The sequence below is a fragment of the Tistrella sp. genome (assembly GCF_002684955.1).
Taxonomy (GTDB): Bacteria; Pseudomonadota; Alphaproteobacteria; order Tistrellales; family Tistrellaceae; genus Tistrella; species Tistrella mobilis.
In genome coordinates, this window is sequence record NZ_NYWI01000021.1 from 1 (window position 1) to 57,671 (window position 57,671).

A 57,671-nucleotide genomic window follows, 5' to 3' on the forward strand; every position below is an offset into this window, starting at 1 on the left:
CCTATATAGGCACAGAAGCAGGCTGCGATCAGAACGAAGGTCAGAACGCCAGCGCCCAACCACATACCGAGATTGCTGTATCGCACCTCGGCATGAAGGGCATCGGTTTCAAAACGATGTCGATGTGCCTGCTCACGTTCAGTGAGTGCCAGGATGCGTTCAGCCGCTCCCGGCAGAACGTCTTCATAGTGAGCATACAGGGCAGGAGGAGGCAGCGGACCGCTGAACATGGTCTGAGAGACCATCCTGCGGTACTCCGCCTGCTCCTCGGCCGGCAGTCCCTCGATGACCGCCTCAATACGCTTCAGCCGTTCACCCTCCTCAGGCGGAAGATCCTGAGGTGCGTCGGTTCGAGCTTCCGGTTTCCCACCAGCGTCAGGAGGCCTGGTCACGCGCCTTGACCTGACGGAAACCCGCATACATGTCGCGACCGACATTCTTCATGTCGGATGCCGGGCCGGATGGATTGCGGATGTTCTGGAATCTGCCGGTCACGGGCTGGGCCAGAGCGCCGGCGACGAACGAGCCCATGACGGTCAGCCCGGCCATCACCCCCGACACGAAGGCACCGGCCGCCCGCTTGCGATTTCGTCCGTTCTTCATGGCCACCTCCCCTTACAGGGCCTGCCACATATAGATGACGTCGCCGTCCCACGCCGTCAATCTCGACCTGACACGGCAGCAAAATGACGATCCACCTGATACCTCAACCGCCGAAACGGAAAAAGGCCCGACTGACAGAAACGTCAATCGAGCCATTTTCCCACAGTGCCAGTAGCACTGCATCGATTGGTAGCGAGGGAGGGATTTGAACCCCCGACCAAGGGCTTATGAGTCCCCTGCTCTACCACTGAGCTACCCCGCCGCAATGCGATGGTGCCGGTTTGTTTTCGGCGCCGCCGCTCAGGTGGGCGTGAAATAGCGGATCGGCGGGCCGGTTGTCAAGGGGCGGTGTGACGGTTTCTGGCAGGCCGGCCCTCGATCGCGGTCGTGGCGGTCAGGCCGTAGAGGCGGGCCGCGGCGGCCGCGTCGTCGAGGATGGGCGGCAGGCGGTCGAGCAGGCCGCGATACGCCGCCCGGGCCTCGTGGCGGGTATGGGGCCAGTCGCTGCCCCAAAGGATACGGTCGGCGCCGAGCCGCTGCGCCAGCCAGGCGACATGGCCCTCCACCGCCACCCGGCTGCGATAGGGCGCGCTGGCCTTGACATGAACCCCATGATCCGACGGCAGGGCGGCCAGGGCCTGAAACCAGGGTTCGGCGGCCGGGTCCGCCGCCTCGGGCAGGCCCATATGGTCGATCACCAGCCCGCCCGCCGCCCTGGCCAGCGGCGCCAGAACCGGCGCCAGGCGGCTGCTTTCCAGCTGGATTTCCAGATGCAGCCCGGTATCGCGCATGCGCCCCAGAAAACGCCGCACTTCCGGATCGGCCGGGTCGGGCACGGGGGCGCCCGCCACCAGGTTCCAGCGCAGGCCGCGCACGCCGGCCGCCCACAGGCCGCTCAACTCCCCGGCCGCCACGTCGGTATCGACGACAGCCACCCCGGCGAAGCGGCTGCGATCCAGCCGCTCCAGCGCGTCCAGCATCATGCGGTTGTCGGTTCCGAGAAAGCTGACCTGAACGATCACCCCGCCTTTCAGGCCATGTGCCGCCAGCAGATCGAGCCAGTCCGCCAGGGGGGCCGGCCGGTCGGGCAGATAGCGCACGCGGCCGACGGCCGCCACCTGATCGTAGACATGAACATGCGCATCGAAACCGATCATCTCGCCTCCATCATATAGTTCTATATAGAACTGGTTGACCTGAGGGGTCAAAGGGTTTAGGCAGGAAGGCAGAGGGAGACCAAGCCGATGCTGAAACAGTCCATGCCGTCCGATGAGCGGCTGCCGGCCTATCTGCGCCTGCGCGACGAGCTGGCGGCCCGCATCGCCGCCGGGGAATGGGGCCCCGATCGGGCGCTGCCGTCGGAAAACGCACTCGCCCGCGACCATCGGCTGTCGGTGGGCACCGTGCGCAAGGCCGTGCAGCAGCTGGTCGATGAAGGCCTGCTGGAGCGCCGCCAGGGATCGGGAACCTATCTGCGCAAGCCCGCCTTCGACGCGACCCTGTTCCGCTTCTTTCAGATGCAGGGCCGGTTTCAGATGCAAGGCCCGGGCGAGGATGCCCGCAGCATTCCGAAAAGCCAGCTGATCACCCGTGTCCGGATGACGGCGCCCGAGCCGGTCGCGGCGATCCTGGGCACGGCCGATACCATCCGCATCGAACGCGTCCGCTCGCTCTCGGGCCGCCCGATCCTGGCCGAGGAAATCTACATCCGCGCCGATCGTTTCGAGGGGCTGGAAAGCCTGCCCGCGGGCGAGCTCGGCCCCCTGCTCTACCCCGTCTATTACGACCGCTTCGGGGTCTTCGTGGCGCGCGCGATCGATGATGTGAGCTTCGGCCAGGCCGATGCCACCACCGCCACCCGCCTCGGCATCGCCGAAGGCGCGCCCGTGGCCTGTATCGAGCGCACTGCCTTCACCATCGACGGCACCGCCATCGAATGGCGGATCGCCCGCGGCGACGCGCTGAATTTCCGCTACCGCAGCCGGATCGGCTGACCCGCCGGTTTCCCCGCCCCCGACGCCTGCCCGCGGATGCGCCCGCCGTGCAGGCCCGGCCGGACATATCCGGAAGCCGCCCCAGAGAAGACCAACGTCCAGGGAGGGACGACAATGAAGACGCTCGTGACCACGGCCGCCATGGCCGGCCTGCTCGCCACCTCGTCGCCGGCGCTCGCCGCCTATCCCGAACGGCCGATCGAGATGACGGTGCCGGCGCCCGCCGGCGGCGGCACCGACACCGCCGCCCGCAAGCTCGCCACCCTTCTGGAAGAGAAGCTCGGCACCAGCATCGCCATCCTGAATGTGGCCGGCGGCGGCGGCGCGGTCGGCGCCACCCAGTTCCTGCGCGCCAAGCCCGACGGCTATGCCCTGCTCGCCACCTGGAACAGCCCCCTGACCACCGTGCCGCAGGTGCAGAAGGTCGCCTATGACGCGGCGAGTTTCACGCCGATCGCCTCGACCTCGGAAACCGCCTACACGCTCTGCGTGAAGGCGGATTTCCCGGCCGCGACCGGCGCCGACTTCCTGGCGGAGCTCGCCGCCCATCCCGACAAATACACCTATGGCAATGACGGCATCGGCGGCACCATGCAGCTCGCCGCCGAACGGATCTTCCAGGCCAAGGGCGTGAAGGCGGTGGCCATCCCCTTCGGCGGCGCGGGTGAAACCCTGCAGAACTTCCTGGGCGGCCATGTCGACATCTATGGCGGTTCGATCTCGCCGGTCATCCCCTATGTTCAGTCGGGAGAGGCCAAGTGCCTGATCGTCACCTCGGCCGCCCCGGTCGCGGCCCTGCCCGATGCGGCCGGCCTGGCCTCTCTGGGGCTCGGCAGTGAAGAGACCCTGCTCTGGCGGGCGATCATGGGCCCGAAGGACATGGATCCGGCCACGGTCGAGATCCTGACCAAGGCGATCCAGGAGGCGGTGAACACGCCTGAATATGTCGAGTTCCTGGCGACCCGCGGCGAGATCCCGAATGTCGTGACCGGCGAAGCGCTGGCGGCCCGGCTGCAGGGCGAATACGACGCCCTTGCCCGCGTGGCCAAGGCGCTGGGCCTGGGCAACTGAGATGGAGCGTCGGCAGGACGTCGTCCTCGGCCTCGTCCTCGCCGCCCTCGGCGGGTTCGCGGGCCTTGAGGCCTCAGGCTATCGCGGTGCCTCGGGCCACTACCCGCTGGCGCTGGGGGTCGTGCTTGCAGCGCTTGGTCTGGCCCTGGCCGTCCGTGCGGCGGTCCGGGGCAGCCGGAAGCCGCGACCGCTGGCCATCCACGCCCCCCGGCTGATCGGCACCAGCGCCATGGGCGCCGCCTATCTGGCCCTGGTGCCGGTGCTCGGCTTCTACACCGCCTCGACGCTCGCGGTCGCGACCATGCCCGTGGCGCTCGGCCTGCGCCGGCCGGTGCTGGTCGCGCTTGGCACCGTCATCTTCACCGTGGCGGTCTGGCTGGTGTTCTCGATGGTGTTGAACAAGCCGCTGCCGCCCGAAATCTGGTTCCGCCCCGGCTGAGGTTTCCGCACCCCCATGGACATCATCCTCCAGATCCTGTCGGGCGTGTTCGCGGCCGGCCCGCTCCTCGCCATGCTCGGCGCCTCGCTGCTCGGCGTCTTCATCGGCGCTCTGCCGGGGCTGAACCCGGTCATGGCCATCGCCCTGCTGCTGCCGCTCACCTATTCCATGGATCCGCTGGTGGCGCTGGGCATGGTCGCCGGCATCTATAACGGCTCCATGTATGGCGGCGCGATCCCGGCGATCCTGCTGCGCATCCCGGGCACCCCTGCCGCCATCGCCACCACCTTCGACGGCCATCCCATGGCCCAGCGCGGCGAGGCGGCCAAGGCACTCAAGATCGCCTGCTGGTCCTCCGCCATCGGCGGCACCGCCTCGGCGATCGCACTGATGACGCTTGGCCCGCTGCTTGCCCGCGGCACGCTCTATTTCGGCCCGGCGGAATATTTCTGGATCGCCATGTTCGGTATGGCCTCGGTCGGCGTGATGGTCGGCCGCGATGCGCTGAAGGGCCTTATCGCCTCGGTGCTGGGGCTGCTGCTGGGAACGGTCGGGCTCGACCAGCTCTCGGGCAGCTCGCGCTTCACCTTCGATCAGCCCTGGCTGTTGGGCGGGCTGGATCTGATCGTGATCCTGGTCGGCCTCTACGCCCTGCCGCCGGTGCTGCAACTGGCCGAGGCCGCGGATCTCAAGGGCCTGCCGGCCAGCGCGCTCCGCCTCGCCCGCGTCCGGCTCGACCGCGCCGAAGTGCTGGCCCTGGTGCCGACCTGGATCCGCTCGTCGCTGATCGGCATCGCGGTCGGCATCCTGCCCGGCGCCGGCGGCAACATCGCCGCCTTTCTGTCCTACAACGCGGCCAAGAACCGGGCCCGCGACCCCGACCGTTTCGGCAAGGGGGCGCCCGAGGGCGTGGCAGCGGCCGAATGCGGCAACAATGCCGACAATGCCGCCTCGATGATCCCGGCGCTCACCCTGGGCATTCCGGGCAATGTTGTGGCGGCCCTGGTGCTGGGCGCGCTGCTGATCCACGGCCTGCAGCCGGGCCCGCAGCTCTTCCACCAGGCGCCGGATCTGGTCGGCGGCTTCATGGTGCAGATGCTGGTGACCTCGGTGCTGATCCTGGCGGTGGGCGGCGCCGCCGCCACCCGGGTCTTCGCCCAGGTTCAGCGCCTGCCGGGGGTGATGCTGGTCCCGACCATCCTGGTGCTGATGGCGATTGGCGTCTATGTCATCAACGGCCGGGTGGTGGATCTCTGGCTGATGTTCGGCGCAGGCCTTGCCGGCTATCTGATGGAGAAGCTGGAGGTGCCGCTCGCCCCCATCGTGCTCGGCATGATCCTGGGCCCGATGGCGGAACAGGGGGTGCGCCGCGCCCTGCTGATCGGACGTGGCGACCCCCTGCACCTGGTGTCGAGCCCGCTATCGATGATCATCGCCGCGGCGACCGTGGGCTTCATTCTCTGGCCGCTGCTGCGGCGCCTGAAGTCCACAGGCCGCAGCGACCGTTGACGCCTCAGGGCTTCAGCTTCTCCTGACGCGACAGAAGATCGCGCAGGGTCGACTGCTGGCGGTCGAGATTGCGGATCTGGTCGCGCAGGCTGCGGCGCTCGTCATCCTTCTGCGCCTTCTGCAGCTTGCGCTCCAGTTCGTTGATCCGGAAATCATTGTTCTGGATGTCGCGGCGCGTTTCGGAGACCTTCAGCCCGTCGCGGAGCGCCCGTTCGAACGCGGCGCCCTGGGGCTGGCCGCGGCAGACATCGCTCTTCCAGGAATTGCCGTCCACGCCCTCTTCCCAGCCGCGGGCGGGGGTGCAATAGGTCTTGATGCCCTGGTCCCAGCCGGCCCGCCAGGCCTTGGCATCGGGGCGCACACCCGCCTTGGCGCAGTCGCTGGTATAACTCGCGATCGTGTCCTGATCCTCGCCGGCGGCACCGTCGGCATAGCCGGTGCGCTGCCAGTCGGCCACGCGGCACTCGTCCTCGCTCATGCTGGCGCAGGCAGACACGACCAGCGGGGCGACCAGCAGGGCAAGCAGGATCAGGCAGCGCCTGATCAGCCTGGCGGGGGTGAAGAAGGTCCGGGCATTCATCATGGGTCAGCGTCTTCCAGGGAAACGTCCCCCGACCGGGGCCAGTCACGGGCAATAAGGTTCACGGGCAATAGAGTTCACGGGCGATGGGGCCCGCAGCGCGCTTATAGCACCGCATCCGTTGCCCGGCACCTGCCCGGCCGCCCGGGGGCAAACCGCTGTCAACCTGCCGTCAGGCGGCGACCTGGCCGTCGACGGCGCCGGTGATCCAGCCGCCGCCCAGCACCCGGTCCCCCTGATAGAACACGCAGGCCTGGCCCGGGGCGACCGCGCGCTGCGGGTCGTCGAACACCACGCTCGCCGTCAGCCCGCCCGCCGCATCGGCCGCGACCGTCAGCCGGGCCGCTGCCGGCTCGACGGTAGAGCGGATCCGCGCCTGGATGCGCAGCCCCTCTGCCGGCGGCAGATCGCCCTCGCCCAGCCAGTGCACGTCATGCACCGCCACCTCGTGATGGCCCAGCAGATGGCCCGGCCCCACGATCACCCGCCGGCGCACCGCATCCAGCCGCACCACATAAAGCGGTTCGGGGCCGCCGCGATCGAGCTTCAGCCCGCGGCGTTGGCCGATGGTGTAGCGATAGACGCCTTCATGCGCACCCAGCACCTCGCCGGTCACCGCATGGACGATCTCGCCCGGGGCCTCGGCAGCCGGGGCGAGCCTGCGCACGGTTTCGGCATAGCGGCCGGACGGCACGAAGCAGATGTCCTGGCTGTCGGGCTTGGCGGCCACCACCAGCCCGTATTCGGCGGCGAGCGCCCGCACCTTCGGCTTTTCCATGTCGCCCAGCGGAAAGCGCAGCCGGGCGAGCCGTTGCTTGGTGATCGCGAACAGGAAATAGCTCTGGTCGCGGGCCGGGTCGCGGCCGCGCAGCAGGGCCGGGCCGCCATCGGCGCCCCTGGTCAGCCGGGCGTAATGGCCGGTGACCAGCAGGTCGGCATCCAGGTCGAGGGCTGTGTCGAGCAGGTCCCGGAACTTCACCCGCTCGTTGCAGCGCACGCAGGGGATCGGCGTCTCGCCGGCCAGATAGCTCTCTGCGAAATCATCGATCACCGCCGCGCGGAAGCGCTGCTCGTAATCCAGCACGTAATGCGGGATGCCGAGCTTTTCCGCCACCGCCCGGGCGTCGCGGATGTCGCGGCCGGCACAGCAGGCACCCGCCTTTTCCACCGCCATGCCGTGATCATAAAGCTGCAGGGTGACACCGACGACGTCATAGCCCTCGGCCTTCAGCATCGCGGCCGTCACCGAGCTGTCGACGCCGCCCGACATGGCGACCACCACCCGCGTGGCGGCGGCGGGCTTGTCGAGGCCGAGGCTGTTCATCTGCCGTGTCTTTCCTTAGCCGGTTTCGAAGGGCGGAGGCTCTGCATGCCTTCAGATGTCGGTCGCCCGGGCGGCCGCGTCCAGTCCCATTTGCCAGAACGCGGCTTCCAGGCGGCTGGCGGCGGCGAAAAGTCCGGTCAGGGCCGGCAGCCGCGCCTCGGCGCCGCGCTCGCGCCAGACCCGGTCGATCTGGTCGGCGGCAGCCCGGGCGATCGCCAGATATTCCTCGCCCGAATAGGCCTCGATCCAGTCGCGATACGCATCGCCTTCGGGCAGTGCCGCCGCCGCCGCTTTCAGGCGCAGCCCGATCTCGCCATAGCCGACCACGCAGGGCGACAGCGCCACCAGCAGGTCGAGCAGGTCGCCCTTCAGCCCGGCATCGATCACGAAGCGGGTATAGGCGATGGTCGGCAGATCCTCGGGCGTCGCCGCCATCTGCGCTTCCGTCAGACCCCAGCCGGCGCAGGTCCGGACATGCAGCTTCATCTCGGTATCGGTCAACCCGCGCAGGGTCTCGGCCGCGGCGCGCATGTCGTCCAGCGTCTCGGCCTTGAAGGCGGAGAGCGCATAGGCCCGCGCGAACTGGATCAGGAACAGATAGTCCTGGATCAGATAATGCCGGAAGGCCGGCCGCGGCAGGTCGCCCCGGCCCAACCCGCGCACGAAATCATGGCCGATATAGGCCTCCCAGTCGGTGCGGGTCAGATCGCGCAGCCGGGCGATCAGCCCGTCTTCGGCGAACAGGCCATGGCCGGCCGGCAGGTCGTCGAGCATTCCGGATCTCCTCTGGGCGGTGCGGCAGGAGGCAGGGCCCGCAGACTAGCCGCGCCAGCCACGGCTGGCCAGCCCCGGACGGGACATCCCGGCCATGCGAAAACGCCGCCGGCAGAACCGGCGGCGTCCCCAAAGTCTCAAATGCCAGAACGCGCGGTCCCGATCAGTCGATCAGCGCGTTGTGGACCTCACTCGGCAGCGAGACGGTCAGGCCGTCCAGCTCTTCGGTGATGATGATCTGGCAGCCGAGGCGCGAGGTCTTGGTCAGGCCCCAGGCGAGGTCGAGCATGTCCTCTTCCTCTTCCGCCGCGTCGGGCAGACGCTCGAAATCTTCGGGTGCCACGATCACATGGCAGGTGGAGCAGGCCAGCGATCCTTCGCAGGCGCCCTCGATATCGATACTGTTGCGGTGGGCGATCTCGAGGATCGACAGGCCGACGGGCGCCTCGACTTCGCGGCGGTTGCCGTCACGCTCGATGAAGGTGATCTTGGGCATCGCGTTTCTTCTCTCGTCCCTCGTGTCCGCCGCACGGACCCGGACGGGCTCCACGCCCGCGGCGGCAAGCTCGCTCGGCTTCGTTGAACCGCATTCCATCGCCGAGGGCAAGCCCGAAACTCTACGAGCCCGCGGGCACTTGCGCCTGCGACCAGCGCCAGACTATGCCGGATCTTCCGGATATTCAACCTATAGTGAATGATCCGTTTTCGACTCAACTGGTGCTAGGTGCCGTCGGGCGCGCCGGCGATCAGACGTGGAAGCTCTCGCCGCAGCCGCAGCGACCCTTCTCGTTCGGGTTCCGGAAAACGAAACCTGCCTGAAGCTTGTCCTCTTCCCAATCCATCTCGGTGCCGATCAGGAACAGGATCGCCTTGGGATCGATCAGGATGCGGACGCCCTTCTCCTCGATCACCTCGTCATGCTTCGCGACGTCATCCGCCATTTCCATGGTATAGGCGAGACCCGAGCACCCGGCGGTTTTCACGCCCACCCGGATGCCGACCACACCATCCTTGTCGGCCATCAGGCCGCGCAGCCTGTCGGCGGCGGCATCGGTAATGCGCAGTGCCGGCATGGGCATCGGCTGGACCTCCTTGCTGTGACCTGCATGCGACGGCCGCGAACGAAACCGATACGTTCAGGACCGCCCGACCCTCGCGCCCGACGGATTCCGGGCGACGTGGCCTTTGAACTCTAACATAATCGCTCGCCGGCCGGATGAAAGAGGGCAAAATTCCCGTCTCCGGCAGAGGGGCCATGCCTCATCGGCATTCCAGGCTGCATTCAGCTGCGGATCATTCCGTCCGCCCGCCAGCATCACCGCACCAATACCGGCCAGCGCGGCAATCCTGCCGCGCCACGGCCGGCACGACCGGGACCGAAAGCCAGATGACCGACCGACGCCACCCGACCCGCCGCAGGCAGCTTCGTGCCCATCCCGCAGCCGCGGCGGTGGCCGCCCCGCTTCTGACGGCCGCGATCCTCGCTCTGCTGCCGGGGCCGGGCATCACCAGCGCTTTCGCCCAGGGCGCCCCGCAGGGCATGCCGGTCGAAGCGGCAAAGGCACGCGCGGAACCCTTCGCCGAAACCATCACCGTCGCCGGCGGGCTGGAAGCGGTGCAGGCGATCGACGTCGCCTCGGAAATCACCGGCCGGCTGTCGGCGATCGAGGTGACCGACGGGGCCCGGGTGAAGGCCGGCCAGGTTCTGTTCCGCCTGGACGACGCCATCGCCCGCACCGTGCTGGCCGAGGCCCAGGCCTCGATCGAGGTCAACCGTCGCAATGCCGAACGCGCCCGCGACCTTGCCCGCCGCGGCGCCGGCACCGCGCGGGCCAGCGACGAGGCAGAGGCCGAGCTGCTGATCACCCGGGCCCAGGTGCAGTCGGCACAGGTCCAGCTTGAAAAGACCGTGATCACGGCCCCCTTCGACGGCATCGCCGGCTTCCGTCAGGTCGATCTGGGCGCCTATGTCTCGCCCGGCCAGACCCTGACCACGCTGGACGACATCGATCCGATCCGGGCGGTCTTCCGCCTGCCCGAACGTTTCGCGGGCTCGGTCCATCCCGGCACGGCCGTGACGGTCGAGGTGGAGGCCTTCCCCGGCGAGCGCTTCCCCGCCCGGGTCGCCGCCATCGACCCCCGGCTCGACCCCGGCGGCCGCAGCCTGGCGGTGCGCGCCGAGATCGACAATGCCGACGGCCGGCTCAAACCCGGCATGTTCGCGCGCATCACCGCGGTGCTGAACGAAATCGGCGATGCGCTGATCATTCCCGAACAGGCGATCGTGCCCGGCCGGGACGGGCCCTTCGTCTACAAGATCGTCGACGGCAAGGCGACGCCCCAGCCGGTCACCATCGGTGCGCGGCGCGTGGGCGAAGTGGGGGTGACCAAGGGTCTCGCCGATGGCGACCTGGTCATCACCGCCGGCCAGATCAAGATCGGCCCGGGCATGCCGGTGATGCCGCTGCCGACCGGCGCCGATCCCTTCGCGGCGCCCGCCCCCGGTGCCGGCGGCTGATCGCGGAGAGGACAGAGCCTTATGAAACTCTCCGATATCTGCATCCAGCGACCGGTCTTCGCGACGGTGCTGAGCTTCGTGGTCCTGCTGCTGGGCCTGGTCGCCTATGACCGGCTGTCGGTCCGCGAATATCCGAACATCGACCCGCCGGTCGTGAACGTCGAGACCACCTATCCCGGCGCCAGCGCCCAGATCATGGAAAGCCAGATCACCCAGATCCTGGAAGACAGCCTGTCGGGCATCGAGGGGATCGACTACATCACCTCGATCAGCCGCCAGCAGCAGAGCCAGATCACCCTGCGCTTCAAGCTCGACCGCGACCCGAGCGACGCGGCGGCAGATGTCCGCGACCGCGTGGCGCGCGTCCGCGGCCAGCTGCCCGACGAGATCGACGAGCCGATCATCGAGAAGGTCGAGGCCGACGCCCAGCCGATCATCTATCTGGCTTTCTCGTCCGACCGGCATTCGCCGCTGGAGCTGTCGGATTACGCCGACCGCTATGTCAAGGACCAGCTGCAGATCCTGACCGGCGTGTCGCAGGTGATGATCTTCGGTGAGCGGCGCTATTCGATGCGCATCGCGCTCGACCCGATCCGCGTCGCCGGCTACGGGCTGACGATCCAGGAGATCGAGGCGGCGCTGGCCGCGCAGAACGTCGAAATCCCGGCCGGCACCATCGAAAGCGCCGAGCGCGAATTCACCGTGCTCTCGGAAACCGACCTGCAGCGCCCCGAACAGTTCAACGCCATCGTGCTCGCCGAGCGCGACGGCCACCAGATCCACCTCTCCGATGTCGGCCAGGCCTTCATCGGCGCCGAGGCGGAAGACAGCGCCGCCCGCTTCAACGGCAAGCCCGCCGTGGCGATGGGTGTCGTCAAGCAGGCGACCGCCAACCCGCTCGACGTCTCGGCGGCGGTACGCGCCCGCATCCCCGAGATCATCGAGAACCTGCCCCAGGGCATGCAGGTCGACGTCGCCTATGACAGCTCGGTCTTCATTCAGGAATCGATCAACAACGTCTACGACACCATCGTTGAGGCGGTGGTGCTGGTCATCCTGATCATCTTCCTGTTCCTGCGCTCGCTCCGCGCCACGCTGGTGCCGCTGGTGACCATTCCGGTCTCGCTGATCGGCGCCTTCTTCATGATGTATCTGCTGGGCTTCACCATCAACACGCTGACCCTGCTGTCGCTGGTGCTCGCCATCGGCCTGGTGGTCGACGACGCGATCGTGATGCTGGAGAACATCTTCCGCCATATCGAGGCGGGCATGTCGCCGATGCGCGCGGCCTTCAAGGGCAGCCGCGAGATCGCCTTCGCGGTCATCGCGATGACCATCACGCTCGCCGCCGTCTATATGCCGATCGCCTTCCAGACCGGCACCACCGGCCGGCTGTTCACCGAATTCGCCCTCACCCTGGCCGGCGCCGTGCTGATCTCGGGCTTCGTGGCGCTGACGCTGACGCCGATGATGTGCGGCGTGCTGCTGAAGCACCAGTCGAGCCATGGCCTGTTCTACCGGGTCATCGAAGGCTTCCTGAACGGCCTGACCCGCGGCTATCGGGCAACGCTCAAGGGTGCGCTCAAGGTCCGGCCGCTGATCCTGCTGATCGGCCTGGCTGTGGCGAGCGGCAGCTTCTTCCTGCTCAAGGCCCTGCCGGAAGAGCTGGCACCTTATGAAGATCAGGGCTTCCTGATCGGCTTCATCATCGGCCCCGAGGGTGCGACGCTCGACTATACCGAGCGCTATGCCCGCGGTCTGGAAGGCATCTATGCCGGCATCCCCGAGGCCGAGACCTATTTCGTGGTTGCCGGCTTCCCGCTGAAATCGCAGGGCATCAGCTTCGTGAAGCTCAAGGACTGGGCGGATCGCGAGCGCAGCGCTTCCGAGATCGCGGCCTCGGTGATGCCGTCGATGTTCGGCGGCCTGCCGGGTGTGATGGCCTTCCCGATCCCGCCCGCGCCGCTCGGCCAGGAAATCGGCCAGAAGCCGGTGCAGTTCGTGGTCCAGTCCTCGCTGCCCTATGAACAGCTGGGCGCGCTGGTCGACAAGATCGTCGCCCGGGCCATGCAGAACCCCGGGCTGCAGAATGTCGAAACCGACCTCAAGCTCAACCGGCCGCAGCTGACCGTCGCGGTCGACCGGGCCAAGGCCGCCGATCTCGGCATCGGCGTCGACGTGATCGGACGGACGCTGGAAACCGCCCTCGGCGGGCGTCAGGTCACCCGCTTCAAGCTGCATGGCGACCAGTATGACGTGATCATCCGCCTGGACGACCGCTACCGGGCGACGCCGTCGGATCTGAGCGCCATCTATGTCCGCTCGGCCACCGGCGAGATGGTCCAGCTCTCCAACCTGGTCAAGGTGACCGAGACCGTGGCGCCGCAGGGGCTGAACCACTTCAACCAGCTGCGCTCCGTCACGGTCGACGCCAATCTGGCGCCGGGCTATGCGCTGGGTGACGCCCTCACCTTCCTCGACCAGGTCGCGCGGGAGGAACTGGGCGGCCAGGCGACCACCGATCTCTCGGGCCAGAGCCGCGAATTCCGCGACAGCGCCTCCAGCCTGGTGATGACCTTCGTGCTGGCGCTGGGCTTCATCTTCCTGGTGCTCGCCGCCCAGTTCGAAAGCTGGCGCGACCCGTTCATCATCATGCTGACCGTGCCGCTCTCGATCACCGGCGGCCTTCTGGCGCTGTACCTCTCGGGCGGCACCTTCAACATCTACAGCCAGGTCGGCGTGGTCACCCTGATCGGCCTGATCACCAAGCACGGCATCCTGATCGTCGAATTCTCCAACCAGATCCGGCGCGAGGGCCTGTCGCGCAGCGATGCGGTGGTCGAGGCGGCGGTGCAGCGCCTGCGCCCGATCCTGATGACCACGGGTGCGATGGTGCTGGGCACGGTGCCGCTGGCGCTCGCCACCGGTGCCGGCGCCGAAAGCCGCCAGGATATCGGCTGGGTGATCGTGGGCGGCCTGCTGGTCGGCACCTTCTTCACCCTGTTCGTGATCCCGACGGTCTATACCTATATCAGCCGCCGCGACATGAAGCCGATCGTCGAGGCGCCGAGCGATGCCGAACTCGCCGCCGAGGGAGCCCAGGGCCATGTCGCCCACTGACGATCCGGCCCCCACCGGCCACCCCGACGGTGCCCCCGAGGTCGACCTTCTGGTCATGACCCTGGATGCCGCCGATCCGGAGATCAATACCCGGCTCGCGCCCCTTCTCGACGACGAGGAGCGGGCGCGGGCCGCGCGCTTTCATTTCGACCGCGACCGCCGGACCTATATCGCCGCCCATGCCCTGGTCCGGTCGGTGCTGGCGGTGCGGACCGGCATCGCCCCGGCCCGGCTCCGCTTCACCGCCGGTGCCCGCGGCAAGCCGGAACTGGCGGCCGGGCAGATGCCGGTTCTGGCCGATGGCCGGCCGGCGCTGCGCTTCAACCTGTCGCATACCCGCGAGGCGGTGGCGGTGGCGGTCAGCACCGATCCGGCCTGTGCGGCGGTGGATCTGGGCGTCGATATCGAAGCCGCCGACCGGCTGGGCGATTACGACGCCCGCATCGCCCGGAGTTTCTTCGCCGAGGACGAGGCGGCGGCACTCGAAGCCCTGCCCACGGCGGCAGAGCGTGCCCGCCGCTTCCTCACCCTCTGGACGCTCAAGGAAGCGGTGATCAAGACCACCGGCCAGGGGCTGTCGCAGAAACTCTCGGGCTTCAGCATCCGCTTTCCCGCCGCCTGGCCGGCCGACGGGCTGCTGCCAGATATCGAAGCCCGCGATCCCGCCCCGCCGCCGGGCCTTGCCTGGCATCTGACCCATCAGGAACTGCCGCCCGCAGACGGGCGCGGGGGCCTGCATCTGGCGGGCGCCCTGCTCGCGCCCGTCAGGCAGCCCCGGCCCCGCTGGCGCTTGCACCGGGTGACACCGGCGATGCTGCCCCGGCTTCATCCGCAAGCCGCCGGCTGAAGGCCCGCAGGATCATGCTGCGGGCAATCTCTTCGGGGTCGGTCACCACTTCCACATGGCCCTGAGCCGCCAGATAGGCGGCCTGATCGTCATCCTCGGCCCGGGCGACCACGATCAGCCCGGGATTGGCCGCCAGCGCCTGGCCGACCACCTGCCCCGCCTCGAAACTGCGCGAGATCATCACGAACATCATCCGCGCCCCCGCCAGATTGGCGGCCTTCAGGATGTCCGGCGATGCGGCATTGCCGTGGACGCATTCGATGCCGCGTTTCGCCAGATCGGCGGTGCGGCCGGGCAGATCCTCGATCACCAGAAAAGGCAGATCGCGGGCCTCCAGCTCCGCACAGATCCGCCGGCCGACCTGGCCATAGCCCACCACCACCGCATGATCGGCCAGCGTGGTCGGCACCGGGGGCAGGTCGGGCGCGTCTTCGGGCCGGGCCGGCGGCAGCATCGGCTCGGTCCGCGCGCGCCAGATGTCGATCGCCCGGAACAGCAGCGGGTTGACCAGGATCGACAGGATGGCCCCCGCCAGAATGAAATCCTGCCCCTCGGCCGGCATCAGCCCCTGGGACACGCCCAGCGCCGCCAGGATGAACGAGAACTCGCCGATCTGGGCAAGGCTCGCCGAAATGGTCAGCGCCGTACCCCGGCCATGGCCGAAGGCCCGCACGATGCCATAGGCGGCCAGCGACTTGCCCAGGACGATGATGACCAGCGTCGCCGCCACCGGCAGGGGATCCTCGATCAGGATCGCCGGGTCGAACAGCATGCCGACCGAAACGAAGAACAGCACTGCGAAGGCATCGCGCAGCGGCAGCGATTCCTCCGCCGCCCGATGCGACAGGGTCGATTCGCTCAGCACCAGCCCGGCGAAAAAGGCGCCCAGCGCGAAAGAGGCCCCGAAGAGTTCCGAGGCGGCGAAGGCGACGCCCAATGCCAGCGCCAGCACACACAGCCGGAACAGCTCGCGGGAGCCCATATGCGCCACCTGGTGCAGCACCCAGGGCACCACCCGGCGCCCGATCAGCAGCATCACGCCCACGAACACCGCGACCTTGCCGAGGGTCAGGGCCACCGTGACCGCAATCTCGACCGGCGATGGCGCGCCGCGGCCTTCGGCGGTCATCAAAGCCCCAAAGGCCGGCACCAGAACCAAGGCCAGCACCATGGCCAGATCCTCGACGATCAGCCAGCCGACGGCGATCCGGCCGCGCTCGGTCTCGATCAGCCGGCGTTCCTGCAGCGCCCGCAGCAGCACCACGGTGCTCGCCACCGACAACGCCAGGCCGAAGACCAGACCGGCCGTCATCGTCCAGCCCAGCGCAAGCGCCAGCCCCAGCCCCAGCAGGGTGGCCAGCCCCATCTGGGCGATGGCGCCGGGCAGAGAGATCCGCCGGACCGACATCAGATCCTTGACCGAGAAATGCAGCCCCACGCCGAACATCAGCAGGATCACCCCCAGCTCGGCCAGCTGCGGCACCAGCATCTGGTCGGCGACATAGCCCGGCGTGGCCGGCCCGATCGCCACCCCCGCCAGCAGATAGCCGACCAGCGGTGAAATCTTCAGCCGCTGGGCGATCGCCCCCAGCACGAAGGCGAGACCGAGGCCGGCGACGATGGTGGTGACGAGGGGCAGGTCGTGATGCATGCGCGGCCGGTCTCCGGAAAAGCTGAGCGGAAGAATGAGAGGCAGGCGAAATCGGGTCGCGAGACGCCCGACGCAGACATGCGTCATCGGTCACGAAGGTTGAAGGAAGGGATCAGGGCGATGGGGAGGTGCGGACGGAAACCGCTCTTCCCGGTATATGGCGCAGCCCTTGACGGTTCAAGAACCTCACCCGACTTTACCGGTCAGTCTGCCCCGCGCGCTCCGAAGGCCACCCTCCCCATGCCCCAGCCCATCCCGCATGGCCCGCACGCTGCCGGCCGGCAGCGCCTGCTGCCGATGCTGCTGGCGCTGCTCGCCCTGTTGTGGACGGCGGGCGCGGTGGTGGGTGCGGTGTCGCAGCTGCCGTCTCCGCGGGATGCCGCCGGCCTGCCGCGCACTGTCGGGGCCGCCACCGGGCCCGGCACGCCCTTCATCCTGCCGCGCGATGCAGGGCCGGTGCTTCTGGCCGATCACGGCCGCCAGCCCATGGGCCTGCCCGCCGCGGGCGGATCGGCCCTTCCCCCGCCGGCCGTCCCCATCCCCGGCCGCCGCCTCGCCCCGCAGCACCTGCGCCGTGCGGCAGAACCGCAGGATCGGATACGGCGCCGCCGCTTCTCCCGCCCCGCCGTCCGCGCCCCGCCCGCCGGCCGGGGCCGCATCGCCGCCGCCTGACCGGCCGCCGCGGCCCGCATGTCACCGACCTCTCCAAGCCATTGAAACCTCCCGTCCCTCCGGATCCGGGGATGGCGGCGCAGATCTGTGCCGCGACCCGGGTGCGGCGGCACGGGCCCCCTATGGAGACCGGTTAGATGCGCCTGTCGCGCTGGCTGATCCTGACCTATGCGCTGATCATTCTGGTGGGGCTGTCCGCCGCCCTGCCCAACCTGCTCACCCCCGGCCAGAGGGCGGCACTGCCCGGCTGGCTGCCGTCGAAACCCGTCACCCTCGGCCTCGATCTCCGCGGCGGGTCGCAGCTGGTGCTGGAGGTCGACGCCTCCGCCCTGCTCAACGATCCCAGGCTGACCGAGGCGGAGCGCGCCGAACGGCTGAATGCCGCCCTGACCCAGAGCCTCGAAATCGTCCGCACGCGCATCGACCAGATCGGCGTCGCCGAACCCTCGGTCCAGCGGGTCGGCGACGACCGGATCATGGTCCAGCTGCCCGGCGTGCAGGATCCGGCCCGGATCCGCACCCTGCTCGGCAGCACGGCGAAGCTCGGCTTCCATATGCTGGCCGATCCGCCGGCCCCCGGAGCCCGCCCGGCACCCGGCACCCTGCTGCTGCCCATGCAGGACGAACGCGACGGCAGCGGCGCGCCGCGAAAGCTGGCGGTTCAGGCACAGCCCGCGCTCGACGGCGACCGGCTGGCCGATGCCCATGCCGGCTTCGATCCACGCAGTGGCGAGCCGGTGGTCAATTTCCGCTTCGACGAGGCCGGCGCCCGGCGCTTCGCCGAGATCACGACGCAGAATGTCGGCCGCCCCTTCGCCATCGTGCTCGACGGTCGGATCCTGAGCGCCCCGGTGATCCGCGAGCCGATCACCGGCGGCGCGGGCCAGATCAGCGGCCGGTTCTCGGTGGCCGAGGCCGGCGTGCTTTCGGCCCTGCTCCGTGCCGGCGCCCTGCCGGCCCCGCTCAGGGTGATCGAGGAACGCAGCGTCGGCCCCGATCTGGGCGGAGACGCGATCCGTGCCGGCATCATTGCCGGCCTGGCCGGCTTCGCGCTGGTCTGCGGCTTCATGGTGGTGCTCTATCGCGGCTGGGGGATGATCGCGAACCTGGCCCTGCTGCTCAACGTCGCCCTCACCCTGGGCGCGCTCTCGGCGCTGGGTGCCACCCTCACTCTGCCAGGTATCGCCGGCATCATTCTGGGGCTGGGACTTGCGGTCGATGCCAATGTGCTGATCAACGAGCGCATCCGGGAAGAGACCCGCCGCGGCCGCGCGGCACGGGCCGCACTCGATGCCGGGTTCAAGCGGGCCTATGCGACCATCGTCGATTCCAACGTCACCAGCCTGATCGCCACCCTGCTGCTGTTCCAGTTCGGCAGCGGCCCGGTGCGCGGCTTCGCCGTCACCATGGCGCTCGGCATCCTGATCTCGATGTTCACCGCGGTCACCGTGGTCAGGATCGTCATGACCCGGATTCTGGAACGGCGCGGCGCGCTCCGCTCCTCCACGGCCAGGCTGGAGATCGAACCGCTGATCCGGCTGATGCCGAAAGGCGACACCCGGATCCGCTTCATGCGCGCCCGCTTTGCCGGCATTGCGGTCTCGGCCGCGCTGTCGCTCGCCTCGATCGGGCTGTTCGTCTCGCCCGGGCTCAATTACGGCGTCGACTTCAAGGGCGGCATCCAGATCGAGGCCGCAACCCATGCCGATCCGGGCCGCCTGCGCGACCGGCTGGACGGGCTGGGGTTGGGAGAGATCACCCTCCAGCAGACCGGCAGCGACGGTGTCCTGGTCCGGGTGGCGCGTCAGCCGGGCGATGATGCCGCACAGACCATCGCGGTCGAAAGGCTCAAGGCGGCGATCCGGGATGTCGACCCCGCCGCCGGCATCGAGCGGGTCGATGTGGTGGGGGCCAGGGTCAGCGGCGAACTTGCCACCGCCGGCGTGCTGGCGGTGGTGCTCGCCGGCCTCGCCATGATGGTCTACATCTGGTGGCGCTTCGAATGGCCCTTTGCGGTGGGGGCCATCGCGACGCTGGTGCTCGACATCACCAAGACGATCGGTTTCTTCGCCCTCACCGGCATCGACTTCAACCTGACCGCCATCGCCGCCCTGCTGACCCTGATCGGCTATTCGGTCAACGACAAGGTCGTGGTCTACGACCGGATGCGCGAGAACCTGCGCCTGCATCGCACGCTGTCGCTGCGCGAGATGATCGATCTTTCGATCAATCAGACGCTGACCCGCAGCCTCTACACCTCGGCGACCGCCTTCCTCGCCATGCTGCCGCTGGCGATCTGGGGCGGCAGCGCGGTGGAGAGTTTCGCGGTCCCGATGGTGTTCGGCATCGTGGTCGCGGCCTCGTCCTCGGTGTTCATCGCCGCCCCCATCCTGCTGTTCCTGGGAGAGCCGATGCGCCGGCGCAGCCGGTCGGCCATGACGGTGGAGGAGCCCGCGACCGCAACCACCGGGTGACAGGTCATCCCTCCTGAGGTATAGCGGTCGCATCCGGCCCGGATGCGGCCGCCCATGCCGACGACACGGAAGGAGGGGTTTCATGCAGCCCACCGCCTCGCGCTGGGTTCAGCCCGGCCAGGATCGCTGGCTCACCGGTCCCGCCGGCCGAAGCGCCGCGCCCTGGCGGCTGCTCTGCATTCCCCATGCCGGCGGCGGCGCCAGCGCCTTCCGCCCCTGGGAGGGGTTCACCGGCCCGGATGTCGAGCTTCTGGTCGCCCAGCTGCCGGGCCGCGAAAGCCGTTTTCCTGAACCGGCGCTCGACCGGGTGGCACCGGTGGTCGACGGGCTGGCCATCGCCCTCGACCGGCTTGCACCCAAGCCGACCCTGATCTTCGGCCACAGCATGGGGGCGATGATCGGCTATGAACTGGCCGCCCGGCTGGTGGGGGAGGCCTCGCCCCATGCGCCGCGCACGCTGATCGTCTCGGGCCGCACCGCCCCCGGCTCATCCAGCACGCTGGGCGATCTGCTCGGGCTGGACGATGCCGGCTTCGCCGATGCGCTTGCCGCCCGCTATGACGGCATCCCGGCCGCCCTGCTCGCCGATCGCGAATTGATGGCCGTGTTCCTGCCGACCCTCAGGGCCGATTTCCGGATGGTCGCGGAATATCGCCCGGATCCTGCCGCCTGCCCGCGCCTGCCCTGCCCGATCCTGGCGCTGGGCGGGGCCGACGACATCCATGCCGCCCCCGAACGGCTGACCGCCTGGCAGGATTTCACCACCGCCGGCTTCATGCGCGAGATCTTCCCGGGCGGGCATTTCTATCTGGCGGCCGATCCCGCCCGGGTGGTTGCGCGCGTGCTGGCCGCGCGCGGCATGGTCTGAGGCTCAGCCCCCCGCGCCCGCGACCCTGGCGCCGCCCACGGGCGGGGCGGTTTCAGGAACGACGCCATAGGGCCCGAACCCCGCCGGCCCATAGGGCGTGGTCACGGCACCCGTGCCGCCGCCGATGCCCAGCCAGCGGCTCAGCTGTTCCAGGGTCACCGGCTCACCCGGCAGGAAGCCCTGGCGCACGGCGGTGGGCGCCGGCTGGGGCGAGGCAGGCTGCACCGGGGCCGCCGGCACCGTCGGATGCTCGGGCGTGGTGGTTTCCGGCACCATGGCCCGGCCGACCGAGGCGGTGCCGGCGGGCGCGCCTTCGACGACCGCCTCGCTCTCGCCACTATCCATGCGCGGCCCTGATTTCGGCCCGCCGGCCGGCGCGGGCCGAGAGCCCGTCTGGTTGAGGGGCTCCGACCCCACCGGCCGGATCTCGGCCGTGCCCGCATCCACGTCGCCCAGGATGACCGGCTGGCCGGCACCGCCATCGGCAGCCTGGGGCCCGCCCGTAGCGCCGGACGTCGTCGCCGCGCGGGCGCCATTGCTGTCGATGCCACCCAGGATCAGCGGCATGCCGCCCGAATCCTTGTTGCCGATCACCACCACCTTGGCATTGGTCGACTGGGCCAGCTGCACCGAGGCATTGATGCCGAGCCAGGTGAGATAATCCGGAATCTCCGAGGCACCGACCCGGTCGAACAGCATGCGGATACCTTCACCTTCGATCCGCTTGCGTTCGGCTTCCTTCTGCTCGGTCGCCAGGCGGTAATCATATTCCAGCTGACGCTGATACTGCTCGACCTTGCGTTCGATCGCCTGGGCGACGCGCTCGGGCAGATGGATCGCCTTGATCAGCACGTCCTGCAGCTCGATCAGGTCGAAACCGGGCTGGCTGTAATAGTTGCCGCGCAGGAAATTCGCCTTCACGCCCTCGTAGATCTCGTTCTGCACGATGGTACGCAGGTTCGAGTAAAAATCTTCGGCGGTGTACTGCGAGATGCGCGCCCGGGCGACCGATCCGACCTCGGGAATGATGATCTTGTGCAGGTATTCCGGGCCGACATTCTTGTGCAGGATGCCGACATATTCCTGGTTCACCCGGTAGCGGAACGAGATGGTGGTCGCGACCGTCAAGCCGTCGGCGGTGATCGCATCATAGGTCTGGGTCACGGTCTGGAAGCGAACGTCATAGATCTCCAGCCGGTCCCAGGGCCAGATCACCTGCAACCCTTCACCCGTCGGGCTGTCGACATCGGTCCCGCTGAAGCGGTGCCAGACGACGCCGGCATGACCGGCCGGCACGGTGATGAACATCGCCGGCCAGAACAGGATGACGAGCGCACCGAAGATCAGCACGGAGAGCGTCAGCGACCAGAGATGGCGGCGGAGCCAGCCGCCGATGCGGCCGAACAGCCCGGGACGCTCCAGCTCGTCGGTCATGTCCATATCGGCGACCGTCATGCCGGACCCTCCCCATCTTCGTCTTCGATACGAGCGTCGTCTTCAATACGGGCATCGCGGTTGTCGACGATCCGGACCACACGCCCTTCCTCCATCGCCACGCGCCGGTCGGCCACGTCGAAATAGCGGTCGTCATGGGTGATCGCGATCACCGTCTTACCACGCGCCTTCAGCATCGGCAGCAGTTCCCGATAGAATTTGCGCCGGAACTGCGGGTCCTGATCCGCCGCCCATTCGTCGAGCACCAGCACCGGCCGGTCCTCGATCATCGACACCATCAGCGCCAGGCGTTTCCGCTGGCCGCTGGACAGATCGATCGTGTCGAACAGGTCGCCCTGAAGCGCCACCTTGCCGCCCATCTCCATCAGCTTCACCAGCGCCTCGAATTCGGCCGCATCCGGCGGCTCGATCCCGTAAAGGCGGCGGAACAGATGGTAGTCGGCATAGATCGCCGAGAACAGCGAACGATAGGTCTCGAATGATCCCCGGGTGACCGGTTTCCCATCCAGCCGGATCATGCCCCTGTCGGCATGATAGAGGCCGAGCAGCAGGCGGATCAGGGTCGACTTGCCCGAGCCGTTGCCGCCGGTCACGAAGATCAGCTCGCCGGCCCGGATGGTCAGATCCACCGGCCCCACCCCGAAGGACACGCCGCCCACCGGCGCATAGGTGAAGGCGACCCCGTCCAGCCGGATCTCCTCGAACGAGGTCAGGGTCTGGGGCGAGGTCTCGGCCACCTCGGATGCGGCGGCGATCTCGCGCAGCACGCGGTCCATGCGCATCAGGTTCTCGGCGGCGGCATTGGCCATCGCCATCATCGGCACGGCCTGGATGACCATGCTGAGCGGGCCGACGATGAACAGGATCGCGGTGGCGGTGCGGACCACCGCCTCGGGCTCGGTATTGCCGAAGCTCGGCACCACGAAAACCACCACGCCCAGCAGCAGGAAGATCATCGTCTGGCCGAAGACGAATTCATTGCCCGACTTCACCTGCATGTCGGCCTTGGCATCGCGCGCCTCGGTCGACAGCCGTGCCATGTCGCGCAGCAGGGCATCGCGGCGCGAGGATGACAGCTTCACTTCCTTGAAGCCGTCGAGCACGTCGCGCATGCTCTCGAAAACCTGGTTTTCCTTCATCATCGCAGCCGGATACCGGTTGCGCAGATCGATCAGCCGCCGGACGACCAGAAACACCGCGATGGCGATGAAACCGGTGCTGAGCCAGAAGGCGGTGCGATCGGTGATGAAGATGTAGATCATCGCCAGCCCGACCAGGATCACCGACTGGGCGGCGATCACCAGCAGGTTGGCGGCCTGGGAAATCGTCTGGGTGTCGCGGATGACGCTGGCCAGGATATTGCCGCGCCCCACCTGTTCCAGCGGCAGCAGATCGGATCGCGAAACTGCGTCGATCAGGCTGCTACGCTGGCGATGGATGATCTCCTCCACCTCGGTGGCGGTGATCTGCATCATCCGGCGCTGGCTGAGCACATAGACCGCGACCACGATCGCAAACAGCGCCACCGTCCGCAGGTCGAGCGCATCGTCGTAGAGCCCGGCGGAATTGTTGATGATCGCCATCACCAGCGCGTTGCTGACACCGGCGAGCGCGGCGATGAACAGGAGGGTCGCCGGCTTCGCCGTCAGGTCGCGGCGAATAAGCTCGATCAGGGGCATCGTCACCGGGCGGAACTCGGTCTTGCTCGGGAAAATCCTGCCCGGGAGATGCCCCCGGGAAGCGGGTCGCGGTGCATCGGGTCAGGGCCCGTTCCGCGATACGGTCTTCCGGCGCTCAGCGCCGCCGCGCCTTGCGCGCAACCACCGGAGGGGCCGGCTCACGCGGGCGGGTCGCATACAGCACCAGCAGCACCACGAAGGGCGTCAGCAGGATGGACAGCAGGAAGGAGACGACGAAGCCCGGTTTGCGGCCCGCGCCACAGAGGCCGACCATCACCGACATGACGACGTAGATGATGGGGAGCATGAGGCCGGCAATCGGCGGCATCGCGGTGATCCTCTCGGTGCGCAGGTCCAAAGACCGGGTTCGACGTGGTCAGGCGACGGGCGCCGCCCGCCCCGCACCCCGCAGATGCGGTGACGGAAGCGGGCGGGCGACCCGTCGGATGGTCATCCGTTGAACGGCAGTCACGACGCCTTGGTAGCGGCGGGCTTGCCTTCGGCCTTCGCTGCGTCGGCCGCGGCCTTCGCCGCTTCGGTGGTCGACGGCGCATCGGCCTTGGCGGCCTCGAATTCGGCCTTGAAGTGCTCGCGCAGCTGATCCGGGTTGAAGTTCAGCAGCGTGCCGCCGGTCTCGAAGTGCTGGATGAACACCCGGCCGATGGCATAGGTCACGGCATACGAGACAGTGGGCGAGACCGCGAGGCCGATGACGGTACCGACCACCGGCACCGCCTTCACCAGGCTGGCGACGCCACCGACCAGGCCGGCCGCGGCCGTGCCGGGGACGACGGTGTTGGCCAGCGAGCCGATGATCGCCTTGGCGCGGTTCTCGCTGAACGGCACGTCATAGAGCTTCGACAGCTCGTAGATCATCTTCACCTGCACGCCCGTGACCAGGGCCACGTCGAGCAGGGGGAAAGGCAGCAGGCCGGCGCCCGCGCCCCAGAGCGCGCAACGCTTGACCAGCGAACGCGCATCGTCGGCGCGCAGCTCAGGGGTGTACTCTTCGGCGGGAGCAGCCGTCACTTCGGCGGTGGACATCGATCGCATCCTCATCCAGGGGCCCGGACCAGTCTTGCCGGGATAGGCCAGTCTTGCCGGGATCGTTCGGTGGGTCGGAAGGGGGAAGGGACGACAGCCCGTCGTGGGGCAGTACCGTGGAGGGACAGTGCCGTGCGGGCAAGGTCACCCGTACCATACTGATGATCCACGCAGAGCGTGCCATTCTTCCTCTGAAACGCCAACGGAATTCCCGGAGACATCCGGTTCCGCAGGCGGTACGCCATCTGGCCGGCATCCAGTGGCAGGGTTTTCACACCCGGCGCGGTCATGATGCCGTCCGATCCTTCAATCTCTGCTGAAGCAGCGCATCGGGCGGTGGGGGATCCACCAGCACCTTGCGCCGCTTCCGCGAAATCAGAGTATAAACCGCAGGTATGACGAACAGCGACACGAACGTACCAAAGGTCATGCCGCCGACGATCACCCAGCCCAGTTCGCGGCGCCCGCCGGCGCCGGCGCCGGTGGCGATGGCCAGCGGCACCGCGCCCAGCACGGTGGCGATCGTGGTCATGATGATCGGCCGGAGCCGGGTTTCGGCCGCCTCGATCACCGCTTCAGTCCGGTCACGGCCGGCATCGCGCAGCTGATTGGCGAATTCGGTGATCAGGATGCCGTGCTTGGCGATCAGGCCGATCAGCGTCACGAAGCCGATGAAGCTGTAGATGTTCAGTCCGCCGCCGGTCTCGCTCAGGGTGAAGATCGCACCGGCCACCGCCAGCGGCGCGATGGCCAGCACGATCACCGGGTCGCGGAAGCTTTCGAACTGGGCGCTCAGCATGAAGAAGATGAACACCAGCGCCAGCAGCAGCACCAGACCGGCCGAGCCGCTTTCCTGCGAAGCCTTGGCGGCATCGCCGGCCAGCACCGGCTTCATGCCGGGCTGGAGCACCTCGTCCATCAGCGGCATCAGCGCCTGGAAGGCTTCGGCCAGCTGATGACCTGGGGCGACCGCGGCGGTAAACGTGGCCGAGCGCAGGCCGTCGGTGTGCTCCAGCGTGTCGGCACCGACGGTGCGGTGCAGTTCCACGAAATCGCGCAGCGGCAGCGGATCGACGCTCTTGCCGCGGATTTCCAGCGTGTTGATCGTCTCCACCTGGCCCCGCCATTCGGGCGGCAGGTCGATGATCACCTTGTAGAGTTCGCCGCGGTTGGTGAAGGTGGAAACCGGGTTGCCGCCCAGCGCCGCCTGCAGCGTGTCGCCCAGCGCGGTCGCCGTCACCCCCTGCTCGCCCGCGCCGTCGCGGTCCAGCGTCACCTCCAGCTGCGGCCGGTCCAGCTCCAGGCTGGAGGCCGGGTCCGCGATCGACGGCAGTTCGCGCGCCTTCGTCACCAGCCGGTCCATGGTCCGGGCCAGATCGTCATAGCTGCCGGTGGTGGTGATCATCAGCTGGATCGGCCGCGAACTGCCGCCGCCACCCAGCGGGCTGACCTGCAGAACGTCGATCCGCAGGCCCGGGATCGCCGCCAGCAGCGGCTTCAGCGCATCGCCGATTTCGGTGGCGCTGCGGCTGCGCTCCCCCCAGGGCTTCAGCAGCAGATAGGCATTGGCGGCAGACGGCTTGGGGCTGCCGAGCAGGGTGAGGACGCCGGTCGCCTCGGGCACGGTTTTCAGCACCGCCTCCACCCGGGCGATCTGATCCTGGAGATGATCGAGGGTCGAGGTGCCGCGCGCCTCGATGTCGAACAGGATATAGCCCTGATCCTCGACCGGCGCGAAGGCGAAGTTCAGCCGGCTGGTCGCCGAGAAACCGACATAGAGCGCGGCGATCACCCCCACCAGCACCAGCCAGCGCCGGTGCAGCAGCCAGCCCAGCAGCCGGGCATAGCCGCGAGCCAGCGCCTCGGTCGCCCGTTCCACCCGGCGGGCATAGCCGTGTTCGGCCCGGGCGCCGATCAGCCGCGCGCACATCATCGGCGACAGCGTACGGGCGATGAAGCCCGAAATCAGCACGGCCCCCGCCAGAGTGAAGGCGAATTCCCGGAACAGCATGCCGATCTGGCCGCCGACCAGACCGATGGGCGCGAAGACCGCAGCCAGGGTCAGCGTGGTCGCGATCACCGCAAAGCCGATCTCGCGGCTGCCCAGGAAGGATGCGGTGAAAGCATCCAGCCCGTCATCGACATGGCGCTGGACGTTTTCGATCTCGACGATGGCATCATCGACCACCAGGCCGATCGCCAGCACCACCGCCATCAGGGTCAGGGTGTTGATGCTGAAATCCATCGCCGCCATCAGCCCCAGCGTGCCCAGCAGCGACAGCGGGATGGTGACGAGCGCAATGGCGCTGGAGCGCAGCGAGCCCAGGAAGATGACCACCACGCCCAGCACCAGGGCGACGGCGATCGCGATCGTCTCGAACACCTCATGCACCGAGGCATCGATATAGATCGTGCTGTCGAAGGCGATCTCGAGCCGGAAACCGCCGGGCAGGCCGGCCTGCAGGGCCGGCAGCTCGGCCTTCACCAGTTTCGCGATGTCGAGCGGATTGGCGGTGCTCTGCGGCACGATGCCGACGGCCACCACATCGCGGCCGTTGAAGCGGATGGCATTGTCCAGGCTTTCCGGCCCCACCTCGGCCCGGCCCAGATCGGAGATGCGCACCAGATAGCCGGGCTCGGCGCGCACCACCAGACGGTCGAATTCGGCCGCGGTGGACAGCGCGCCTTCCACCACCACATCGGTGCGGTCGGTGCGGGTGCGGATTTCGCCGCCGGGCACGTCGGCATTCTGGGCGACGATCGCCGCCCGGACATCGCCGATGGTGATGCCATAGGACGCAAGGCGGATCGGGTCGAGCACGATGCGGATGGCATAGCGCCGCTCGCCCAGCAGCGTCGCCTGGGCCACGCCGTCCAGCGCGGCGATCCGCGGCAGCAGCAGGCGATTGGCGGTATCGCTGATCTCCAGCGCATCATGATTGTCGCTCGCCACCGTCAGGAACATGATCGGCTGGGCATCGAGCGACTGCTGCGCCACCACCGGCGCCCGCGCCGCCTGGGGCAGCGTGTCGGTCAGCGGCGCCACCTTGTTGCGCACCTCGTTGGCGAGCAGCAGCCCGTCGAGCCCCAGGCGGAACTGGATCTGGACCAGCGACATGCCGGCGCGGCTCTGCGAGGTGATCTGCTGCACGCCCGAAATGCCCGACACCGCCTGTTCGATCGGCGTGGTCAGCTGGCGTTCGACCTGTTCGGCCGCGGCCCCCGGATAGACGGTGGTGATGGTGACATAGGGGAAGTCCATCGCCGGCAACTGGCGGATGGACAGATGGTTGAGCGCATAGAGCCCCAGCAGCGCCAGGATCAGGTTGATCACGATCGCGAAGACCGGCCGGCGGATGCAGAGGTCGGAGATCAGCATCAGCCGCCCCCGCCTGCCGGTACCGGATCGATCCGCATGCCGTCTTCGACCTTGAACTGGCCTTCCACGATCACCGGCGTGCCGGCATCGAGCCCGGTCACGATCTCGACCGTGCCGCCATCGCCCTCGGCACCGATGGTCACCGGGCGGCGGACGGCCTTGCCGTTGTCGGCCACATAGACGTAGTCGCCCGAGAGCGACGACATCACCGCCGGCCGGGGCACCAGTACGGCGCCCTCGCGGCTGTCGAGCAGCAGATCGACATTGACGAACAGGCCCGGATGGATCGGCCGGCCGCCGATTTCGGCCTGGGTCAGCTCGGCGCGGAGCAGGATGCTGCGGCTGTCGGGTTCGATCGAGGGATCGACCAGCGTCACCCGGCCCTGAATGGGGTCGGGGCCCAGGCTCTGGGACGAGAGGGTGACCGGCAGGCCGGTCTTCAGCCGGGGCAGAAGTTTTTCCGACACCCGGAAGGTCACCCGCAGGCGGGAGCGGTCCTCGACCGTCAGCGCCTCTTCACCGGGAGAGAGAAAGCTGCCGACCTCGATCTTGCGGGTGCCGGCGACGCCGTCGATGGGTGCGCGCAGGGTGAGCAGGTCGAGCTGGGTCTGCTTCACCTCCAGCGCCGCCCGCGAGGCCGCGACCGCCGCCCGCGACTGGTCGATATCGGCGCGGGATTTGGTGCCCCGGCGGCCCAGTTCTTCGTCGCGCTTCAGGTTCTGGGCGTCCAGCGCCGCGGTCGCCCGGGCGCTTGCAAGCTCGGCCTCGGCCACGCGCTGGTCCAGCCGGACCAGGGGCTGGCCCTGCTTCACCGCTTCCCCCTCGCGGAACAGCACCGCGACCACATGGCCGCCGGATTGCGGCGACAGCACGATGCGCGCCACCGGTTCCACCGTGCCGAAGGTGATCAGGCGATCATAGGCCGTGCCGCGACCGGCCTTGGCCACGCCCACCTTCATCGCCGGCGCCGCCGGGGGCTGCTGGGGTGGCGTGGCGGCGGTTCCGGCAACGGCCGGCCCTTTCGTCGCCCCCGGCGCAGGCACGCCAGGCACGAGACCGGCCTGCCACGCCCAGCCGGCGGCGCCGGCCAGGCCTGCAACGATCACCAGCGTGATCCAGCCTCTCGCCCTCATCCCACTCCCCTGCTGCGGCGCAACACACCGCGAACGGTCACTGGTCCGGGGTGGAGGGTGACACGACATGGCATCACCTGTCTACCGAACCGCAACCAAAAATCCACTTGCACGGGAATATCTCCCGGCCTACCAATGGGCGCAACTTCGTGGGCACCGAAACTGTGGCGGAATGCACCGTGCCGGATCCCATGGTCATCGATAGCAGGATCTGCGGCTGCCTTCATCTCTGCGCCATCCGGCGATCAACAACCATCGACCGGAGTCCCCCCTCGCAGGTTGCCGCATCGCCAGAGCCGCGCCTATCATAGCCTGATCACCAGCGGAATGAAGACTGCCGATGACCGCGCCATATTTCATCGCACATCAAAACATCTGGCTGGATGAGCGGCTGAATACCGGACCGGGCTCATATCACATCGGTGGATATGTTGAACTCCGTGGTCCTCTGGATATCGATATCTTCGGCGCGGCACTGAAGGCAGTGGCGGTTGCACATGCCGGCCTGCATATGCAACCGGTGCCCGAAGGAGACGGTTTTCGTCTTCTCGCATACCAAGACACTTTCTCGTCACCTGTCAGCGTCGATCTGTCGCAGGAGGAAAATCCTGTGGCAGCTGCGAACGCATGGATGGCAGCGGATTTCCGCCGGATATTTCCGGCCGGCGCCCCCCTGTTCAGGTGGGGGTTGATACGCCTCGCCGCCGACCGCCATTTCTGGACCAAGACCTATCATCATCTGATCGTCGACGGCCACGCGATCTCCCGGATCGTGCAGGATGCCGCACATGCATACACCTCGCTGCTCGCCGGCCGCGACCCGGGCCTCGCCGGCAGCGATCCGCTGGCGATCGAGGATCCACTTGCAGGCGACGGCGTGTCGGCGCGCCGCCACTGGTCGACGGTTCTGGCAGCGGCCCCGCCAGTGCTCAACCCGGTACCGCCCCTGCCGCCCCCGCATTTCGGCCCACCGCATTTCGGCCCACCGGATCTCGCCCCGCCCAAGCCCGACGTGCCGGGCCGGCGAACCCGGATCGGGCTGGAGCGCCGGGTCTATGACGGCCTTGCCCGGCTTGCCGCAGAGGCCGGCGCCGGCCTGCCGCAGCTGCTTCTGGTGCTGGCCTCCGCCGCCCTGCTCCGCCGGGCGGGGCGGGATGCCCTGGTCGCCGGCCTGCCGGTCGCCAACCGGCCGACCGCCGCCCACAAGGCGGCCGTCGGCCTGTTCGCCACCATGCAGCCGGCCATCGTTGCGATCGATGCGACCGACCGACCGCTCGATGTCGCGGCCGCTCTGGCCCGCAGGATGCGCAGCGCCTATCGCCATCGCAGCATCGCCTTTGCCGAACAGGCGGCGATGCTGGCGGCGGTGCGTGGCCGGGGCACGCCCGCTTTCGATCTCACCCTGTCTTTCGAGCCGCACGACTACGATGCCCGCTTCGGCCCGGTGACGGCGACCGCCCATACCCTTTCAACCGGGCGAGAGCCGCATCCGCTCTCGATCTTCGTGCGCGACTATCACGACGGCGCCGCCGTCACCGTCGATCTGGACTGGCGCAGCGACGTTTTCGCCGCCGACGACATCCCGGCCCTGATCGCCCGCTTCAGCCGGCTCTGCCATCGGCTCCTCGACCAGCCTGAAGCCAGCCTCGGCCGGCTCGACCAGCCGGATGCCGAAACCCTCGCCCGGCTCGGCCGGCTGGGCCGCGGCCGGCCGCCACGACCGGGCGATCTCGCACCGCTCGCCGATGCGATCGCGGCCCAGGCCGCCGCCACGCCCGCGGCCCTTGCGGTGGTCGATGCCGCGACCGGGGATCGGGTGGACTATCAGGGCCTCGTCGCCCGCGCCGGCCGCCGCGCGGCCGCCCTTCAGCGCGCCGGTGCCGGCCCCGAAACCGTGATCGGCCTTGCCCATCCGCCGGGGGTCGAGGCCGTGGTCTCGCGGCTCGCGGTCTCGATGGCGGGCGCCGCCTGGCTGCCGCTCGATCCCGAGGATCCCCCTGCCCGCCGGGCGGCGATGCGCGATCAGGCCCGCCCCCTGCTGGTGCTGGACGACCAGTCGGCCCGCGCCCTCGACCTGACCGTTGCCGCCGATGCCCGGCCGGCAGCACGGCCGGTTCATCCCGAACAACTCGCCTATCTGCTGTTCACCTCGGGCTCGACCGGCACGCCCAAGCCGGTCGCCGTGCCGCACCGGGCCCTGGCCATGCACATGGCCTGGATGGGCCGGCGCTACCCGCTCGGCCCCGACGACGTCGTCCTGCAGAAGACCCCGGCCGGTTTCGACGCCTCGATCTGGGAGTTTCTGGCGCCGCTGATGGCCGGCGCGCGGCTGGTGCTGGCGCCAGCCGGCAGCCATCGCGACCCTGAGATGATCGGGCGCCTTTGCGCAGATCACGGTGCCACCATCCTGCAGGCCACGCCGACCCTGATCGACGCGCTGGCCGCGAGCGGGGCGCTCGCCCGTGCCAGCCGGCTGCGCCGCCTGTTCGCGGGCGGCGAGATCCTGGGCCCCGCGACAATCGCCGCCGCCCGGGCGGCCCTCCCCGCCGATGCCGCCCTGATCAATCTCTACGGCCCCACGGAATGCTGTATCGACGCCTCGGCCGCCGACATCCCGGCGGATCTGCAGGGGGCGGCGCCGCTGGGCGATCCGGTCGACGGCGCCAGCCTGCAGGTGATCGATGCCGCGGGCGACCCGGTCGGCCCGGGGGTCGCCGGTGAACTCGCCATCGGCGGCCTGGCCGTCGGCCGTGGCTATCACGGCGATCCGGTGCGCACCGCGCTCGCCTTCCGCCCCGACCCCGAGGCGGAGATGCCGGGCGCCCGCCGCTATCTGACCGGCGATCGCGTCCGCCGCACGGAACGGGATGCCCTGCTGGCGCTGGGCCGGATCGACGGCCAGATCAAGCTGGGCGGCCGGCGGATCGAACCGGGCGAGATCGAAGCCGCGCTGATGGCCCATCCCGCCATCGCCCAGGCGGGCGCAGCCCTGCTGCCGGCGACCGACGGCGCCGCCCCCCGGCTCGGCGCCTGCATCGTGCTCCGCCCCGGCCATCCTGCCCCGGCCTCCGACGAGCTGCGCCGCCATCTGGCGGCCCGCCTGCCCGCCGTGCTCCACCCTGCGATCGTTACCACCGCCGATCGCCTGCCGCTGTCGCGTTCCGGCAAGCTCGACCGCCGCGCCCTTGGCCAGGCGATGGCCGGGGAGGCACCGGCCACCGCCGCCCGCGCCCGCCTCGATGGCCCGCTTCAGGCCGAAATCGCCGCGATCTGGGCCGAGGTGCTCGACCTGCCGATGCCCGGATCCGGCGCGGATTTCTTCGCCCTCGGCGGCCATTCGCTGAAGGCCATGCAGGTAGCGACGCGGCTGCGCGCGGTGTTCGATGTCGAAATCGGCCTGGAAGAGCTGTTCGACCATCCCCGCCTCGACGATCTGGCAGCACTCGTCGCCGCCCGGCGCCGGGATGCCCCTGCGGCCCCCGGCCCCGTGCTCGACATCCTGCCGGTCCCGGCCAGCAGCCTGCGCCCGCTGTCGTTCGCGCAGGAGCGGATCTGGTTTCTGGCCCAGTGGCCGGACGGCGCCGTCGCCTACAATATGGCGATGGCGGTCCGCATCGACGGCCCGCTCGACGTCGCAGCCTTTGCCGAGGCCGCGGCCGTGCTGCCCGATCGCCATCCGATGCTGCGCACCTGCTTCGCAGCCCCCGACGGCGTGCCGCTTCAGCGGGTCGATCCCGAGGCGCGGCTGCTGCTCACGACCCGCGATCTCAGGGATCTCGATCCCGTGGCGCGCGATGCGGCGGTGACCGAGGCCGCCGCCCGCGACGCCGCCACGCCATTCGATCTGACCCGGGCACCGCTGGTGCGGCTGACCCTGCTGCGGCTGGCCGATGACGCCCATGTCCTGCTGGTCAACCTGCACCACATCGCCGGCGACGGCTGGTCGGGGCAGATCGTGCTGGAAGAGCTGACCGCCCTTTACGCGACCCGGATCGGCGCCGGTCCCGATCTGCCGCCGGCGCCCGCGCTCACCTATGCCGATGTCGCCGACTGGCAGCGCCGCCGGCTGAACGATGCCGAAGCCCGCCGCCAGCTGGACCATTGGCGGGGCGTACTCACCGACCCGCCGGTGCTGGATCTGCCGACCGACCGGCCGCGGCCGCCGGTGGTCTCGTCGGGGGGCGGCTGCCTTGTCCGCGATCTGCCCGCGGATCTGCCGGACGATCTCCGCAGGCTTGCCGCCGCTGCCGGTGGTACCCCCTTCATGGTGATGACCGCCCTGTTCGGCCTGCTGCTCGGCCGCATGGCCGGCCAGGACGAGGTCGTGATCGGCACGCCGGTGACCAACCGCCCGGACCGGCGGCTGGAGGATCTGGTCGGCTTCTTCACCAACACCCTGCCGCTCAGGCTGGATCTGAGGGCCGCCGATCTTCCCGCCCTGCTCTCCCGCACCCGCGCCACCTGCCTCGCCGCCTTCGACCATCCGGACCTGCCCTTCGAGCGCCTGGTCGATGCCTTCGCGCCCGAACGCAGCCTGGCCCATACGCCGCTCTTCCAGGTGATGCTGGCCTGGCAGCTGGCCGGCGCCAGCCGGCTGGAACTGCCGGGGCTTGCCGTCAGCCGGCTTGCCCCCGCCTTCACCGCAGCCAAATTCGACCTGATGCTTTCGGTCGAAGAGACCGGCCGGTCGATGTCCTGGCGCTTCGACTATCGCGCCGAGCTGTTCGAGCCCGAGACGATCGCCCTGATCGCCGACCGGCTCACCGCCCTGATCCGCGCCGCCGCCCGCCATCCCGCAGCGCGTCTGCCGGAACTCTTCGAAGCCCCGGTTCCGACAGTGCCGGCGTCCCCCGCCTCCGCATCCGATGTCGTCGACCTCATCCTCGCCCGTCTCGACGCCGATCCCGGCCGGATCGCGCTGGTCGATGCGGCCACGGGCATCAGCCTCACCGCCGCAGAACTGGCAGCCCGCGCCCGCCGCCGCGCGGCGGGGCTGGTCGCGGCCGGCATCGGCCCCGATCGCATCGTCGCCCTCGCCCATCCCCGCGGGGCCGAGCTGGTGGTGTCGATGCTGGCAGTGGCGATTGCCGGCGGTGCCTGGCTCGCCCTCGACGAGGACGAGCCCGAGGCGCGCCGGGCGCTGATCCTGGCGACCGCCGCCCCCGATCTGGTGCTGGATGCCCACGGCGCCACCCGGATCGATGCCGCCGCCGGCGATCATCCGCTGCCGGCCGGCGCCCGCCATCCCGACCGGCTGGCCTATCTGCTGTTCACCTCGGGCTCCACCGGCACGCCCAAGCCGGTGGCCGTGCCGCACCGCGCGCTCGCCCGGCACATGGCCTGGATGAACCGCAGCTTCCCGCTCGACGCCGCAGATGCCGTGCTTCAGAAGACGCCCACCGGCTTCGACGCCTCGGTCTGGGAATTCCAGGCGCCGCTGATGACCGGCGCCCGGCTGGTGCTGGCCCCCTCGGGCAGCCATCGCGCGCCCGAGACCCTGGGCAGGCTGCTCGACGCCCATGGCATCACCATCCTTCAGGCGACACCGACCCTGGTCGATGCGCTGGCCGCCACCGGCGCCCTGGCCAGCGGCAGGCGGCTGCGCCGGCTGTTCATCGGCGGCGAAGCGCTGGGTACCCCCACCATTCGCGCCGCGCGCGCCGTGCTGCCGGCCGGCTGCGCGATCATCAACCTCTACGGCCCCACCGAATGCTGCATCGATGCCACCGCCTGGGTCGCGGACGGTCTGCCCGCGGCGGGCACGGCGCCGCTGGGTGCGGCGATCGACGGCGTGCATCTCGTGGTGCTCGACCGCACCGGCCGTCCCGTCCCGTCCGGCCTGCCGGGCGAACTCGCCATCGGCGGCGAGACCGTCGGCCGCGGCTATCACGGCGATCCGGTGCGCACCGCGCTCGCCTTTCGTCCCGACCCGGCGGCCCCCCGCCCCGGTGCCCGCTGCTATCTGACCGGCGATCGGGTGCTGGTCGATGCCCGGGGCCGGCTGCGCTATCAGGGCCGGATCGACGCCCAGATGAAACTCCGCGGCCAGCGGATCGAGCCGGGCGAAATCGAAGCGGTGCTGAGCGCCCATCCCGCCATCGCCCGCGCCGGGGTGACGGTGATCAGCGCCGAGGGCGGCGAGACCCTGGTCGCCTGGCTGGCCTGCCATCCGGGGCAGGCGCTGCCTGCGGCCGATGTGCTCCGCCGCCATGTCGCCCGGCATCTGCCGATCCACATGATCCCGGCGCGCTTCGTCGCGACCGACAGCCTGCCGCTCACCGCTTCGGGCAAGCTCGACCGCCGGGCGCTGACCGCCCGGCCGCTGCCCGCGGCTGACCGCCCTGCCGGCGGCGATGCCCCGGTCAGCCCGGTCGAGATCCTGATTGCAGAGATCTGGGCCGAGGTGCTGGACCGGCCGGCCATCGCGCGCAGCGACGATTTCTTCGCCCTCGGCGGCCACTCGCTCAAGGCCGTGCGCATGCTCGCCCGGCTGAACGAGGCGCTGCCGGTGGAGGTGCCGCTGCGCACCGTGTTCGAAAACCCGACCGTGGCGACGCTTGCCGCCGCCCTGGGCGCCCTGACCGATGCGGCACTGGCCGGAGATGACGATCTCGCCGCCCTGCTGGCCGAAATCGAGGCACTCCCCGAGGTAGATGGGTCCGAAGTAGATGGGCCCGGAACAGATGGGCCCGAGGCCGAAACCTTTCCGGATACCGCCGCCCAATGAGCACGCTCCCGCCCGATACGCCTGCCGGCCGCAGCCTGCTTGACCGCATGGCCGCCCTCAGCCCCGCCCAGCGCGCGGCGCTGAAGCAGCGTCTGGCGGCCCGCGACGGGGCTCCGGCAGCACCTGCGACGGCTGTCGCTGCGGAGACATGGCCCGAGGTCGGCGCACAGGCCCCGCTTTCCCCCGCCCAGGCGCGCTTCCTGTTTCTGGCCGAAGACGAGGCGGGCGATGCCCAGGCCATGTCGCTGATGCTGCGCATCGACGGCCCGCTCGATGCCGACCGGCTGGCGGCGGCGGTCTCGGACGTCGTCACTGCCCAGGCGGCGCTGCGCTGCCGGATCCTGAAAACCGCCCGGGGCCCGGTGCAGGAGGTGCTGCCCGCCCCCGCACCGGCCGAGGCATTGCCGGTCGTCCATGTCTGGCCGGCGGAGGATGCCGACGCCGCCCTGGTTGCGGCGGGCCTCGCCCTCGGCCGCGAGGGCTTCGATCTCGCTGCCGGCCCGCTCGCCCGCTTCCGCCTGTTCCGCTGTGCGCCGGATCTGCACGGGCTGGGGGTGGTGCTGCATCACATCGTGGCCGATGGCTGGTCGGCCGGGCTTTGCCTCGCCCTGATTCAGGACGCCTATGCCCGGCGGATGGCCGGCCGGCCACCGGCGCCGCCGCCTGCGCGTTCCGCCTTCGACGAAGCCCGGCGTCTGGCCGATCTGGCAGCCGGCGAAGCACACCACCGCCGTCTCGACCGGTGGGTCGACCGTCTGGCCGGCGCGCCGCTGCGGCTGATGCTGGATGGCGGGCCGGGAGAGCCGGGCCCCGCCCGGCATCTGCCCTTCCGGATCAGCCCCGCGCGGACGGAAGCCCTGGCCGGTCTCAGCCGGCGCGTGCCCGGCGCCACGGTCTTCACCGCCCTGCTCGCCGCCTGGGGCGCGGTGCTCGGCCGGTTCACCGATCAGGGCGACACCACGATCGCGGTCGCGGTCGCCAACCGTCCAGATCCGGCGCTCGACCGCACGATCGGCGAATTCGCCGATCTGGTGGTGCTGCGGCTCACCACCGCCGACGATCCAGGCGTGGACGCCCTGCTCACCCGCACCCGCGATGCGGTGATCGACGCCCAGGCCCATGACGGCATCACCCTCGCCCAGATCATGGAGGCGATCGACCGCCGCCATGGCGCCGGGACCCGGCCGGCGATCGACGCCGCCTTCAGCTTCCTGAACGTGCCGGCGCCTGCGGCCGACGCCCACGGCCTGCGCTTCCGGCCGCTGCCGCTGCCGGCCGACCGGCTGGATTTCGCGCTCTATCTGACGGCCCATGAAGATCCCGCCGGCGGGCTGGCCGGATCGCTGGGCTTCCGGCCCGACATGGTACCGCCGGCGCTCGCCGCCGCACTCGCCGACGCTTTCGGGCTGGTCGTCGACGCCATAGCAGTTGACGGCAGCCTGCCGGTGTCGCGCCTGGCCCTGACGACCGAACCCGCCGCCGACGACCTGCCGGTGGTGACCGGCCCCGATGGCCGGCTGCATCTGGCACCCGTGGGCCTGCCGGGCCGGCTGCTACCCGGCCCCGACCGCGCGCGGCGGCTGTCCGACGGCCGGCTGCGGCTGCTGCCCGGCATCGACGGCGCACTGCGCCGCGGCACCGCGCGGGTTCATCCGGCCGCGGTGGAAGCGGCGCTGCGCCGCCTGCCCGGCGTGCTCGATGCGGCGGTCTGGACCCGCATCGGCACCGATCACGAGACCCGTCTGGTCGCGGCGGTCGCAACCGGCATTCCGTCGATCGGACCTGCGGGTTTCGCGGCCGGGCTCGTGGACGCGCTGCCGCAGCTGCTCCGCCCGGATGCCGTCCTGCCGGTTCATGCCATCCCGCGCGATGCCGAGGGCCGGCCCGACCGCGCCGCCCTCGACCGGCTGGCCGTGCCCGCGGCCCCGCACCGGGCGGATCGGGCTGCCCTGGTCTGGGTGGAGGCGCCGGCCCCCGCTCTGCCGCGCCTGCCGCTCGACAGCCTGCCCGGCACCGCCAGAGCGGCGGATGACGCGGGCTGGCTGGTGCCGGGCGACCCGCCGCCGCCGGCACTGGCCGATGGCGGGCCGCTGGTTCTGCCCGCCGATGCCCCGCGCACGCTGGATGCCGCCCTGATCGCAACCGCCGCCCGCCATCCGGGGCGCGGCATTCTGCATGACGACGGCCGCGGGTCGCCGCGGCTTCAGGATTATGCCGGGCTTCTGGCGGCCGCCCGCCACACGCTGGGCCGGCTTCAGGCGGCGGGGCTGCGCCCGGGCGACCGGGCGGTGCTGGTCTTCGCCGACCTCTCCCGTCATATCGAGGCGCTCTGGGCCTGCATTCTGGGCGGCATCCGGCCGGTGACGGTCGCCGTGCCCCATACCGCCGGCGATGCCGTCGCGGCCAAGCTTTCGGGCACCCATGCGCATCTGGGCGCCCCGCCGGTGCTGACCGATGCCGACACCCGCGATCATCTGACCCGGATCCTGCCCCAGGCCCGGATCCTGGTCGCCGCCCCCGCCGCCGACACGCCTGACGGGGTTCCCCATCCGGCCACCCCGGAGGATGTCGCCTTCATCCAGCTCTCCTCGGGCTCGACCGGTGTGCCCAAATGCATCCAGGTCACCCATGGCGGGGTGATCGCCCATGTCTTCGGCCAGGTCGCCGCCTGGGGGCACGGGCCCGACGACGTGTCGATGAACTGGCTGCCCTTCGACCATGTCGTGCCGATGCTGACCTGCCATCTGAAGGACACGGTGCTCGGCCGCCAGCAGATCCAGGCCCCCACCGCTGCGGTGCTGGACCGGCCGCTGCTCTGGCTCGACCTGATCGAACGCCACCGGGTGACGCTGGCCTGGGCGCCCAATTTCGCCTTCCGCCTGGTCGCCGACGCCTTGTCGCGTGAGACGGGCCGGCGGCGCGACCTGTCCTCGATCCGCTGGTTCATCAATGCGGGCGAACAGGTGACGGCGCCGGTGGTCGCCGATGCGCTGGCGGCCATGGTGCCGCATGGCCTGCGCCCCGGTGCCGTGCGCAATGAATTCGGCATGGCCGAACTCTGCACGGTGATGACCGGCGGCATCGACTTCACCGCAGACGGCGCCTGCCGCCATGTCACCGCCGGATCGCTCACCGGCCGGCTGCGCGCCGCAACCGCCCCCGGCCCCGGCACGGTCAGCTTCGTCGATGCCGGCCGGCCGATCCCCGGTGTCGCCATCCGCATCGCCGATCCCGACGGCGCCACCTGCCCGGAAGGCGTGATCGGCCGGCTTCAGGCGCGGGGTGCCGTCACCACCCCCGGCTATATCGACAACGCCGCCGCCAATGAAGCGGCCTTCGCCGATGCCGGCTGGTTCGACACCGGCGATCTGGGCTTCATCGCCGATGGCCGCCTGGTGCTGACCGGCCGGCTGAAAGAGATGATCGTCGTCCGCGGCGCCAATCATTATGCCCATGACGTCGAAGACGAGGCCGGCCGCGCGGCGGGGGTCGCCGCCACCTTCGTCGCCGCCACCGCCGTCGACCGCCCCGATCTCGGCACCGAAGGGATCGCCGTTTTCTATGTGCCCGAGGCTTGTCTGGCCGAGATCGGCGCCGCCGATGATGCCGGCCCGCGCCGCGCCGAAATCGCCGAAATCACCGCCCGTCTCGCCCGCCGGCTCGGCATTGCGCCCTCGGTGGTGGTGCCGCTGGACCGGGCCGATTTCCCCAAGACCACCAGCGGCAAGATCCAGCGCACCGCCCTGCGCCGCCGGCTGGAAGCGGGCGATTTCGATGCCCGACTCGCCGCCCTCGGCCTCACCCCGGGCCGCGATCGGGGGCCGGGCCTGCCCGACTGGTTCCTTGAGCCGGGGGATGCCCCCGCCCCGCCGCTTGCCGGCGCCCCGCGGCTTGGGTTGATCGAAGACCGCCTGCCGCGCGGCATGGCGCTGGCCGATGCCATCGACCGCCGGCGCGCGCTGCTGGCCCGGCTGGCCGGCCGGGATGCCGAGCTGGTCCAGGATGCCGAACTGGTCACCGTGACACCCGCCGGCGACGTCACCGCCGCCGCGGTCGATGCCTTCACCGCCGCCGCGGCCGAGGACCTGCCCGGCCTGCATCTGCGCCGGATCATCGTGGCCGACGGCACCCCTGAAGCGGTGGTCACCGACGAGATCGCCCGCGGCACCTTGCCGGTGGTCCACCTTACGGCCGGCGGCCGCACCCGGCCGGTGCTGCGCCCGGCGCGGCTCGCCCCCGATACCCCTGCCCAGGGTATCGCCCCGGGGCAGTCCTGGCTGGTCACCGGCGGCCATGGCGGGCTCGGCCGGGCGCTGATCCGCCATCTGCTCGATCGGGGCGTGGCCTCCGTCACCGTCATCGGCCGGCGTATGGCAACGATGGATGACCCGCGGGTGCAAGCCCTGTCGCTTGATCTTGCCGCCGCCGATGCCGGCGCGCGGCTTGCGGCCCTCGGCCGGTTCGACGGCATCGCCCATCTGGCGGGGCTCTATCGCGAGCGCCCGGCGGCCGAGGAAGACGGCAGGGCGGTGGCCGAGCTGGCGGCGCCCAAGACCGGCATGCTCCCGGCGCTTGCCCGCCTGCTGCGGGATGACGGGCTGCTGATCGCCTTCTCCTCCGTCGTGGCCCATCTGCCGGCGGCCGGCACCGCGGCCTATGCCGCCGCCAATGCGGCCCTCGAAGCCGAAGCCGCTGCGCTGCGCCGGCCCGGCGGGCCACGCCTCGTCACCATCGCCTGGACGAATTGGGAAGGGCCCGGCATGGGGGCGGCCGTCACCGGTGCCGCCGGCCTCGCCCGCGGCCGCGGCCTGCTGCCCATCCCGCCCGCCGACGGTCTGGCCAGCCTGGATGTCGTGCTGGCCGCGGGCCTCACCCGCGCGGTGATCGGCGCCGATCGCCGCCATCCGATGATCGCGGCCCGCTGCATCGATCCGGCCCTGTCCCCCGCCCGCGCCCGCGCGGTGCTGCTGGTGGCTGGTGAGACGGCTGCCCCGGCGACGCTCCGCCGGGCCGAAGACATCTTCGGCACCCCTGCCGGCCCCGGGCTCCGCCATGTCGATCATCTGCCGGAAAGCGACGACGCCCTTGCGGTCCTTGCCGCCGGCGGCGACACCATTGCGGCCGTCGCCCCCCGCACGCCGACCGAAGCCGCCCTGGCCGCGATCTGGTCGGAACTGCTGCCGGCACCGGTCCCCGGCATCGATGCCGATTTCTTCGCCGCCGGCGGCCACAGCCTGCTCGCCGCCCGGATCGTCACCCGGATCAACGACCATTTCGGCCTGCATCTCACCCCGGCCGCGCTGTTCGATGCCCCGACCATCCGGGCGCTGGCGGCGCATGTCGACGGCGTTGCGGCGCCGGACCCGGCCGGGGCCGACGAGGATTTCGAGGAGGGCGCCCTGTGACCGCCACCGACCTGCTCGCCCGCGTCGCCGGTGCCGGCATCCAGCTCTGGTCCGAAAATGGCGAGCTGCGCTTCCGGGCACCGAAAGGGGCGCTGACCCCGGAACTGCGGGCCGAGATCGGGGCGCGCCGCGCCGAGTTGATCGCGCTTCTGGCCGAGGCGGCCGCCGTCGCCGCGGCGGATGACCGCGACCCGCTGCCCCCCTTCCACCCCGAACTGGACGATGAGATCCCGCTCGCCCCCGGCCAGGCCCGCTGGTGGTTCCTCGACCGGCTGGGCGCCGATCCGCGGGCGGCGCTGATCACCGCCGCGCTCGACCTCAGGGGCCCGCTCGACATCGCCCGCCTGGCCCGGGCCTTCGCCGACATCGCCCGCCGCCATCAGCCGCTCAGGACCGCGATCGTCAGTCATCAGGGCATACCGCGCGCCGTGCTCCGGCCGGTGCCCGCGCCCTGGCCGCTGCCGGTGACCGATGCCGCCGACGACGCCACGGCCGATGCGATGGCGCGCGAGATTGCCGCCCGGCCGATCGATCTGGCGGACGGGCTCAACCTCCGCACCGCACTCCTCCGCCAGGCGCCCGATCATCACCGGCTGGTGGTGGTGCTGCACCATGCCGCCGCCGATGGCTGGTCGCTGGGCGTGCTGCTCCACGAGTTGCAGGTTCTGTATGACGGCGGCACGCTGCCGCCGCTCCGCCGCAGCTATGCCGAAGTGATGCAGGATCAGGGGCGGGTCCGCACGGCCGATCTCGATGCCTGGCGCAAGCGGCTGGCCGATCTGCCGCCGGCCTCGGACCTTCTTCTGCCCGGGCACCCCGAACCGGCCAGGCACCCCGAACCAGCCGGGGGCGACCCGGTGATCCGGCGGCGTCTTGCCCCAGAGACGTCGGCCCGGCTCGACGCCCTCGGCCGTGGGCTGGGCGTCACCCCCTTCATCATCCTGACCGCGGCCGCCCAGATCCTGATCGGCCGGCTGTCGGGCAGCCGGGATTTCGCCCTCGGCACCCCGGTCGCCAACCGGCCCGATGCCGATGCCGAGGCGCTGATCGGTTTCGTCACCAACACGCTGGTGCTGCGCGCGGCACTCGGCCGGGCGCGCACGGTGCGCGAGCTGCTCACCGCCATCCGCGGCGACACCCGCGATGCGCTTGCCCACCAGTCGCTCCCCTTCGACCGGCTGGTCGACGCACTGGGCATTGCCCGCACCGGCACCGACAACCCGCTCTTCCGGGTGCTGGTCGCAGCCGGCGCCGCCGATCTGCCGGCGCCGAGGCTGGGCGGTCTCGACGTCGCCATTCTGCCTGCCCCGGCCACGAGCACCCGGCTCGACCTTGAAATTCACGGCCATGCCGGGCCGGAAGGCTTCGATCTGGCGGTCACTTTCGATCCGGCCCGGATCGGCCGCACCGCCGCCACCGACCTGCTGGACCGGCTGGGTCTGATCCTGGACGGCATGGCGACCCGCCCCGATGAAGCCTGGGCCGACCTGCCGATCCTGACCGCGGCCGAGGCCGCCCGCATCGATGCGGCGGCCCGCGGCGCCGCCATCCGCCACCCGCGGGTGCTGGACGAGATCGTGGCCCGCGCGGCCGAGGCCCCTACGGCACCGGCTTTGGTCGACGCCCATGGCAGCCTGGATCGCCGCGGTCTGATCGGCCGCGCCGCCGCGCTCGCCGGGCAACTCGGCGCCGTGCAGGGTGCACCGGTGGGGTTGATGCTGGGCCGCGGTCAGGCCCATGGCATCGGCCTGCTGGGTACCTGGCTTGCCGGTGCAGGGGCCATGCCGCTCGATCCCGAGCTGCCGGATGCCCGGCTCGCGACCATGATCGCCATCGCGGAACCGGCCGCGATCGTCGCCGATGCGGCAGAGATCGACCGGCTGCGCCGGCTGACCGACCGGCCCGTGCTTGCCCTGCCCGATGCCACCACCGAAGCCCGGCCGGTCGCGACATCGCCCGACGACCTCGCCTATCTGCTCTTCACCTCGGGTTCGACCGGCACGCCCAAGGGGGTGCGGGTCGCCTGGCGCACGCTCGACCAGTTGATCGGCTGGCACCGGGCCCGCCACCCCATGCCCGCCCGCACCCTCGGCTTCGCCCCGCTCGGCTTCGACGTCTCGATGCAGGAAGCGGCCCTGGCCTGGGCCGAGGGCGGGACGCTGGTCACCGCCGACGAGGCCACCCGCCGCGATCCGGCGGCGCTTGCCGCCTTCATCTCGCGCCACGACATCGCCCGGCTGTTCCTGCCGGTGGTGATGCTGCACGCGCTGGCCGACCATCTGGCCGACCATCCCGACCGGACCCCCGCCTCGGTGCAGATGATCGCGACCGCAGGCGAGCAGCTGCGCATCACCGCTCCGGTCCGCGACTGGTGCCGGCGGCAGCCCTTCGCCATCGACAACCAGTACGGCCCGACCGAGACCCATGTCGTCGCCGCCGAACTGCTGCCGGCATCGGATGTCGACCGCTGGCCCGACCGCCCGGCCATCGGCCGCCCGGTCGACGGCGCCACGCTTTTCGTCACCGATCCGGCCGGCCATCTCCTGCCCGACGAGGTGGCGGGCGAACTGCTGATCGGCGGCGCGGCCCCGGCGCTCGGCTATGCCGGCGATGCCGCCCGCACCGCGGAACGCTTCGTCACCGGCCCCGATGGCGGCCGCGCCTATCCCACCGGCGACCGGGTGCTCCGCCATCGCGACGGCCGGCTCAGCTATCTGGGCCGGGCCGACGACCAGGTGAAGATCCGCGGTTTCCGGGTCGAACCGGGCGAGATCGAGGCGGCACTGGGCAGCCATCCGGATGTCGCGCAGGCGCTGGTGGTGGTGCGGATGATCGCCGGCCAGGCGACGCTGGTCGCCCATGTCGAGCCGCGCGCACGCCCCGCCGACGAGACCGGCTTCGCCCAGGCGCTCGCCGACCATCTGCGGGCCCGCCTGCCCGAGCCGATGGTGCCCGCGCGCTGGGTGATCAGCCCCGCCCTGCCGCGCTCGGCCAACGGCAAGCTCGACCGCCGGGCCCTGCCGGCCACGGACGGCATGCCGCTCGCCACCGCCACGGCCACGCCGCCCGCCACCGAAACCGAGCGGCGGCTGGCGGCGATCTGGGCCGAAATCCTTGGCCTGCCGGTCGATGCGGTGTCGCGCGGCGACGATTTCTTCGCCCTCGGCGGCCATTCGCTGCGCGCCACCCAGCTGATCGCCCGCATCGGCCGCGATCTGGGCCTGGAGCCTGCGGTGGCCCAGGTCTTCGAGACCCCGCGCCTTGCGGATCTGGCGGCCGCCCTCGATGCCCTGACGCCGGCCGGCCGGACCGCCCCGATCCCGCGCCGCACGGACGACGACGACCTGCCGCTCTCCTTCGCGCAGGAGCGGTTGTGGTTCATCGACCAGTTGAGCCCGGCGCGCGGCGCCTACAACATGCCGGCCGCCCTGCGCCTGACCGGTCGGCTGGACCAAGACGCCCTGGCGCGCGCCTTCGCCGCGATCTGCCGCCGCCATGCCGTGCTGCGCACCGCGATGATCGAGCGCGACGGCCGGCCGGTGCAGCGCATCCATCCCGCACCCGAGACCTGGCCGCTGCCGGTGGAGGACCTCTCAGACCTCGCCGATCCCGAAGCCGAGGTGGTCGCCCGCGCGGTCGAGGATGCCGAAACGCCTTTCGATCTCACCCGGCCGCTCAAGATCCGCACCCGGCTGCTGCGCCTGGGTGAGACCAGTCATGTCCTGCTCGCGACCCTCCATCACATCGCCTCCGACGGCTGGTCGATCGGGGTGATGGTGCGCGAGCTGGGCGCGCTTTATGCCGCCTTCGCCGCCGGCCGGCCCGATCCGCTGCCGCCGCTCGCCGTCGACTATGCCGATGTGGCGCTCTGGCAGCGCGCCCGGCTGTCCGGGGCTGAACGCGACCGGCTGCTCGACCACTGGCGCGGCGTGCTCGACGGCTTCACCGCCCCCGAACCGGTCTTCGACCGGCCGCGGCCGGCGGTGCAGAGCTATCAGGGCGCGCTGACCCGCCGGCCGATGCCGGCGGCACTTGCCCGCCATGTCGACGAGACGGCGCGCCGCCACAAGGCGACGCCCTTCGTGGTGCTGCTTGCCGCCTTCCAGTTGCTGATCGGCCGCATCTCGGGCACCACCGACGTCGCCGTCGGCTCGCCCATCGCCAACCGCACCCATCCCGATACCGAGGCGCTGATCGGCTTTTTCGTCAACGCCCTGGTGCTGCGCAGCCGTTTCAACGACGATCCGGGCTTCGCCGCCTTCACCGACCGGGTCCGCCAGGTGGTGCTCGACGCCCAGGACCATCAGGACCTGCCCTTCGAGGTGCTGGTCGAGGCGCTGGAACCCGACCGGGCGCTGGACCGCAACCCCCTGTTCCAGATCGCCTTCGCGGTCCAGAACGCCGAAGTGCCACCGCTCGCCCTTAACGGGCTCGACATTCAGCCGGTCGAGCGCGAGGTGACCCGTACCCGCTTCGATCTGGAACTCCATGTCTGGCCGTCGGAGACCGGCTACGATCTGGTCGCCTATTACGCCACCGATCTTTTCGATGCGGCCACGGTCGACAGACTGCTCGGCCGCTACGAAACCCTGCTCACCGCCGCCCTGGCCCAACCCGAGGCCCCGGTCTCGACCCTGCCGGTCGCGACCGCGGATGAAGAGGCCGCCCTCACCGCGCTCCGTGCCGGCCCGCCGGCCGCGGCCTTCCGTCCCGTCACCGCCGAAATTGCCAGCCGGGCAGCCGAGGCCCCCGCGGCTCCGGCGATCCTGCACCAGGGCGCGCCCCTCTCTCGCACCGATCTGGACCAGGCCGCCACCCGCCTCGCCCGGCGGTTGATCGCGGCCGGTATCGGACGCGAAGACCGGGTCGGCCTGCTCTTCGACCGCTCGCCCGCTTTCGTGATCGCGGCACTGGCGGTGCTGCGCGCGGGGGCAGCCTATGTCCCGATGGTGACCGACTATCCGGACGAGCGCATCCGCTGGCAGATCGCCGATGCCGGCATGCGCGCGGTGCTGGCCGCCGCCGATCAGGCGCCCCGCATCGGGGATGCCGTGCCGGTGCTGGTGCCGGACGACGATACGGGTGACGGCGATGCCGCAGCCCGGCTGCCCGATCCGGCGGGCCTGGATGCCGACCGCCTCGCCTATGTCGTCTATACCTCGGGCTCCACCGGCCGGCCCAAGGGCGTGGCCGTCACCCATGGCGGGCTCGCCAATCTGGTCGCCTGGCACCGGCGCGCCTATGCGCCCGACCGGACCACCCGCATGGCCCAGGTGGCCGGCCTCGCCTTCGACGCCGCCGGCTGGGAGATCTGGCCGGCGCTTGCCGCCGGGGCCGCCCTGGTCCTGCCCCAGCCGGGGGCCAGCCGCGATCCCGACCTGCTGCTGGCCGATTTCGTCACCCATTGCGTGACCCAGGCCTTCGTGCCGACGCCGCTTGCCGCCCCGCTGCTCTCGCGGCCCAGGCCCGAGGGGTTGAAGCTCGACCTGCTTCTGACCGGTGGTGAGCGCCTGGCGGCGGCACCAGAGATGCCCGGTGTGCGCCTGATCAATCATTACGGCCCGACCGAAACTGCGGTGGTTGCAACCGCAGGCCCCGTCGATCCGGCAGAGATCGCCGCCGGCCGCGCACCCGCCATCGGCCGGCCGATCGACGGCTTCACCGCCCATGTCCTGGACCGCCGGATGCGTCCGGTGCCCTTCGGCGTGGCGGGTGAACTCTGGCTGGGCGGCGCCGGTCTGGCCCGCGGCTATCTGGGCCGCCCGGAGCTGACCGCCACGGCCTTCCTGCCCGACCCGTTCTCCTCTACCCCCGGAGCCCGGCTCTACCGCACCGGCGATCTGGTGGTGCGGCGGCCCGACGGATCGCTCGATTTCCGCGGCCGCGCCGCCGCCCAGGTGAAGCTCCGCGGTCACCGGATCGAGCCGGGGGGAGATCGAGGCGGCGCTGCGCGACGATCCGGCGGTCGCCGAGGCCGCCGTGCTGCTGGCGCCGGCGGGCGATGCCCAGGCCGCCGCCCGGCTTATCGCTTTCGTGGTGGCGGACACCGCCGCCGACGAGGCCGACCGTGCCGCCCGCGAGGCCGAGCGCGCCGAGGACTGGCGCCGGCTTTATGCCGATACCTATGGCGCGCTGGACGGCGACCCGGTGTTCCGCATCGCCGGCTGGACCAGCAGCTATGACCGCAGCCCGATCCCGGCGCCCGAAATGGCCGCCTGGCGCGATGCCACCGTCACCGCCATCGACCGGCTGGGCGGAGAGACGGTCTGGGAAATCGGCTGCGGCAGCGGTCTGCTGCTCTGGAAGCTGGCACCGCGCCGCCGCCGCTACCATGCCACCGACTTCTCCGCCGAGGCGATCGCGCATCTGACGGCCGATCTGGCCCGAAGCGGCATCGATCACGTCACGCTGGAGCGCCGCGCCGCCGACGACATGGCCGACCGGCCGGCGGGCCCCTGGGATGCGATCGTCATCAATTCGGTCATCCAGTATTTCCCGGGCGAGGACTATCTGCTGCGGGTGCTGCGCGGCGCGCTCGATGCCATCGCGCCCGACGGCGCGCTCTTTGCCGGCGACATCCGCGCCGCCCATGTCGAGCGCGGTTTCCAGACCTCGATCGCCCTGCATCAGGCCCCCGCCGCCACCCCGGCGGAGGCGCTCTCAGCCCGCATCGCCGATGCGCTGGCGGCCGAGAAAGAGCTGCTGATCGACCCGGCCTGGTTCCTGACCCGCGCCGCGGCCCTGCCCGGTGTGGCGGGGGTGGACATCCGGCTGAAGCGTGGCCGCGACCGCAACGAGATGACCCGCTTCCGCTATGACGTCTCCCTGTTCAAGGGTGCGGCCCGGGCGCCGCTGGTGCCCGACCGGCAGATGACCTGGGCGGACGGCCCCGATTTCCCCGCCCTCTGTGCGCGGGTGGCGGCAGAGGGGGGCCGGATCGAGATCCTGGACCTGCCCAATGCCCGCACGGCCGCCGACATGGCGGCAGCCGACCGGCTGGACGGCCGCCATGCCACGGCGGGCGACATCGCCGCGGCCGCAGCCGAAGCGGCGCAGGATGCCGTGGATCCCGAAACCCTCTGGTCGATCGCCGATGAAGCCGGCGTCGCCCTGCGCATCACCTGGGCCGAGGATCCGGCCCTGATGCATGTGCTGATCGAACCCGCCGCCGCGGCCGAAGATCCGCGCCCGCCGCTCTGGACGCCCTGGCGGTCGATGCCGGCGCGCAGCCCGATCAACGACCCGCTGGCCGCCGGTGCCGACCGGCGCATGATCCGCCGCCTGCGTGACCATCTGCGCCGCCGCCTGCCCGAAGCCCTGGTTCCAGCCGAGATCAGGCTGCTCGACCGGCTCCCGCTCACCCCCAACGGCAAGCTGGATCGGGCCGCGTTGCTGGCACGGCTCGCCACCCGGCAGACCGCCGCCCCCGAGACCACGACCGCCCCCGCCGGCGCCACCGAGGCGACCCTCTCCCGGATCTGGTGCGAAGTGCTGGGCGTGGCCGCCATCGGCCGTCACGAGAATTTCTTCGAGGCCGGCGGCGATTCGATCCTGTCGATCCAGGTCGCCTCCCGCGCCCGCAAGGCCGGGCTGCCGCTCGCCGTCCGCGACCTCTTCGCCCATCAGACCCTGGCGGACCTGGCCGGGGCGCTGGACGCCCGCGCCGAAACCGATGCCGGCCGCGATGCCTGCCTGCCGGTCGACGGCGCCGTACCGCTCACCCCCGTTCAGGCCTGGTTCCTGGACCGGGAACCGGTGGACCCGCATCACTTCAACCAGGCGATCCTGCTGACCCTGCCGGCCGGAACCGAGGACGCGGCCATCCGCGCCGCCATGCGGACCCTTGCCGGCCGCCATGATGCGCTGCGCCTGCGCTTCGCCCCCGATGGCAGCGGCCGGATGATGCAGCAGGCAGGGCCGGTCGAGGGCGCCGCGCTGTTCGAGAGCGTCGACACCCGCGGGGAGGACTGGAGCCCCCATGCCGCCCGGGTGCAGGCGGGGCTCGACCTCGCCCGCGGCCCGCTGCTCAGGGTGGTGCGCTACCGGACCGGTGCTGATGCCGACCGCCTGCTGATCGTCGCCCATCACCTGGTGATCGACGCGGTCTCGTGGCGGCTGCTGCTCGACGAACTGCGCGAGTTGCTGGCGGGGGGCGGCAGCGATCCGGCGCCGGCCCCCTCCTTCACCCGCTGGGCGGCGGCACTGGCCGATCGGGCCGCGCGCGGCGCCTTAGACGACGAGATCCCGCACTGGCAGGCGGTCGCCCGCGCCGCGACCTCGGCCGCGGGCCTGCCGGTCGACGACCCGGCAGCCCCCGATCTGGTCGGGCGCGCCCGCGCCACCCATCGCGCGCTCGACGAGACCCGCACCGACCGGCTGCTGCGCGCCGCCAACCGGGCCCTGCGCACCGAGGCGGCGGAGATCATCACCGCGGCCGTCGCCCGCGCGCTGGCCCGGCTGACGGCCACCGCCCCGGCCACCGCCCCCGGCCCGGTCACCCTGCTGATCGACCGCGAAGGCCATGGCCGCGAGGATCTGGTGCCGGGTCTCGATCCCGCCCGGATCACCGGCTGGTTCACCGCCATTCACCCGGTGGCGCTGATCGTCGATCCGGCCGAGCCGCCCCGGGCCAGCCTCGCCCGGATCAAGGACACGCTCCGCGCCGTGCCGCGCCGGGGCGCCGGCTTCGGCCCGCTCATCCGCGCCGGGCGGATCGAGACCCCGCCACCCGCGCCCGAGATCGCCTTCAACTATCTGGGCCAGGTCGATGCCGCACTCGATGGCGGCGGCCTGCTGGCCGCGGCACCTGAACCGGTCGGGCCGCTGCAAAGCCCGGCGGCGCAGCGCCTGCATGCGCTGACCATCGGTGCCGCGGTGATGGCGGGGCGGCTCCGGGTCGAGATCACCTGGCCCGGCGACCGCATCGCCGCCGCCCGTATGGAGCGGCTGGCCGATGATGTGGTGGCCGAACTCGGCGCCCTGGTCGATGCCTGTATGGCGGCCGATGCCGCCGGGCTGACGCCCTCGGATCTGCCGCTCGCCGGGCTGGATCAGCCGGGCCTCGATGGCCTGCTCGCCCGGCTGCCGATCCCGGCAGAGGCGGTGGAACCCGCCTGGCCGGCAACGGCACTTCAGCACGGCCTGCTGCTGCAGGGCGCGCGCGGCCCGGCCGAGGGGGCGGCGCTCTATGTCGAACAATTCGCCTTCCGCCTGCGCCCGCCCGTCGACACCGGGGCCCTGGCCCGCGCCTGGGATCTGGTCACCGCCCGCCACCAGGCGCTGCGCTCGCTGATCCTGCACGAGGGGCTGGAGCGGCCGCTGGTGGTGGTCGCGCGACACCACAGCCCCGAGATCACGACCTGCGACCATCGGGCGCTTGCACCGGCCGCGGCCGAAGCGGCGCTCGATGCCGCACTTGCCCGCGACCGGGCCACCCGCTTCGATGCCGCCCGGGCCTGCCCCTGGCGCCTGGCCCTGCACCGGTTGCCCGGGGATGCCGGCTCTGATGAAGATGTCGGGGCGGGCGACATCGTGCTGGTCTGGAGCTTCCACCACGCCCTGCTCGACGGCTGGTCGACCTTCCGGGTGCTGGAAGAGGTGCTGGCCGCCTATGCCGCCCTCAGCCGCGGCGCAACGCCGGATCTGGCGCCGGCCGCCCCGCTCGCCCGCTTCGCCGCCTGGCTCGCCGCCCGCGATCCGCTGGCCGAAGAGACCTATTGGCGCGCCGCCCTCGACACCCTGCCCGAACCGCAGCCGCTGCCCGCGGCCCGCCCCGGCGGCACGGCGACGGCGGAACGCCGCCACGTCACCGGCCGCCTGCCGGCCCCGGCGGCGGCACGGATCATAGAGGCCGCCCGGCTGCTGAAGGTGACGCCGGCCACCATCGCCCAGGCCGCCTGGGCGATGGTGCTGGCCCGCCATGGCGACCGCGACGACGTCGTCTTCGGCACCACGGTCTCGGGCCGGCCCGAGGCGGTGGCAGAGGTCGAACGCATGGTCGGCCTGTTCATCAACACCGTCGCCGTGCGCGTGCGGATCGATCCCGCCCGCCGCATCGGCGACTGGCTGGCCGAGCTTCAGGAAAGCCGCCGCGCCGCCACCGCCTTCGAGGCCGCCCCCCTGGGCCTGGTCCAGCGCTGGGCCCTGCCGGGAGAGCAGCGCCGGCCGCTGTTCGAAACCATCCTCGCCTTTGAAAACTACCCGGTCGCCGAGGCGCTGAAGGGCGATGCCGCCACCCCGCCGGTGCTGGATGTCGCCGACACCGTCTATGAGGGCCGCACCGAATATCCGCTGACCGTCACCGTGCTGCCGGGCGACGGCTTCGCGGTCGACATCGCCTATGATCCGGGGCTGGTCGATGCCGGGGCAGCCGACCGGCTGCTCTGCCAGATGCTGACCGCGCTGGCCGGCCTCACCCGGGATCCCCTGGCCCGGCTGGCCACGGTCGACGTGCTGGATGCGGCCGAGCGCCGGCTGATCGCCGACTGGTCTGAGGGCCGCGGCGCGGCGGCGATCGCGGCCGGCTTCGCCGGGGATCCGGCACCGGTTGCCGATGACGACCGGCCATTGCATCTGCGCCTTGCCGACCATGGGGCCGGGGGGCCGGCGCTGATCCATGGCGATCGCCGGCTGGATCGTGTCTGGCTCGACACCGCCGCCCGCCGGGTCGCCGCCCGGCTGGTTGCGGCAGGTGTGGGCAAGGATGATCTCGTCGCCCTGCTGATGCCGCGCTGCCCCGAACTGGTCGCGGCCATGGTCGGCATCCACCTGGCCGGCGGCGCCTATCTGCCGCTCGACCCGGTCTATCCCGATGCCCGCATCGCCGCGGTTCTGGGCCATGCCCGGCCGCGGGCGGTGCTTGCGGATATGGCGGGGCTCGGCCGTCTTCACGACCTGGCCGGCGCCCCGGCGCTGCGGCTGGATGTCGCCGCCGTCACCGGCACCGGCCCCCTGCTCCCCCCGCTGCCCCAACCCGCCGCGGACTGGCGGGATCAGCCCGCCTATGTCATCTACACCTCGGGATCCACCGGCACGCCCAAGGGCGTCGTCGTCACCCTCGGCAATCTCGCCCGGCTGATCGATGCCACCCGGCCCTGGTTCGATTTCGGACCCGGGGACGTCTGGACCCTGTTCCACTCCCCCGCCTTCGACTTCTCGGTCTGGGAGATCTGGGGGCCGCTCGCAACCGGCGGCCGGCTGGTGATCGTCGATCACGACCAGGCCCGCGACCCGGCCGGCTTCCATCGCCTGCTGGCGCATGAAGGCGTGACGGTGCTGAACCAGACGCCGAGCGCCTTCGCAGCCCTCGACGCGGCCGATGCCCTGGCGGCAAGCATCCCGGCCGGCCCGGCACTCGATGCGCTGCGTCTGGTGATCTTCGGCGGCGAGGCCCTGGATGCCGCAAGCCTTGCCGGCTGGTTCGCCCGCCATGGCGACGACCGCCCGGCGCTGGTCAATATGTACGGCATCACCGAAACCACCGTTCATGTCACCCATGCCCGGATCCGCGCGCCCCACGCCGCTGAAACCGGCACGGCGCCGATCGGCGTGCCGATCCCCGATCTCTCCCTGCAACTGCTCGACCATCAGGGGCGCCCGGTGCCGATCGGGGCGGCGGGGGAAATCCATGTCGGCGGCCGCGGCCTCGCCCGCGGCTATCTGGGCCGCGACGATCTGACGGCCGAGCGTTTCATCACCACCGCCGACGGCACCCGGCTCTATCGCAGCGGCGATCTCGGCCGCTGGCGCAGCGATGGCCGGCTCGATCATCTGGGGCGGATCGACGCCCAGGTGAAGATCCGCGGTTTCCGGATCGAACCGGCCGAAATCCGCGCGGCCCTCATCGCCCATCCGGCCATCGCCGATGCCGCGGTGGCGGCCCGTGCCGGCGGCGCGGATGGGGAATTGCGGCTGGTGGCCTGGATCCTGGCCGACGAGGTCCCGGAAGATCTGCGCGACCATCTGAAGGCCCGGCTGCCCGACTGGATGGTCCCCTCCGCGATCATGCCGGTGACGGCGCTGCCGCTCACCCGCAACGGCAAGCTCGACCTTGCCGCCCTGCCCGACCCCTCACCGGTCACCGGCAGCGGCGGTGCAGCGCCCGCCACGGCGACCGAAGCCCGGCTGGCCCGGATCTGGGAAGAGCTGCTGGGCGTGCCGGCACCCGGCCGCCGTGATGATTTCTTCGCCCTCGGCGGCCATTCGCTGCTGCTCGCCCGCCTCGCCCACCGGATCGCGCGGGAATTCGGCGTCACCCTGGACTGGCCGACCCTCTTCGCCGCCACCAGCCTCGAAGCCCAGGCCGACAGGATCGAGGGCCTGGCCGGCAGCGATGGCCTGCCGCCGCTGCGCCCGGTGCCGCGCGACGGCCGGCCGCTGCCGCTGTCGGCCGCCCAGCGCCGGATGCTGTTCCTGAACGAGGCCGCCCCCGGCCCGGCGCACACCATCCCGCTGCTGCTCGGCCTGACCGGCCCTCTCGACCTCGCCCGGCTGCAGGCGGCGATCGACGGGCTCATCGCCCGGCACGAGGCGCTGCGGTCGCGCTTCCCGACCGTGGCCGGCCAGCCGGTCCAGCTGGTGGCGCCCGCGGCACCGCAGCCGCTGGCCGTGGTCGAGCCCGAGGATGCGGCCGAATGGATCCGGGCCGAACTCGCCCGACCCTTCGATCTGGCGAACGAGCCCGCCTTCCGTTGCACCCTGCTGCGGCGTGGGCGGCAGGATCATGTCCTGGTCGCCTGCCTGCACCATGTCGCGGGTGACGGCTGGTCGGTCGGTCTGCTGGCGCGCGATCTGGGCGCGCTCTATCAGGGCGATACCGACCTGCCGCCGGTGGTGATCGGATCGGCCGATCTGGGTGCCGCCGAGGCCGATCCCCGGCGGATGGCGGCGGTGGATGCGGCGCTGGACCGGCGCGCCACGGCCCTGGCCGGGCTGCCGGTGCTGGACCTGCCGACCGACCGGCCCAGACCCGACATCCGTCGCGGCCTGGGCGCCTGCCACGGGTTCACCCTGCCCGCCACCCTGGCAGAGGCGGCCCGCAGCCTTGCCACCGCCCGGGGCACGACGACCGCCGTGGTGCTGGCGGCGGCCCAGGCGGCCCTGCTCGGCGGCCTTGCCCAGGCCGACCGCTTCGCCATCGGTCTGCCGGCCGCAGAACGCCTGGCGCCCGAGACCGCCGAGACCGTCGGCCTGCTGGTCGAAACCCTGGTGCTGGCGGTGGATCTCGGCCAGGTCAGCGGGGCCGGGCTGATCGACCGGCTGGCGGCCGGGATGCGCGCCGCGCTGGCCGCGCGGCCGCTGCCGCTCGACCGGCTGATCGACCGGCTGGCGCCGCCGCGCGATCCGGCGCGCACGCCGGTCTTCCAGACCATGTTCGGCCATGAACGTCTGGCCGCCCACGGGCTCGACATGGGCCCCGATCTGGCCGCAGAGCTGCTGCCGGCACCCATGGCCGGCGCCCGCACCGATCTCACCCTGATCCTGACCGACCGTGCGGATGGCGGGCTGGACGGGTTGATCGAATACGACACCGACCTGTTCGAAGCGGCAACCATCGACCGCCTGGCCACCGGCTATGCCCGGCTGCTGGCCGCCCTGATCGCGGCGCCCGACCGGCCGGTCGCGCAGCTGCCGATCGGCGACCCGGCCCCGGCCGCCCCCGCATCGGGCCCGCGGCCTGCCGGCCCGGCTGCGGCGTTCCGCGCCGTCGTGGCGGCCCGCCCGCAGGCGATCGCCATCAGCCATGCCGACGGCACCCGGATCGGCTATGCCGATCTGCTCGACCGCGCCGACAGGCTCGCCCGCGGGCTGACAGCCCGGGGGCTCCGCCCCGGCGCCCATGTCGGGCTCTATGCCGAACGCTCGGTCGAAAGCATCGTGGCGACGCTCGCGATCATGCTGGCGGGCGCCGCCTATGTGCCGATCGATCCCGCCTATCCGGCCGAGCGTCAGGCGATCATCGCCCGGGATGGCGGGCTGGAGGCGCTGATCCTGCCCCGAACCGCCCCCCTGCCCGACTGGGCGGCCGGCCTTGGACAGATCGTTCGGATCGGCCCGGATGGCCGGGTCGATCAGCATGGCACCCCTGCACCCGCGCCCGACGGACCGGTATCGCCGGAGGCCGTGGCCTATCTGATGTTCACCTCGGGCTCCACCGGCCGGCCCAAGCCGATTGCGGTGCCCTGGCGGGCGGTGATGGCCCGTGCGATCGCCGGCGGCTATGCCACGATCGGGCCCGAGACGGTGATCCCGCACATCTCCAACCCGTCCTTCGACGCGGCGACCTTCGAAATCTGGGGGGCGCTGCTCAACGGTGCCCGGCTGCATCTGGTCGATCAGCCGGTGCTGGCCGATCCGGCCCGGCTGGCCGATGAACTGACGCAAGCCGGCGTCACTCTCGTCTTCCTGACCACCGCCCTGTTCAACCGCATCGCCGAGCGTGCCCCCCAGGCCTTTGCCGGCATCGGGCGGGTGCTGACCGGCGGCGAGGCGATGCAGATGCGCTGGATCCGGGCGGCGGCGGCCGCCTGTCCCGCCACCCGCTTCGCCAATATCTACGGCCCCACCGAGACCACGACCTTCGCCACCGTCTTCGACATCGACGATGTGGCGATCGATGCCGCCCCGATCGGCCGGCCGATCGCCGACACCACCGCGCAGATTCTGGACCGCCATCTCCGGCCGCTGCCCGATGGCGTGCCCGGGGAACTCTGCCTGGGCGGCGCCGGCCTTGCCCATGGCTATCCGGGCGATCCGGTGCGCACGGCGCTGGCCTTCGTGCCCGACCCGTTCGCCACCACCCCGGGGGCGCGTCTCTACCGCACCGGCGACCGGGTGGTGCGCGATGCCCGAGGCAGGCTCCGCTATCTGGGCCGCCGCGACGGCCAGATCAAGCTGCGCGGCCATCGCATCGAGCCCGGAGAAATCGCCGCCGCGGCGCAGACCGTTCCGGGCGTGGCCCAGGCCCATGCGATGCTGCGCCGGGACGACGACACGCCCCGGCTGGTGCTCTACGCAACCGGCACCGCCACCCCGGAGGCAGTTGCAACCGCCCTCCGCGGCCTCCTGCCGCGCTGGATGGTGCCCTCGGCGGTGCTGGTGCTCGACAGCCTGCCGGTCACCGCCAACGGCAAGATCGACACCGCCCGTCTGCTGGCACCGCCGCCGGCCGCAGCGGCCCCCGTGGCGGCGACCGGTGACGGCACCATCGACCGGCTGGCGGCGATCTGGGCCGCCCTGCTCGGCCATCGCACGTTCGGGCCGGCCGACAACTTCTTCGATGTCGGCGGCCATTCGCTGCTGCTGGTCGATCTGCGTGCCCGCATCGCCGAGGGGCTGGGGGTGACCCTGGCCATGACCGACTTCTTCGCCGCCCCGACCCTGGCCGATCTGGCCCGGCGGATCGACGAGGGCGCGATGCCGACGGCACCCGCCCGGCCGGGCGCCGCCGCCGATCGCCTGGACGGCCGCAGCCGTCTTGCCGCCCGCCGCCGCAGACCCTGAACCCCGATCCGAAGGCCCCTGCCGATGATCCCCGCCGACGACCACAGCATGACCAATGCCGGGACCGCGCCGTCGCCCACCGACATCGCGATCATCGGCATGGCCTGTCGCGTGCCCGGCGCCGACGGGCCCGAGGCGCTGGCGCAGCTGCTGGCCGAGGGGCGCGAGGGCATCGCCGATCTGCCTGCCGATGACGGCATCGACGATCCGCGCTGGGTGCGGCGCAAGGGGCTGCTGGCCGATCCCTTCGGTTTCGATGCCGGGCTGTTCGGCCATGCCCCGCGAGAGGCGGCGCTGATCGACCCGCAGGCGCGGCTGCTGCTGGAACTGGCCTGGGAAGCGCTGGAACGCGCCGGCCAGCCCCCCCGGGCGACCGAGGGCCAGGGCCGCACCGCCGTCTATGCCGGCGCCGGCATCAGCACCTATCTGCTGACCCATCTGCTCAACAATCCCGCGGCGGCCGATCTCGCCACACCCTTCGAGGCAGTGCTCGCCAATTCAGGCGACAGCCTGGTGACGCGCATCGCCTATGAACTGGATCTGCGCGGCCCGGCGGTGGACGTTCAGACCGCCTGTTCGACCTCGCTGGTGGCGGTGCATCTGGCGGTGCAGGCGCTGATTGCCGGCGAATGCCGGATGGCGCTGGCCGGCGGCGCCTCGATCGACCTGCCGGCACCTGCGGGCTATTGGTACGCCCCCGGCATGATCCTGAGCCCCGACGGCCGTTGCCGGGCCTTCGCGGCCGATGCCGCCGGCACCGTGCCCGCCTCGGGCGGCGGCATGGTGGTGCTGAAGCGGCTGGTCGATGCGCTGGAGGATGGCGACCATATCCATGCGGTGATCCGCGGCTCTGCCACCAACAACGACGGAGCCGCCCGGATCGGCTTCACCGCCCCGGGTGTCG

Annotated in this window: 30 protein-coding genes and 1 tRNA gene (1 of these 31 running past the window's edge); 15 read left to right on the forward strand and 16 right to left on the reverse strand. The window is 71.0% G+C overall.

Features of this window, described 5'->3' with window-relative positions; translation table 11 throughout:
• From CMO28_RS05690 to CMO28_RS05705, 4 genes are all read right to left on the reverse strand, one after another.
• Positions 1–245: DUF2335 domain-containing protein (locus CMO28_RS05690; protein WP_296710921.1), on the reverse strand; the 245-nt coding region annotated here is incomplete at its 3' end.
• 130 nt (positions 246–375) lie between these two features.
• Positions 376–603 carry a hypothetical protein gene (locus CMO28_RS05695; RefSeq protein ID WP_296710924.1) on the reverse strand — a complete coding sequence of 76 codons (228 nt, stop codon included), beginning with the start codon at positions 601–603 and terminating at the stop codon, positions 376–378.
• 187 nt (positions 604–790) lie between these two features.
• Positions 791–865, reverse strand: a tRNA-Met gene (locus CMO28_RS05700).
• 76 nt (positions 866–941) lie between these two features.
• Positions 942–1,760, reverse strand: coding sequence for an amidohydrolase family protein (locus tag CMO28_RS05705; protein WP_296710925.1), 819 nt, complete (start codon positions 1,758–1,760; stop codon positions 942–944).
• An 87-nt stretch (positions 1,761–1,847) separates the two neighbouring features.
• On the opposite strand from CMO28_RS05705, the gene CMO28_RS05710 reads away from it, so the two are divergent.
• The 4 genes from CMO28_RS05710 (at position 1,848) to CMO28_RS05725 (ending at position 5,616) form a co-directional block, all read left to right on the forward strand.
• Positions 1,848–2,597 (forward strand): GntR family transcriptional regulator, encoded by a 750-nt coding sequence (locus CMO28_RS05710; RefSeq protein WP_296710928.1) that lies wholly within the window; start codon positions 1,848–1,850, stop codon positions 2,595–2,597.
• 114 nt (positions 2,598–2,711) lie between these two features.
• On the forward strand, positions 2,712–3,668 hold the full coding sequence (locus CMO28_RS05715) for a tripartite tricarboxylate transporter substrate binding protein (RefSeq protein ID WP_296710931.1): 957 nt from the start codon (positions 2,712–2,714) through the stop codon (positions 3,666–3,668).
• Position 3,669: 1 nt separating this feature from the next.
• On the forward strand, positions 3,670–4,107 hold the full coding sequence (locus tag CMO28_RS05720) for a tripartite tricarboxylate transporter TctB family protein (protein WP_296710934.1): 438 nt from the start codon (positions 3,670–3,672) through the stop codon (positions 4,105–4,107).
• A 15-nt stretch (positions 4,108–4,122) separates the two neighbouring features.
• A complete protein-coding gene (locus tag CMO28_RS05725; protein ID WP_296710936.1) occupies positions 4,123–5,616 on the forward strand; it encodes a tripartite tricarboxylate transporter permease in 1,494 nt (497 codons plus the stop codon).
• A 4-nt stretch (positions 5,617–5,620) separates the two neighbouring features.
• Here CMO28_RS05725 and CMO28_RS05730 read toward each other — a convergent pair whose 3' ends face one another.
• The 5 genes from CMO28_RS05730 to CMO28_RS05750 form a co-directional block, all read right to left on the reverse strand.
• Positions 5,621–6,199 (reverse strand): DUF2799 domain-containing protein, encoded by a 579-nt coding sequence (locus tag CMO28_RS05730; RefSeq protein WP_296710941.1) that lies wholly within the window; start codon positions 6,197–6,199, stop codon positions 5,621–5,623.
• 169 nt (positions 6,200–6,368) lie between these two features.
• The gene (mnmA, locus tag CMO28_RS05735; protein ID WP_296710944.1) at positions 6,369–7,520 is read right to left on the reverse strand and encodes a tRNA 2-thiouridine(34) synthase MnmA; all 1,152 of its coding nucleotides are present in this window, start codon (positions 7,518–7,520) and stop codon (positions 6,369–6,371) included.
• Positions 7,521–7,571: 51 nt separating this feature from the next.
• Positions 7,572–8,294: a thiaminase II gene (gene tenA, locus CMO28_RS05740; RefSeq protein ID WP_296710946.1), complete on the reverse strand. Its 723-nt coding sequence runs from the start codon at positions 8,292–8,294 to the stop codon at positions 7,572–7,574.
• 163 nt (positions 8,295–8,457) lie between these two features.
• Positions 8,458–8,790 (reverse strand): ferredoxin family 2Fe-2S iron-sulfur cluster binding protein, encoded by a 333-nt coding sequence (locus tag CMO28_RS05745; protein WP_062767329.1) that lies wholly within the window; start codon positions 8,788–8,790, stop codon positions 8,458–8,460.
• Positions 8,791–9,040: 250 nt separating this feature from the next.
• Positions 9,041–9,373 carry a HesB/IscA family protein gene (locus CMO28_RS05750; protein WP_062767327.1) on the reverse strand — a complete coding sequence of 111 codons (333 nt, stop codon included), beginning with the start codon at positions 9,371–9,373 and terminating at the stop codon, positions 9,041–9,043.
• 308 nt (positions 9,374–9,681) lie between these two features.
• Here CMO28_RS05750 and CMO28_RS05755 point away from each other — a divergent pair, with 308 nt between their 5' ends.
• From CMO28_RS05755 to CMO28_RS05765, 3 genes are read left to right on the forward strand one after another with little or no spacing between them, the layout of a single operon-like run.
• Positions 9,682–10,812, forward strand: coding sequence for an efflux RND transporter periplasmic adaptor subunit (locus CMO28_RS05755; protein ID WP_296710957.1), 1,131 nt, complete (start codon positions 9,682–9,684; stop codon positions 10,810–10,812).
• Between the two features lie 21 nt (positions 10,813–10,833).
• Positions 10,834–13,932: an efflux RND transporter permease subunit gene (locus tag CMO28_RS05760; RefSeq protein WP_296710960.1), complete on the forward strand. Its 3,099-nt coding sequence runs from the start codon at positions 10,834–10,836 to the stop codon at positions 13,930–13,932.
• Positions 13,919–14,779, forward strand: coding sequence for a 4'-phosphopantetheinyl transferase family protein (locus CMO28_RS05765; RefSeq protein ID WP_296710962.1), 861 nt, complete (start codon positions 13,919–13,921; stop codon positions 14,777–14,779). Before CMO28_RS05760 ends, CMO28_RS05765 begins: the two co-directional genes overlap by 14 nt.
• Here the strand turns inward: CMO28_RS05765 and ybaL are convergent.
• Positions 14,697–16,430: a YbaL family putative K(+) efflux transporter gene (ybaL, locus tag CMO28_RS05770; RefSeq protein ID WP_296710965.1), complete on the reverse strand. Its 1,734-nt coding sequence runs from the start codon at positions 16,428–16,430 to the stop codon at positions 14,697–14,699. The two genes, CMO28_RS05765 and ybaL, sit on opposite strands and share 83 nt — an antisense overlap.
• A gap of 240 nt (positions 16,431–16,670) precedes the next feature.
• On the opposite strand from ybaL, the gene CMO28_RS05775 reads away from it, so the two are divergent.
• The 3 genes from CMO28_RS05775 to CMO28_RS05785 all read left to right on the forward strand — a co-directional run bounded on the left by CMO28_RS05775 (position 16,671) and on the right by CMO28_RS05785 (position 20,444).
• Positions 16,671–17,102, forward strand: coding sequence for a hypothetical protein (locus tag CMO28_RS05775; RefSeq protein ID WP_296710968.1), 432 nt, complete (start codon positions 16,671–16,673; stop codon positions 17,100–17,102).
• Between the two features lie 137 nt (positions 17,103–17,239).
• A complete protein-coding gene (secD, locus tag CMO28_RS05780) occupies positions 17,240–19,576 on the forward strand; it encodes a protein translocase subunit SecD (RefSeq protein WP_296710972.1) in 2,337 nt (778 codons plus the stop codon).
• Between the two features lie 82 nt (positions 19,577–19,658).
• A complete protein-coding gene (locus tag CMO28_RS05785) occupies positions 19,659–20,444 on the forward strand; it encodes a thioesterase II family protein (RefSeq protein ID WP_296710975.1) in 786 nt (261 codons plus the stop codon).
• 3 nt (positions 20,445–20,447) lie between these two features.
• Here CMO28_RS05785 and CMO28_RS05790 read toward each other — a convergent pair whose 3' ends face one another.
• The 6 genes from CMO28_RS05790 to CMO28_RS05815 all read right to left on the reverse strand — a co-directional run bounded on the left by CMO28_RS05790 (position 20,448) and on the right by CMO28_RS05815 (position 29,134).
• Positions 20,448–21,899, reverse strand: a complete 1,452-nt coding sequence (locus tag CMO28_RS05790; protein ID WP_296710978.1) for a prohibitin family protein — start codon at positions 21,897–21,899, stop codon at positions 20,448–20,450.
• Positions 21,896–23,578 (reverse strand): cyclic peptide export ABC transporter, encoded by a 1,683-nt coding sequence (locus CMO28_RS05795; protein ID WP_296711088.1) that lies wholly within the window; start codon positions 23,576–23,578, stop codon positions 21,896–21,898. The genes CMO28_RS05790 and CMO28_RS05795 overlap by 4 nt, the downstream gene beginning before the upstream one ends.
• 115 nt (positions 23,579–23,693) lie before the next feature.
• Positions 23,694–23,906 carry a hypothetical protein gene (locus CMO28_RS05800; protein WP_062763033.1) on the reverse strand — a complete coding sequence of 71 codons (213 nt, stop codon included), beginning with the start codon at positions 23,904–23,906 and terminating at the stop codon, positions 23,694–23,696.
• 140 nt (positions 23,907–24,046) lie between these two features.
• Positions 24,047–24,622, reverse strand: a complete 576-nt coding sequence (locus CMO28_RS05805) for a YcjF family protein (protein ID WP_062763031.1) — start codon at positions 24,620–24,622, stop codon at positions 24,047–24,049.
• Between the two features lie 286 nt (positions 24,623–24,908).
• On the reverse strand, positions 24,909–28,001 hold the full coding sequence (locus tag CMO28_RS05810) for an efflux RND transporter permease subunit (protein WP_296710989.1): 3,093 nt from the start codon (positions 27,999–28,001) through the stop codon (positions 24,909–24,911).
• Entirely contained in the window at positions 28,001–29,134 is a 1,134-nt protein-coding gene (locus tag CMO28_RS05815) for an efflux RND transporter periplasmic adaptor subunit (RefSeq protein WP_296710992.1), read from the reverse strand. Before CMO28_RS05815 ends, CMO28_RS05810 begins: the two co-directional genes overlap by 1 nt.
• A 340-nt stretch (positions 29,135–29,474) precedes the next feature.
• Here CMO28_RS05815 and CMO28_RS05820 point away from each other — a divergent pair, with 340 nt between their 5' ends.
• The 5 genes in view from CMO28_RS05820 to CMO28_RS05840 are tightly spaced (at most 25 nt apart) and all read left to right on the forward strand, a layout consistent with a single transcriptional unit that may run on beyond the window.
• Positions 29,475–35,861 carry a non-ribosomal peptide synthetase gene (locus CMO28_RS05820; RefSeq protein ID WP_296710995.1) on the forward strand — a complete coding sequence of 2,129 codons (6,387 nt, stop codon included), beginning with the start codon at positions 29,475–29,477 and terminating at the stop codon, positions 35,859–35,861.
• Positions 35,858–41,266: an SDR family NAD(P)-dependent oxidoreductase gene (locus CMO28_RS05825; protein WP_296711000.1), complete on the forward strand. Its 5,409-nt coding sequence runs from the start codon at positions 35,858–35,860 to the stop codon at positions 41,264–41,266. The genes CMO28_RS05820 and CMO28_RS05825 overlap by 4 nt, the downstream gene beginning before the upstream one ends.
• Positions 41,263–47,448 (forward strand): non-ribosomal peptide synthetase, encoded by a 6,186-nt coding sequence (locus tag CMO28_RS05830; RefSeq protein WP_322111297.1) that lies wholly within the window; start codon positions 41,263–41,265, stop codon positions 47,446–47,448. Before CMO28_RS05825 ends, CMO28_RS05830 begins: the two co-directional genes overlap by 4 nt.
• 25 nt (positions 47,449–47,473) lie before the next feature.
• On the forward strand, positions 47,474–56,767 hold the full coding sequence (locus CMO28_RS05835; protein WP_322111298.1) for a non-ribosomal peptide synthetase: 9,294 nt from the start codon (positions 47,474–47,476) through the stop codon (positions 56,765–56,767).
• Positions 56,768–56,791: 24 nt separating this feature from the next.
• Positions 56,792–57,671 carry the 5' portion of a condensation domain-containing protein gene (locus tag CMO28_RS05840; RefSeq protein WP_296711005.1) on the forward strand. Its footprint extends 4,241 nt past the window's final position, so 880 of the gene's 5,121 nt are visible here — the first part of the coding sequence; its start codon is at positions 56,792–56,794; its stop codon lies beyond the right edge, outside the window.

Coding starts and splice junctions, on each gene's coding strand:
- CMO28_RS05785 (WP_296710975.1), top strand. CDS start 19,659: ATGCAGCCCACCGCCTCGCGCTGGGTTCAGCCCGGCCAGGATCGCTGG.
- CMO28_RS05750 (WP_062767327.1), bottom strand. CDS start 9,373: ATGCCCATGCCGGCACTGCGCATTACCGATGCCGCCGCCGACAGGCTG.
- CMO28_RS05705 (WP_296710925.1), bottom strand. CDS start 1,760: ATGATCGGTTTCGATGCGCATGTTCATGTCTACGATCAGGTGGCGGCC.
- CMO28_RS05755 (WP_296710957.1), top strand. CDS start 9,682: ATGACCGACCGACGCCACCCGACCCGCCGCAGGCAGCTTCGTGCCCAT.
- mnmA (WP_296710944.1), bottom strand. CDS start 7,520: ATGAACAGCCTCGGCCTCGACAAGCCCGCCGCCGCCACGCGGGTGGTG.
- CMO28_RS05805 (WP_062763031.1), bottom strand. CDS start 24,622: ATGTCCACCGCCGAAGTGACGGCTGCTCCCGCCGAAGAGTACACCCCT.
- CMO28_RS05835 (WP_322111298.1), top strand. CDS start 47,474: ATGGCCGCCTGGCGCGATGCCACCGTCACCGCCATCGACCGGCTGGGC.
- CMO28_RS05765 (WP_296710962.1), top strand. CDS start 13,919: ATGTCGCCCACTGACGATCCGGCCCCCACCGGCCACCCCGACGGTGCC.
- secD (WP_296710972.1), top strand. CDS start 17,240: ATGCGCCTGTCGCGCTGGCTGATCCTGACCTATGCGCTGATCATTCTG.
- CMO28_RS05715 (WP_296710931.1), top strand. CDS start 2,712: ATGAAGACGCTCGTGACCACGGCCGCCATGGCCGGCCTGCTCGCCACC.
- CMO28_RS05720 (WP_296710934.1), top strand. CDS start 3,670: ATGGAGCGTCGGCAGGACGTCGTCCTCGGCCTCGTCCTCGCCGCCCTC.
- tenA (WP_296710946.1), bottom strand. CDS start 8,294: ATGCTCGACGACCTGCCGGCCGGCCATGGCCTGTTCGCCGAAGACGGG.
- CMO28_RS05730 (WP_296710941.1), bottom strand. CDS start 6,199: ATGATGAATGCCCGGACCTTCTTCACCCCCGCCAGGCTGATCAGGCGC.
- CMO28_RS05760 (WP_296710960.1), top strand. CDS start 10,834: ATGAAACTCTCCGATATCTGCATCCAGCGACCGGTCTTCGCGACGGTG.
- CMO28_RS05710 (WP_296710928.1), top strand. CDS start 1,848: ATGCTGAAACAGTCCATGCCGTCCGATGAGCGGCTGCCGGCCTATCTG.
- CMO28_RS05795 (WP_296711088.1), bottom strand. CDS start 23,578: ATGCCCCTGATCGAGCTTATTCGCCGCGACCTGACGGCGAAGCCGGCG.
- CMO28_RS05775 (WP_296710968.1), top strand. CDS start 16,671: ATGCCCCAGCCCATCCCGCATGGCCCGCACGCTGCCGGCCGGCAGCGC.
- CMO28_RS05825 (WP_296711000.1), top strand. CDS start 35,858: ATGAGCACGCTCCCGCCCGATACGCCTGCCGGCCGCAGCCTGCTTGAC.
- CMO28_RS05815 (WP_296710992.1), bottom strand. CDS start 29,134: ATGAGGGCGAGAGGCTGGATCACGCTGGTGATCGTTGCAGGCCTGGCC.
- CMO28_RS05695 (WP_296710924.1), bottom strand. CDS start 603: ATGAAGAACGGACGAAATCGCAAGCGGGCGGCCGGTGCCTTCGTGTCG.
- CMO28_RS05800 (WP_062763033.1), bottom strand. CDS start 23,906: ATGCCGCCGATTGCCGGCCTCATGCTCCCCATCATCTACGTCGTCATG.
- ybaL (WP_296710965.1), bottom strand. CDS start 16,430: ATGCATCACGACCTGCCCCTCGTCACCACCATCGTCGCCGGCCTCGGT.
- CMO28_RS05745 (WP_062767329.1), bottom strand. CDS start 8,790: ATGCCCAAGATCACCTTCATCGAGCGTGACGGCAACCGCCGCGAAGTC.
- CMO28_RS05820 (WP_296710995.1), top strand. CDS start 29,475: ATGACCGCGCCATATTTCATCGCACATCAAAACATCTGGCTGGATGAG.
- CMO28_RS05810 (WP_296710989.1), bottom strand. CDS start 28,001: ATGCTGATCTCCGACCTCTGCATCCGCCGGCCGGTCTTCGCGATCGTG.
- CMO28_RS05790 (WP_296710978.1), bottom strand. CDS start 21,899: ATGACGGTCGCCGATATGGACATGACCGACGAGCTGGAGCGTCCCGGG.
- CMO28_RS05725 (WP_296710936.1), top strand. CDS start 4,123: ATGGACATCATCCTCCAGATCCTGTCGGGCGTGTTCGCGGCCGGCCCG.